This window comes from Winogradskyella eximia, from assembly GCF_003386165.1.
Taxonomy (GTDB): domain Bacteria; phylum Bacteroidota; class Bacteroidia; order Flavobacteriales; family Flavobacteriaceae; genus Winogradskyella; species Winogradskyella eximia.
Genome location: NZ_QRDV01000002.1, coordinates 288,358 through 346,028, shown reverse-complemented (window position 1 = coordinate 346,028; position 57,671 = coordinate 288,358). Strand labels below are relative to the sequence as shown.

Here is a 57,671-nt window from a genome sequence, read left to right as displayed (position 1 = left end):
GTGAAATATAATACAGATGGGTCATCTTCCTTTTTTCCTATTGATATTTCTTATTTAGTGAAACTTTGGGGAAATGAAATGATAGTTGCTCAAAACGGTTTTTTGTAATTAATTCATTTTTGAGCAAACTAAAATAATTTTTTCTTCATTTATATTTATTGTAAAGAATAAATATATGTCTCCGCCATCTTTAATTTTAAGTTTTTTTCTAATTTCACTCACAGACAGCGGAAAATTTCTAGTTGTAACATTAGCCTTGCTTATTTTTTCTTTGGAAAAAGCCTTTTTGTTGTAGGTTAAAACCTTTATAATTTTAAAATGTCTGCCTGGGAAATCTACTATTATTTCAGATGTATATAAGTGAGAATGCTTGTGTAATTTATTAATATTTAAAATATCGCTAATAGAATTAAAACCACCAGATTTTAAAACTGCAGAATTCGGTTCGTACAAATAGGTGAGTGGTTTACTATAATTTGCAATAGCGTTAAATTCTTCATTGAATATAAATTTAAAATGTTGAGCGTTATTCTTTTTTAAATTGATGGATTTTACTTCAACTTTACCTTTATAATCACGCTCTAAAATCCATAGTAATTCCTTTACTTCATTATTAACGGCTACGATATGGATTTGTTTAACATTATTTAAATCAGAAAGTGTTGCTGTTAAATCTAATAAAGGCGACGTTTTAATCATCACATTTTTTGCATGTTTAAGCAATAAATCTTGATGCGTTTTAATATTAGGCTCACAGTCTGCTAATAAAAACACTTTTTGCTTTAAATCATCACGACGTGAAGGATCTATATAAATCCAATCGAAAGATTGGTTTAAACGCTTTAAAACGTCTATTCCATTATCATTTACGTTGTTGATGTTTGAAATTTGTAAAGCTTCAAAATTATGAAGAACTATTTCTGAAAGTTCTGTGTTAATCTCACAGTGAATTACATTTTTTAATTGTTTTGAAAAGTAAAACGTATCAACGCCAAATCCTCCTGTAAGATCAATTATATTATTTCCAGAAACTAAATTAGATTTATATTTTGCAGTAGTTTCAGAAGAAGTTTGTTCTATATTTAACTTATTAGGGAAGTATATGTTTTTTGTATTATACCACGTTGGTAGTTTCTTTTCGCAGCGTTTTTTAGCTTCAATTTGTTCTATTATTAACTTTGAATCAACATGTTTAAAAGGCACTCCTTTTAATAATAATTCTGCAGCATCTGAGCTTAGATTATTATTTATAAATTCTTGTATTTCAGTATGTAGTATATCTTTATTCAAATTAATACTACAGTCCTTTAGTTAATTTTTGAACCATGTTATATTCCGATAAGAATTCTTTCAAAATAACTTTTATGGCTGTATAAGTAGGTATTGCTACAATCATACCCACAACACCAAATAAAATGCCTGAGATGATAATAACTAGAAAAATTTCTAAAGGATGTGATTTTACACTTTTTGAAAATATATAAGGCTGACTAAAGAAATTGTCTACCAATTGCGCAAATATAAAACCAATCATTACATAAGTTGTTTTTGGTAAAATAACCTCGCTAAAACTTTCTCCTAAATTACTAGACATGCTTAATAAGAGTATTAAAAAACCGCTAACTAAAGGCCCAACATAAGGCACTAGATTAAGAAGTGCACATAGGAATGCAATAACAATAGCGTTATCAATGCCAAAAATCAATAATACAATGGTGTAAATTATAAAAAGAATTAAAATTTGAAATATGAGTCCTACAAAATAGCGCGACAATAGATCTTTTATAGTGGTGATTGAGCGTTTAGAGCGTTCTTCTTTACCTTTTGGAATAAATGTCATTAAACCTTCTTCAAATAGTTTACTATCCTTTAAAAAGAAAAAAGAAATGAATAAAACTGAAAATAAACCAACACTAAAGCTACCTAAACCACTTATAAAACTATTAAAAAAGTCAGGTATTATTGCAAAATCTAGTTTTGAAAGTAAATGAGAATCTTCGATTGATTGTTCAATGTCAATGTTGTTGAATTGAAAATAGGTAATGATTTGATCGTAAAGATTTTCAATATTTACTTGTAGTTGATCAATATTTAATAATGCTAAATTTTGACCTTGTTCTATAATTAATGGAATAAAAAGTCCTATAAGTCCAACTAAAAGGCTTAGAAGAATAATCATAGTGGTAACAACGGCCAATGTATTATTAAATTTTAATCGTTTTCTTAAAAACAGTATAATAGGTCTTCCGATTAATGAAATAACTACAGCAATAGCGATATAGATAATTACCGATTGAATTTTAAAAAGAAAAAACAAAACAATCACAACAGCTAGGATAATCCCTAGTGCTCTTAAAATACCGTTGGCAATTGTTTTTGAATTCATGTGATAAATATAGTTAAAGATGTTGAGATAAAATATACAGATTTAATCTGCATTAAGCTGCTTTGTGATTTCGTAAAGCGCAATTCCGGTAGCTTGAACTACATTCATACTACTGTTGTTTCCGTACATATTAATATGAATAATTGCATCAGCTTGATTTAAAATAGTATCCGATATTCCAAAGTTTTCATCTCCTAAGATTAATGCAATTGGTTGATTGGTTTGCAATTTAAATTCAGATAATGATTGGCTTTTTTCTGTGATTTCTAAAGCGATTAAATAAAATCCACTTGCTTTTAAAATTTCTATTCTTGATTCAATATCTTCTTCTACACTGTGATTAACGTACTTTTCTGTAGAGCGCGATGTTTTTGTCATTCGTTTACCTAATGGAATATCTGAACCACAAAATATAAGTTGTTCAATACCAAAGGCATCTGCAATTCTAAACAAACTTCCAATATTTGGCGCATTTGTAACATTATCACAAATTACTGTAATAGAATGTTTTTGTTTCTTAAAACTGGAATTGTAGTGAGTGAGTTGCAATAATAGGTTATTAATGTTAGTGGAACTTATCAGATTTACAGGTTGCAGATAAATGTGTTGGATAACATCCAAAACAACCACATTCGTAATGATAACTATCAACGCCAACTTTATAAGTATGACTGTTTATTGTTTCCATAGATTGAGTTGTAAAAGCCAAGACTAATAATAGAGCGACAATTTTATATTTAAGTGAGAACTTTTTCATGTTGTTTTGGTCTTTAATTTTCAAAAGCATATTTAACAATATTAGCTCCCATTTTAAGTGCTTTTTCTCTAACATCTTCAGGATCGTTATGCACTTCTTGGTCTTCCCAACCATCACCTAAATCACTTTCAAATGTAAAAAGTAATACCAATCTACTTTCATAGAAAATACCAAAAGCTTGAGGTGCTTTACCATCGTGTTCATGGATTTTTGGTAAACCATTAGCGAATTCATAAGCTGAACTGAATATTTTATGATCTTTAGGAATTTCAATCAAATCATTATTAGGAAACACTTTCTTTAACTCTTTAGTAATGTATGGTTCCATTCCGTAATTGTCATCTATATGCAGAAATCCGCCAGAGATAAGATAGTTTCTTAAGTTTTCTGCATCATCATCACTGAAGAATACATTTCCATGACCCGTCATGTGTAAAAAGGGAAACTGAAAAATGTCAGTACTACCAGCTTCAACGGTTTGTATATTTTCGTTAATATTAGTGTCTATATTATCATTACAATATTTTACTAAATTTGGTAAAGCTGTTGGATTACTATACCAATCACCACCACCTTTATATTTTAGAATGGCTACGTCTTGCGAAAACAAGAACAAAGAAAATAAAGAAAAGAAAATAGAGCTATATACTTTCATTAAAGTTCATTTAAAAATGCTACAGAATGGCAAGCTGCAATGGCAGCAGTTTCTGTTCTTAAGCGTGTCTCTCCCAAAGTTACAGGAATAAAGTGACGTTGCAAGGCCATTTCGATTTCTTTAACGCTAAAGTCTCCTTCTGGACCAATTAAAATAGTACAATCGGTTTTTTGTTCTAATTGAGACTTTAAAGATTTTTTATCGGTTTCTTCACAATGCGCAATAAAAGTTTGGTCTGTGAAATCTTGATTTATAAAATCTTTAAAAGCTATTGGTGAATTTAATTTTGGCAAATAACATTGTAACGATTGTTTCATCGCAGATTGGATTATTTTTTCAAAACGCTCAATCTTAACTATTTTTCTTTCGCTATGATCACATATTATTGGCGTAATGGTTTCTATACCAATTTCAGTTGCTTTTTCTAAAAACCACTCGTATCTATCATTCATTTTAGTTGGTGCAACAGCTAAATGTAGATTGTAATTTCTTTTGGTTTGTAAACTTTTAGAGATTATGGAAACTACACAGTTCTTCTGTGCAGCCATTGTAATTTCAGCAGTAAATAACCAGCCCTGTCCATTAGTAATATGTAATATATCTCCAATTGTTTTACGTAAAACTTTAGAAATATGTCTACTTTCATCTTTATCGAAAGTAAAGCTAACATCGTTTTCAGAAATATTTGCGTTGTAGAATAATTGCATTACTCAATGTTTTCAGAAAATTTTAAAACAACAATTTCTTCAATTGGAGTTTTATTTTCTGTTTTTACAGCTAGGTAATATTTTTTATTTTCTATATCGTCAATAGAAAATATATCATCAATAGCATGGTTTTCATTAAAAGCAACTTCATCAAAAGCAGCAGACATTTCACCTGCTTTAATCCAACCTGTATCGCCTCCTTTTTTTGCTGTACGACCAGTTGAATAATGTTTCGCTAAGTCTTTAAATCTGTAGCCTTCTTTGTATTGAGCTAACACTTTGTCGCGTTTTTCAATAGCTTCTTCAACAGTTGTTTTTGAAGCATCAATAACAATAATATTGAATTTTATGTAATCTACTTCAGCTTTATCTATAACTTTATAATAGGTTTTTTTAAAATCGGTTCTAATTACTTTTTTTCCTCCTTTAGACAAATTAAAAAGATCATTAGCCAATCTGGTTTTGTGCTTTTCTTTATTAAATGTAAAAAGTTTGCCTTGTTTTGGTTTATTCTCTTTTAAAAATGAGGTAGCTTCATCAGATGTGGAAATAGAATCTAATTGTTGTTCTAAGGCCATTTGAGAAAAGCCAAATAATGGAATAAAAAGTAGAAGAGTAAATAAATGTTTCATAATTAAATTGGTTTAGATTTTGGGGTTATGCAAAAGAACTAAATTTTAAGACACAATAGAAGTTAAGGGTTAAAAGGATGTTAACAGATGTTTTAACAATTTTGTTTATTGGTGTAATTATGATTTAAAAGTATAGTGATGAGAACTTAATAAATATAATTGAATTGTAGATAGCAATAGAATTTTGTTGGGAGCATCAACAGAGTTATATTTTAGCTCTATATTTTTAATCGTGCAGTGGCCATGACATCAAAATCTGAAAAATCCTTTTCTAAATATTTCAAATAACCAACAATAGCAATCATTGCAGCATTATCTGTGGTGTATTCAAATTTTGGAATATAACTCGTCCAGCCAAATTTGCTTTCAGCATCTTTTAAAGCTTTTCTAATTCCAGAATTAGCAGAAACGCCTCCTCCAATGGCAATATGATTTATGCCTGTTTGCTTAACGGCTAATTTTAATTTCGCCATTAAAATCCCGATTATAGTATATTGAATTGAAGCACAAATATCATTGAGATTTTCTTCTATAAAATTAGGGTTTGCTTTGACTTCGCGCTGTACAAAATAGAGAATATTAGTTTTTAATCCAGAAAAGCTAAAATTCAATCCATCTACTTTTGGTTTAGTAAATTGATAAGCTTTTGGATTTCCAAGTTGTGCTCTTCTATCAATTTCAGGACCAGCAGGATAACCTAAACCTAAAACTTTACCGCTCTTATCATAGGCTTCGCCAACGGCATCATCAATGGTTTCTCCTAAAACTTCCATTTCAAAATAACTTTTCACTTTTACAATCTGAGTATGTCCACCAGAAATGGTCATGGCTAAAAAAGGAAAGGGAGGTTTTTTATGGTCTTTTTCATCAATAAAATGTGCCAAAATATGTGCTTGCATATGGTTAACATCAATCAATGGAATATCTAAACCGTATGCTAAGGATTTTGCAAAAGATGTCCCAACTAATAAAGAACCCATTAATCCTGGTCCTCGTGTAAAAGCAACAGCACTTAATTGTTCTTTTTTAATGCCTGCTTTTTCAATAGCTTGGTGTACAACAGGAACAATGTTTTGTTGGTGTGCTCTCGATGCCAATTCTGGAACAACTCCTCCGTACTCAGAATGAATTTTTTGGTCTGCAACAACATTACTTAAAATACGGTCGTTACAAAGTATAGCAGCAGAAGTGTCATCGCAAGACGACTCAATTCCTAGGATATAAATATTTTCTTTTTCCATAGTCGATATTAGGCACAATAATTGTTAATTTTACCAATTAAAGCAAAACACAATGCTTAACAGCGTATTGTGGGCGCAAAGGTAATAAGAAATCACACATTAAAATCTATAAATTCTATCAAACGGATACTTAAAATATTAGGTAAAATTGTAGCAATTATATTGCTCCTTTTTTTCATTTTGTTTTTAGTACTCTCAATTCCTGCAGTACAAACCAAGTTAGGTAAATATGTTACTGATACTGTTAACAAGGATTTTAAGACAAACATTAATGTTGCTCGAGTAGGTTTACAACTTAATGGTGATGTAGAGTTAAAAGGAATTTTAATTAGAGATTATAAAAAGGATACACTGATTAGTGTAGGAGAATTAAACAGTTCTATCATTAGTTTTAATAATCTTTTAAACAGTAAGTTGAATTTTGGAGACATAGATCTTCAGAATGTGATTTTTAATCATAAAACATATAAAGGAGAGAAAGATTCAAACTTAGATATTTTTGTTGCAAAGTTCGATGATGATAACCCAAGAGTTGGACCAAGTGAATTTTTGTTTTCCTCGAGCGATGTTTCTATTCAAAATGGCATTTTTAGGTTAATTGACGAAAATTTAGAAACACCTAAAATTTTTGAATTTACAGAACTCAATGCAAATACAACCGATTTCTTAATTAATGGTCCTGAGGTTAGATGTAGAATAAATAAATTAGGTTTTAGAGATAGTAGAGGCATTGCTGTTAAAAATTTAATGGCAAATTTTGAGTACACCCTAGACCATATGAATTTTGGTGACTTAAACATTAAAACTGAACTTTCTGAACTTAAAGGAGAACTAAGGTTTAATTACAACCGTGAAGATTTTGCTCATTTTACAGACAAAGTAAATGTTGAAGCAAGCTTTAAGGATTCTGACATCTCTTTAACAGAGTTAAACGTGTTTTTTGATGAATTTGGAACTGACCAACATGCCCAATTAAACGCAGATTTATCTGGTACTTTAAATAATCTAGTAGCTACAAATCTTAATGTTAGTACTACTAGAAACACAAGAATTGTTGGAGATATTACATTCAAAAATTTATTTAGTAGAGCAGACGACAGTTTTGCATTAGAAGGCAAGTTTCAAAATCTAGCTTCAAATTACTATGACTTAACCGCTTTAATGCCAAGATTGTTAGGTAATTCTATACCAAGTGTAATTTCTAAAGTTGGTAATTTTAAAATAAAAGGCACCTCTTATATTACAGCAAAAAAAGTAGAAGCAAAAATTGATATCGATACTGATTTAGGGTTTATTAAATCGGATTTAAAACTTACAAACATTGACAATATAGATAATGCGGATTATGTTGGAAACATTGTTTTAGATGAATTTAATATAGGTGCACTACTTAACGACCCACTAATTAAAAATACATCTTTAAATTTAGATGTAAATGGAAAAGGGTTTACTATAGATAATTTAAGCACAGATGTGAAAGGAGATATTTTTGTTTTAGATTATAACGGTTATACTTACAGAGATATTTCGCTTTCTGGTGATCTTGGAAATAAAATTTTTAATGGTGTTGTAAAAGCTGAAGACCTTAATTTACAACTCGATTTTAATGGTTTAGTAGATTTTTCTGAAGATATAAAAGCATTCGATTTTAAAGCACAAGTAGGCTACGCTAATCTTAATAAATTAAATTTTGTAACAAGAGATAGTATTTCTGAATTTAGAGGCTTGGTAACAATGACGGCTAAAGGATCTACTTTAGATAATGCCACTGGAGATATAAATATCCAAAATACAACTTATAAAAATCAAGATGGTAGTTATAATTTTCAGGATTTTGATATTGTATCTTCTTTTAACGAAAACGAACGTACCATTTCTATAAATTCTCCAGACATTATAGATGGAAAAATTACAGGTCAATTTAAAACTAAAGATATTCTTGGTTTGGTAGAAAACTCTGTTGGTAGTATTTATACCAATTATGTGCCCAATAAAGTTGAAGCAAATCAATATATTAATTTTAGATTCAATATTTATTCTAAAATTGCAGCGGTTTTTTTTAAGGATTTAACCATCGGGAAAAACACCTTTATTGAAGGCCGTATTGAAACTGACGAAAAAGGATTTGAGCTTACATTTAATTCTCCCGAGATTAAATTTCAAGATTATTTTGCCAACAATATTAATGTAACTATTGATAACAGCAATCCTTTATATAATACATATATTGAAATTGATAGTTTAAGTGCTGGTATTTATAATGCTTCACAATTCAGTCTTATTAATGTAACAAAACGCGATACATTATTAATTAAATCGGAATTTAAAGGAGGAACAAATAATATAGATGATTTTAATCTAAATCTTTTTTATACCATCGATGAAACCAATCAATCGGTTGTTGGTTTTAGAAAATCTGATGTAAAGTTTAAAGGTTATGATTGGTTGTTGAATGCTAAAAAAGACACTTTAAATAAAATTAGATTTGATAGAAAATTTAAGAACTTCGATATATTTCCTATAAAAATAACACAAGGAGATGAAGAAATATTGGTTTCTGGTAGCGTAAAAGATTCTATTAATAAAGATTTTAATGTCGATTTTAAAGATGTACAACTCGTTAAAATCACACCGCGTATAGACAGTTTAGCTCTAAAAGGTATTGTAAATGGAAAACTAGATGTGGTGCAAAACAATGGTGTTTACTTACCAAAATCTAATGTAGAAATTAGTGGGCTTTTTGTAAATGATTATGATTTAGGTAATCTTAAGGCTAAGGTTGAAGGCAACAATTCCTTAACCAATTACAATGTAGATGTTACTCTAGTTAATGACAATCTAAAATCTTTAGATGCAAAAGGAACTATTGATGTGGGACAGAATGATCCAAAAATAGATGTAGATGTTGTTTTTGAAGAATTTTTATTAGATCCCTTAAATCCATTGGGCGAAGGTGTTATTAATAATATTAGAGGCCTAGTCTCTGGTTATGCTAATGTCACAGGAAGCTTAAGAAAGCCAGCGATTTATGGAGAGTTATTATTAGATAGAGCAGGTTTAGCTATTCCTTATCTAAATGTCGATTACGGTTTTGATTTTGACTCTAAAGTGTCACTTAGAGGTCAGCAATTTATATTTAATGATGTCTCAATGACAGATTCTAAATACTTCTCTAAAGGTAATCTTAATGGTTTTATTGCTCATGATAATTTTTCGGATTGGAAACTTGGTTTAGTACTAACAACAGACAGACTGTTAGTTTTAAATACGGAAGAATCTGAAGACGAACTCTATTATGGTACAGGATTTATTTCAGGATCGGCTGAAATTAAAGGGCCAACAGATCAATTAGTCATAGAAGTAAATGATGGAAGAACAGAAGCCGGAACCGAGTTTTTTATTCCTTTAAACGATTCTGAAAGTTTTGGTGATAACTCATTTATTCAATTTTTAAGTCCAGAGGAAAAACAAGCGCGAATAAATGGAATAATTACAGAACAAATTGAGGTAAAAGGTTTAGTGTTAGATTTCGATTTAGATGTTAATGAAAATGCTGTTATAGAAATTGTAATAGATAAAGAAGCTGGTAGTACAATTAAAGGTAGAGGTAGAGGTGGTTTAAATTTCTTAATTAACACCAATGGAGCTTTTAATATGTGGGGAGATTTTGTGGTATATGAAGGAACTTACAATTTTAAGTATGAAGGTTTAGTTGAAAAGAAATTTAAAGTAGAACGCGGTGGAAGTATTGTATGGGAAGGTGATCCTTTGAGAGCGGAATTAAATCTAAAAGCGGTATATGAAGGTAGTGCTAACCCTTCCGTTTTATTAGATAATCCTATTAGCCAAAGTATAGATGTAGAAGTAGAAATTCATTTAACAGGTCAATTAGAACAACCAGATCCTCAATTCGATTTTAGGTTTCCTGGAGTTAGTTCTACCGTAAAATCTGAGTTAGATTACAGATTATCTTCAAAAGAAGAACGCGACAATCAGGCGTTAATTTTTTTAGCAACCGGTGGATTTTCAAATGGAGTAAGAGGTGCTAATTTTACGGGTACTATTTCAGAACGACTTACAGGTATTGTGAATAACCTTTTTGGTTCAAGCAACGGTAATCTAGATGTCGGTTTAAATTTTGAATTAGGACAAGACACACCAGAGTTACAAACCAATAATAAAGTAGGTGTTACACTTCAAACTAAAATAAGTGATAAAATCTTAGTTAATGGTAAGGTAGGTGTACCATTTGGTAGTGCAAGTCAAACGGTTATAAGTGGAGACGTACAAATAGATTTATTGCTAAATGAAGATGGTACATTAAGAGCTAAAGTTTTTAATAGAGAAAATAGTATTAGAAATTTTGGTGAAGAAATTGGCTTCACACAAGGTGTCGGTTTATCATATAATGTAGAGTTTGATTCTTTTAAGGAGTTGATTCAAATTATCTTTTCAGGAAAGAATAGAAAAGACAATGAAATTGACAAAACAAAAGAAAAAAAGGACAATAAAGACAATGATTTGATGCCAGATTACATGACTGTGAAAGAAAAAAAGACAAAAACAAGGTCTTAAAATCTTAAATTCTACATATTTATTAAAATACTTATTAACGAAAACGTTTGAATTGATTTATTAGGGATTATTTATGACAATAGTCACTTTTTTGTATGTATTGTTTCTTAATTTTACTGTAAAATAAATAAAAAGAATGCTACATACAATTAAAAAAATAGGTGTTTTAACATCTGGAGGTGATGCTCCAGGAATGAATGCTGCAATAAGATCTGTAGTTAGAACTTGTGCTTTTCATGATATTAAATGCTACGGTATTTATAGAGGTTATGAGGGAATGATTGACGGAGATTTTGTTGAAATGGATGCACGAAGCGTTAAAGGTATCATTAATAAAGGTGGTACGATGTTAAAATCAGCTCGTTCAAAAGACTTTAGAACAAAAGAAGGTAGAGCAAAAGCATATGAACAATTAAGAAAAGCAGGTATTGATGCTTTTGTAGTTATTGGTGGAGACGGTAGTTTTACTGGTGCTATGATTTTTAATAAAGAATACAATTTTCCAGTAATGGGAATTCCTGGTACCATAGATAACGATATTTTTGGTACAACGCATACGCTTGGTTACGATACAGCTTTAAATACAGTTGTAGAAGTAATAGATAAAATTAGAGATACGGCAAGTTCACACAACCGATTATTTTTTATTGAAGTTATGGGACGTGATGTTGGACATATCGCATTAAATGTTGGAATTGGTGCTGGAGCTGAAGAAATATTAATTCCTGAAGAAGATTTAGGTTTAGATCGTTTATTAGAATCTTTAAGACGTAGTAAACAATCTGGTAAATCATCTAGTATAGTTATTGTTGCAGAAGGTGATAAAATAGGTAAAAGTGTCTTTGAACTTAAAGATTATGTTGAAGAGAACATGTCTGAATACGAAGTGCGAGTTTCTGTTTTAGGGCATATGCAACGTGGTGGTGCACCATCTTGTTTCGATCGTGTTTTAGCTAGTAGAATGGGTGTAAAAGCTGTAGAGAGTTTAATTACTGGAAAAAGTAGTTATATGGTTGGAATGAAAAATGATGTTATGGATTTAACACCATTTGACCAAGCAGTAAAAGGTAAATCAAAAATAAACAAGGAACTTTTAAGAGTTTCTGATATCATGTCAATTTAATATATTAAACTAAAATAAAAAGAGAGTAATGGCAAATTTAAAATTAGGAATCAACGGATTCGGTAGAATAGGTAGAATAGTATTTAGAGCAACAGTAAAACGTCATGACGTAGATGTTGTAGCTATCAACGATTTATTAGATGTTGAGCATTTAGCATATTTATTAAAGTATGATTCAGTTCACGGAAGATTTGATGGAACTGTTGAAGTAAAGGATGGTCATTTAGTAGTAGATGGTAAAACAATCCGTGTTACTGCAGAAAGAGATCCAAAAAACTTAAAGTGGGATGAAGCAGGAGCAACTGTTGTTGCAGAATGTACAGGTATTTTTACATCTTTAGAAACGGCTCAATATCATATTGATGGTGGTGCTAAGAAAGTAGTAATTTCTGCACCAAGTAAAGACGCACCAATGTTTGTAATGGGTGTAAATGACAGTAAATTAACTGCTAGTGATACCATTGTATCTAATGCATCTTGTACAACAAACTGTTTAGCACCTATTGCTAAGGTTATAGAAGATAACTTCGGAATTGAAGAAGCGTTAATGACAACAATTCACGCAGCGACTTCTACTCAGTTTACGGTAGATGCACCTTCTCGTAAAAATTACCGTTTAGGTCGTTCTGCTCTTAACAACATTATTCCTTCTTCTACAGGTGCTGCAAAAGCAGTAGGTAAAGTAATTCCTGAATTAGATGGATTATTAACTGGTATGGCGTTTAGAGTACCAACGGTAGATGTTTCTGTGGTAGACTTAACAGTTAAAACTAAAAAAGATACAACCTTAGCAGATATCAAAGCAGCAATGAAAAAAGCTTCTGAAGGATCTATGAAAGGTGTTTTAGGTTATACTGAAGATGCTGTAGTTTCTCAAGATTTTGTTAGTGAAGAGAGAACTAGTGTTTTTGATGCAGACGCTTCAATTGAATTAAATTCAACATTCTTTAAGTTAATCTCTTGGTATGACAATGAATTTGGATACTCAAACAAATTGGTTGATTTAGCTCAAAAGGTAAATAGCTTATAATATAATAGTAATTCTAAAATTCCGTAGGGTTATGAATTGGTCATATCCTACGGAATTTTTAATTTTTAGACATTATGATTTTAATAACAGATGGAGGTTCCACAAAATGCGATTGGATAGCTATTAATTCCGATGGTATTCAAGCTGTGGATAAAATTAGAACTAAAGGTTTAAATCCTGCGATTGTGCCAGAGAAAAAACTGAATAAAATCATTCGTAAGAGCAAAGAATTAATGGAGATTGCAGATCAAGTGACTCATATTCATTTTTACGGAGCTGGCTGTGGTACTGAAAAACCAAGATTACTATTAAAATCAATTTTAGAATATTATTTTAAGAATGCTATTGTTGAAGTTAGAGAAGATACTTATGCTGCAGTTAGAGCATGTATTAATACTAATGATGAAGCAGCTGTAGTTTGTATTCTAGGTACAGGTTCTAACTGTAGTTATTACGATGGTAAAGATTTACACCAACGCGTGTCTAGTCTTGGTTATATTTTAATGGATGATGCCAGTGGAAATTATTTTGGAAAACAATTAATAAGAGATTATTTCTTTAAGAAAATGCCAGATACAATTAGTGTGGCGTTTGCTCATAAGCATAATTTAGATGCGGATTTTATTAAGTACAATTTATATAAACAATCTAATCCTAGTGCCTATTTGGCGGATCATGCAGAGTTTATGTTTATAAATAAAGATTCAGAATATATCAGTAATATTATAACTAAAGGTATTCGTTTGTTTACAGAAAATATGATTCTTCAATATAAAGAAGAGTTAAAAGAAGGAGTGCCTGTTCATTTTGCTGGTTCTATTGCCTATTTTGGTCAAGAAGAAATTAAGCAAGTTGCCAAAGAATATGGCTTTAAAGTCGGTAATTTTGTAAGACGTCCAATAGAAGGTTTAGTAAATTATCACGTTAAAAATCTTTAATATGGAAATAGCTATCATAGCTCACGATGGAAAAAAGGCAGAAATGGTTCAGTTTTTAAATGAGCACAGGGACATTTTACATCATAAAAATATCAATTTAGTTTCTACAGGTACAACAGGAGACAAAGTGTCTAAAGCAGGTTTTAAAGTTAATGCTTTGTTGTCTGGTCCTTTAGGAGGCGATGCTCAAATAGCAGCGCGAGTAGCAGAAGGGCAATGTAATATGGTCTTGTTTTTTAGAGATCCATTAGATCGCCATCCGCATGAGCCAGATATTTTAATGTTAATGCGATTATGTGATGTACACAATGTACCCTTGGCTACAAATCCTGCAACAGCAGATTTATTAATGAAGTCTTTATGAATTTTTTAATAACCTGTTAATAAAACTAGGCAAGGCTGTTGTAAAACTTATATTTTGGTTATATCTTTGTACCAATAAACGTAAATGACACAAGAATTATGTTCGAATTTGATCAATATTTAGGATTTTTAGCATTTTTAACTATATTAACTATAGGCTTTTGGTTAATGATTTTTCTTTTAACCTTTGTGATTCCTTATTGGGTATTTGGTTCAGCATTTGAGCGTTTAAAAGAAATTAAAGAAGAAAAGAAAGCTAAACGTCAAGGTTTAACGCTAGATTAATAATCTATATTATATAAAAAAAAAGAGCGCAATTTGCGCTCTTTTTTTATATGCTAATTTTGTTGAGTTAAAAACACTATTAGGTTTAATTATTGATTATATATATGTCTGTTCTACCATCCTTTAAACTCTTTTTGTGCCTTTTGTGTTGTGCTTCAAAAGATAATTTTGTTGTTCCTTTGCAAATACCGTAGGAGTAATGGTATTGTAGTAATTGTTTATCAAATTCAGACATTTGCTTATTTTCGGAATAGCAATTTGAAAAATAACTATTACATCCCAATTCGTGACTTCTTTTAAACCAGCCTAATGACCCAAAAAACAAGTCTTTTATTTTTTCTTGAGCTAATTTATTTGAAAACATGCGTTTTCTAATAATTCGCATGTAACCTTTATAAATTTGACTTTTTTTATTCCAATAAATACTATAATCCGATTTCCTATATTTTTCTAATTTTTGGCTAAATTGAAAATCGTCATCGTAATAAATAAAATAATTTGCTTCATTTATATTTTTCACTCTAGAGATATTTAATGAATCAACAGCTCCTTCTATCTCTTTGGTAAAAGACATTATATTTTTTATGACTTTTTTATCCATGCCTTCCGAAAAATAAATCTTTATAGGCGTTTTCCAATACTTCATTGTTTTTGTATCAGCTGAATCTTTGTGATACAGCTGAAAAGCAACCTTCTTGTACTCTTCTAAAAATGTAGAGTCTTTATATTCATAACGAACAGGAATGCCTTCTAAGTCTGGGTGGCTTAGGACCTCTATTAAAGTATCCTTTCCAATAATAATGTTACCCAAAGAGTCACTAGCTTCAAATTTTCTTTTAAAATTTTCTTTTGAAACATAAATTTTTTTATTTTTAAATTTAGGATCTTGGGAAAAACCAAAAACGAATAAAAAACTAAATAATAGAAATAAAACTTTAGAGTGCTTATTCATTTTTACAAATTGATTTAGATGTTTGAACGAGTTCATCTATTTTAAATGCAGAAACAAGTTGATCATATATTTTAAAATAATGCATTTTTATTAACTCAAAGTCTTCAATAGATATAGTTTCGCTGTTTATATATTGAGAGCTTACTAAACTTGTTTCTGAGAATGATTTATTGATAATGAATGATCCTAAACTCAAAAAAAATACCTGTTTAAGTTTTGGAAGTAGTAATGATTTATCATCTAGGTTATCTAAATCAATTTGCATAGTACCTGCATAAAATTTTCTTGTTTTATCTGTTAACATAGAATAACTTATTTTACTTAGAGGATGAGTTTCATCGTATTTGTTATCTCTAATCGTTAAATTAGGAATTATTGTATTTGATACTTTAATTACATAGTTTGAGTCTTCTATGTTTTTAACAAAATCTATTTTTAAGTTATTAATAGTATTTAATGGGTTATAAAATTTTATGAACTTCGTTCTCACATTCCTAGGAATAGAAGGGGCAAAATAAACTTTAATATCACTATTCCACTGATTAGATTTTTGAAGCTTGTCATCATTCCATTCATAATAAAACACCGCTTTTTTATATTTTTTTACAAGAGAATCATTAGTATAGCAGCTGCAAAACAATTTTAATTCAGCTTCTGTAAGTTCATTTTTTAGATTTACTAGAGTATCATTATCTGTTATAAAATAGTCTTTAATAATTTCTCTTTCATTTTTATCAAGTTTCTTAATAGATATGAAGTCTTTTTTTTTGTTGAGACCTAAATCTACACCAGTTTGAGCTATAGTATTAATTGTAAAAGATAAAACTATAAGCAAAATCAAAAATTTGAACATAATAAAATTATTAGATTATCTGTTAATTTAAACTTGTAAAACTCCCATATTAAAAGGCTTTTCAATAGGAGCGTGGTTAGCCGCTTCAATTCCCATAGAAATCCAAGTTCTAGTATCTAAAGGATCAATTACGGCATCAGTCCAAATACGAGATGCAGCGTAATAAGGAGATACTTGGTTGTCGTATCTATCTTTTATTTTATTGAATAACTCTTCTTCTTTCTCTTTTGTAATGGTTTCACCTTTCTTTTTAAGCGAAGCCGTTTCAATTTGTGCCAAAACTTTTGCAGCAGAATTCCCACTCATCACAGCAAGTTCTGCACTTGGCCAAGCCGCAATTAATCTTGGGTCATAAGCTTTTCCGCACATGGCATAGTTTCCGGCTCCATAACTATTTCCTAATATGATTGTAAATTTTGGTACTACAGAATTACTAACTGCATTTACCATTTTTGCTCCATCTTTAATAATTCCCGAGTGTTCTGATTTACTACCTACCATAAATCCTGTCACATCTTGAAGAAAAACTAAAGGAATTTTTTTCTGATTACAATTAGCAATAAAACGAGTAGCCTTATCTGCAGAGTCATTATAAATAACACCACCAAATTGCATTTCACCTAGTTTGTTTTTAACTAATTTTCGCTGATTTGCAACAATACCAACTGCCCAACCTTCAATTCTGGCGTAAGCTGTTATGATTGTTTTGCCATAATCTTCTTTATATTCATCAAATTCAGAATTATCAACCAAGCGCTTTATGATTTCTTTCATATCATATTGATCAGCGCGACTTTTTGGAAGAATACCATAGATGTCATCCGGATTCTCTTTAGGTTTTTTAGATTCAGCTCTATTATAACCTGCTTTGTCAAAATCACCGATTTTATCAACGATATTTTTTATTTTATCTAAAGCATCCTTATCGTCTTTTGCTTTGTAATCTGTAACTCCAGAAATTTCACAATGTGTAGTTGCTCCGCCTAAAGTTTCATTATCTATAGTTTCGCCTATAGCAGCTTTTACTAAATAGCTACCTGCTAAGAAAATACTTCCTGTTTTATCAACAATCAGAGCCTCATCACTCATAATAGGTAGATAAGCACCTCCAGCCACACAACTTCCCATAACTGCAGCAATTTGGGTAATACCCATACTACTCATAACTGCGTTATTTCTAAAAATACGACCAAAATGTTCTTTATCTGGGAAAATTTCATCTTGCATTGGTAGAAAAACTCCAGCGCTATCCACCAAGTAAATGATTGGTAAACGGTTTTCTATGGCAATTTCCTGAGCGCGTAAGTTCTTTTTTCCTGTAATAGGAAACCAAGCGCCTGCTTTAACGGTGGCATCATTGGCAACAACAATACATTGTTTTCCTTTTATGTAACCCATTTTTACAACTACACCTCCAGACGGACAGCCTCCATATTGCTCATACATACCTTCACCTGCAAAGGCACCAATTTCAATCGATTTAGCTTTGGGATCTAATAAATAATTGACACGCTCACGTGCAGTCATTTTACCTTTAGCTTTATGTTTCTCAATGCTTTTTTCTCCACCACCGAGTTTAACTTTTACTAAACGTTTTTTAAGATCGGAAAGAAGAAGCTTATTATGGTCTTCGTTTTTGTTGAATTTAATATCCATATGTGTTGCCCAAAATAGTGGGTGTTGTATTTGTTAAAACTTCGTTTTTGTTTTGCACGAATTTACAAAACGAAAAGATGTTTGGAAAGTGAATGGTTTGTAAAATAATATTACATGGAATTATTTTCCTTGGAAACTAATTAATTTTATTGTAGTTTTGTATCACTAAAACAAATAAAATATGAAAACGAATAAAATTATCTATTACGCAGCTACCGGTTTATTAACATTGTTAATGTTATTTTCTGTTAGTATGTACTTTTTTAAACATGATGATATTGTAATTGCATTTACAAATTTTGGATATCCAGCCTATATAATTTATCCGTATGCTATACTAAAATTATTAGGATTGATTGTGCTTTGGGTTCCAGGATTAAAAACGTTAAAAGAATGGGCTTACTCAGGCTTTTTCTTTGCTTTCATTCTGGCCTTTTTTGCACATTATATGATTGGTGATGGTGAACAAATGGCAGCAGTAGTAGCATTTATTTTGCTATTAGTATCTTACACTTTTTATAAAAAAATCAATTAAACCTAAACATTAAAAAAATGAAAAACATCATAGCATTTGCCGGAAGTAATAGCAGTACTTCAATTAATAAGCAGTTAGCCACTTATGCATCTCAGTTAGTAAATAATGTTAGTACAACGGTATTAGATTTAAATGATTTTGAAATGCCAATTTATAGTTCAGATAGAGAGCAAACTCAAGGTTTTCCTGAGCAAGCTGTAGAGTTTGTTAATCATTTAAAGGAAGCAGATGGTTTTATAATCTCTTTAGCGGAACATAACGGAGCGTACACTTCGGCATTTAAAAACATATTTGATTGGGCTTCTAGAGTAGAACAAAAAACATTTTTAAACAAACCATTATTACTTATGGCAACATCTCCAGGAGCTAGAGGTGGAGCATCTGTTTTAGAATTGGCTTCTGATCGTTTTCCTAGACACGATGCCAACATTACAGGGCAATTTTCGTTACCGTCTTTTTACGATAATTTTTCTGAAGGTAAAATTACGAATGACACCTTAAATACCGAATTGTTGAATAAAGTGAAACTTTTTAAAGACAGTTTATAATCATGGAATTAAAACACGAAACATCAAAAAAAAGCACTAGATTTTATTTGCTAGATGACGAAAAAGAAATTGGTGAAATCGCGTATGCACATGTTAATGACGGTCGCATCGATATTCATCATACAGAGATTGATCCTAATTATAGAGGTCAAAATCTTGGTCAGCAATTAATAGATGCAATAGCTGATTACGCAAGGGAAAACAACTTTAAAGCAACAGCAAGTTGTCCTTATGTAGCCAAAGTATTTGGTAAGACAACACAATATGATGACATTAAAGTATAAATAGAATTACTAAGACTATTAACACATGGGAGATTTATCGAAAGATATTAATTCAAAATTCGAAAACTTTAGAGTAAAGGCACTTCTAAATATTATTTATACAGCCAATTGGATAACGAGTAGTCAAAGTGAATCTTTTAAAAACTTTGGAATCTCACAGCAGCAGTACAATATTTTAAGAATTTTAAGAGGTGCTAAAGAACCTTTGAAAGTTCAGACCATTAAGGATAGAATGTTAGAACGTTCACCTAATGCCACACGATTAATGGATAAACTTTGTGCTAAAGATTTAATTAAACGTTTGCCATCAGAATACGATAGGCGTGTGGTTAAAATTGAAATCACACAGCAAGGTTTGGATTTGTTAAACACCATTCCGAATGATATGAATAAAGAATTAATTAAAAACTTAAGTGAAGAGGAAGCGGAGCAATTAAGCAATTTATTGGATAAAATGCGCTAATAGAATTAAATAAAAGGAAATTATCATGAAAAAAGTACTACATAAAGCAGACAGTAGAGGATTTGCCAATCATGGATGGTTACAAGCTAATCACTCCTTTAGTTTTGCAAGTTGGAATAATCCTGAACGCGTACATTTTGGAGCATTAAGGGTTTTAAATGACGATATTATAGCACCAAAAATGGGATTTGGAACACATCCTCATGATAATATGGAGATTATAACCATACCATTAAAAGGTGTTTTAAAGCATCGTGATAATATGAATGATGATTGGCAATCTGTACTTCCAGGCGAAGTACAAGTGATGTCAGCAGGAACAGGCGTTCAACATTCTGAAATTAATGGATCGGTTGATGAGCATTTAAGTTTATTTCAAATTTGGATAATTCCACAAAAACGACATGTAGAGCCTCGTTATGATCAAAAAACATTTAAGCCTGAAGATCGAAAAGGACAGCTTCAAACGTTAGTGACGTCTTTTGAAGATATAGACTCAGAAAGCCTAAAAATTCATCAAGACGCTAAACTTTCTAGAATTGATTTATCAGAAGGTGATACATTTACATATCAACTAAAAGGGAAAAATCATGGTGTTTATATGATGCTGATTTCTGGCAATGCTGAAGTTGAAAGCGATGTTTTAGAAGGTAGAGATGCCATTGGAATTTCAGAAACGGATAGCTTCAATATAACTACTAAAACGGATAGCGAATTATTATTTATAGAAGTTCCTATGATTAATTTTTAGTTTTTGATACAATTTACATCAGAAGCATCACAAATAGTGATGCTTTTTTTATTTAAAATGCGATATTTGTAGTTAACTAACTATAAAACTAAGATTGAATATGGCAATGAATAAAAATACAGTATTAGCTTGGGCTACATGGATTATGGTATTTGTCGGATGTGGATTAATTGCACTTGGCGCATTTAGATATGATGATGTCGCAGGTTGGGGCTTTGCTGCTGTTGGTGGTGGATTTTTCTGTATTGCATGGGTTTTTAATGCATTAAAAGGAAGAGTATAAGTCGGTTATTGGTCTTTAGAATTAGGCTATAACGGATTAAAATTAAAATTGTAAATCAAAAATCGTAAATAATAATGTCTGACGATAAAAAAGTAATTTTCGCAATGTCTGGTCTTACTAAGACCTTTCCTGGAGCAAATACTCCGGTGTTAAAAAATATATATTTAAGTTTCTTTTATGGAGCCAAGATTGGTATTCTTGGACTTAACGGTTCTGGTAAATCTACTTTATTGAAGATTATAGCTGGAGTTGATAAGAATTACCAAGGAGATGTAGTTTTTCAACCTGGTTATACGGTTGGCTACTTAGAGCAAGAACCACAATTAGATGACGATAAAACCGTTATGGAAATTGTAAGAGAAGGTGCTGCTGAAACTGTAGCTATTCTTGATGAATACAACAGTATTAATGATCAGTTTGGTTTAGAAGAGGTGTATAGCAATCCAGATAAAATGGAAAAGCTTATGAACCGCCAAGCAGAATTACAAGATCAAATTGATGCAGCTAATGCTTGGGAATTAGATACCAAGTTAGAAATAGCAATGGATGCGCTAAGAACTCCAGATGGTGATAAGAAAATTGGAGTGCTTTCTGGTGGTGAACGTCGTCGTGTAGCGCTATGTCGTTTGTTATTACAAGAACCTGATGTATTGTTATTAGATGAGCCAACCAACCACTTAGATGCAGAATCTGTACATTGGTTAGAGCATCATTTAGCACAGTATAAAGGGACTGTTATTGCTGTAACGCACGATAGATATTTCTTAGATAATGTAGCAGGTTGGATTTTAGAACTCGATAGAGGTGAAGGGATTCCATGGAAAGGAAATTACTCATCTTGGTTAGATCAGAAATCAAAACGAATGGCTCAAGAAAGTAAAACAGCGTCTAAACGTCAAAAGACTTTAGAACGTGAGCTAGATTGGGTACGTCAAGGAGCTAAAGGTCGTCAAACTAAGCAAAAAGCACGTTTGAAGAACTATGATAAATTAATGAGTCAAGATCAAAAACAACTTGACGAAAAATTAGAAATCTATATTCCTAATGGACCACGTTTAGGAACCAATGTTATTGAAGCTGTTGGTGTTGCTAAGGGTTACGATGATAAATTACTTTATGATAATCTAAATTTCAATTTACCTCAAGCAGGTATAGTTGGTGTTATTGGACCAAATGGTGCAGGTAAAACAACCATTTTTAGAATGATTATGGGTGAGGAAACTCCAGATAAAGGAGAATTCAAAGTTGGTGAAACAGCGAAGATTGCTTACGTCGATCAAAAGCATTCTAATATTGACCCAGAGAAAACGATTTGGCAAAACTTTAGTGATGAGCAAGAGTTGGTAATGATGGGAGGAAAGGAAGTAAATTCTAGAGCCTATTTAAGCCGTTTTAACTTCTCTGGTGGTGAACAAAATAAAAAGGTAAAACTACTTTCTGGTGGTGAACGTAACCGTTTACACTTAGCTATGACGTTAAAAGAAGAAGGTAATGTATTACTTTTAGATGAGCCTACTAATGATTTAGATGTTAATACTTTGCGAGCATTAGAAGAAGGTTTAGAAAACTTTGCAGGTTGTGCAGTAGTTATTAGTCACGATAGATGGTTCTTAGATAGAATATGTACACATATTTTAGCTTTTGAAGGAGATTCTCAAGTCTATTTCTTTGAAGGAGGCTTTAGTGAATACGAAGAAAATAAGAAGAAACGTTTGGGTGGAGATTTAATGCCAAAACGAATTAAGTATAGAAAGTTAGTAAGATAAATTACAGACTATCAAAACAAAAAAAAGCCAGTAATTAGCTGGCTTTTTTTTATTTGTTATTATAAAGATGGTTGTTATTAATAAAATAATTGTTTTCTATTTCTAAGTTTTCGAGTACTTTGAAATTAGCATTAAAATTCTCTATTTCTTTATTGATAGATGCATCATGTTCATGTGCGTATAAATCAGGTTTACTATAAATAATATATATACCAAAAATAATGAAGAAGGGAATTAATAATAAATAGGTCATATAAGCTGATTTAGTTATCTCCATAAAGATGTCCACTTGGAATATCTTCATTAGATTCTTCATAGTCGTTATATGCATTCGTTTGCATTAATTTCTTATTCTCAGCTTTCAATTTATACATCTTTACAATAGCTATTAAGATGAAAACAAGAAATACAGACGCTACAGCGATTAAAATCATTGTGAGTTGTGTCGTCGTCACAATTAAAGCTATGGAAAGCAGGACTTTAAACATAATTAATGGCTTTAGAATTGGGTTCTAGAACGCTAATATAGAAAAAATCTTAATGTTAAATGCTTAATTTTAAAATATTTACAATTTTTAATCAACAATTTCTTCGATTAACAGTTTGTTTAATCGGATGAAGCACAGTGTTTTTAAGGTAAATATGGCTTTTATGAACTTATCAACAATAGATTTATTTTAGATATTTCTATTTATACCATTTTAACGAGACAACTTCAATCTCCTTATCACCTTCATTAACTAATGTTTTAAATTTTTTAATATCACTGAGACCTTCAGTTCCTCTGTAATGGTAAGGGTAAACAGTTTTTGGTTTAAAGTCTAAAACAGCACTGGCAGCACTTTCAACAGGCATAGTATAAGGTAAATTCATACAAACAAATGCTTTATCAATATTTTTAAGGTTTCGCAGTTCTGGAATATCTTCAGTATCACCTGAAATATAAATACGTTCATCATTTATAGTAAGAACATAACCATTACCTCTTCCTTTTGAGTGATACTTTAAAGCGTCTTCTCTTAAATTATACATAGGTATAGCTTCAATAGTTATACCATTATATTCAAAGTTATCATCATTCTTTAAGGTTACAATATTGTGCTGAGTAAGGTTTGCTGGTAATTTTTCTACTACCGCCAATGGAGCAATAAGAGTTGCGTTAGTAAGATCTATAGCTTCTAATGTCTCTAAACTTAAATGATCTCCGTGAATATCAGTTATTAAGATTAAACTTGGCTTTTTTATGTCTTTAAAAGATTCTAAAACACCTGTTGGATCAACATATATAGTTTCGTTTTCTGTTTCTAAAACAAATGTAGCATGAGATATAGGTATAATGTTTAAACACGATTGATTTGGTTCATCAACAGTTTCAGTTTCAAGAACAACGGTATTTTCTTTTTGAGTTTCATTTTTACAACTCAAACTTGTTGTCGTAATTACTAGTAATAAGATGTTTATTAGTGATTTCATATTCTTAATTTTTTTTATAAAAGTATCGATTATGCATTTAATTTTATTAGTGTGTAACATTTTTATAACATTAACTACATATAATTAGCGAGTAAAGTTTTTATAGTCTTAAAAAATTACCGAAATTGTTAACCTTAAACTGTTCAACTTAATAATACGATACAATATGTCTGATGATTTTGATTTATTAGAAACAAATTCCAACGAAAAAACAGCGAAAGTCGATGTGAATTGGGGAAAAGCCATAGACCAAATGAAGTCTAAATTGGCACAGGAAGATGATCCTGAAAGTCGTCAGAAAATATTAAATGCAACATTAGATAATGTTGTTGATATGGCGGAAAAAGATAGAACCACTTTATTAGATGCTATTAAAGACTTAACGGATTACCAAGATGAAGTTGGGATTATGTTCGAAGGTTTTTCAGCCTTAAATGCTTCAGAACAAAAAATCATTGATGATTCAATAAAACGTTTAGAGCGCGCAAAAGTTGAGTTAGAAGATGCAAATGCAAAGCCAGATACATTTTGGAACAATCTTTTCGGTAGAAAAGGAAAAATAAAAACCGCAGAACAAGAGCTTAAAGAAGCTCAAAAAGTGCGTGATGCTGCAGATAATAAAGCAAAAGCGATGTTTCAGCAACGTATTGAAACTGCAGATGTACAAACCTTATTAAATGAATTGTCATTTAAGAGTCAAGCAGCAGTAAAACGTTTAAAAGACAGAGAGATTGAAATTAAAGAAGTAGAAGAAAGTCTTAAAACAGCTATTGTAGAAGCATCTAACAATCATACAAAAGCACTTCAGAAGAAAAAAGAAGTAGAGGATAAGCTCGAAACTGAATATGCTTTATTAAAACAAGCACGTCAAGCTTTAGAAGAAGTTGCCGATAAACAATCAGAAGAATACTCTAAGGCTCTAGGTGCTGTAACAACATTAGAGCAAAAAGTAGAAGAATTAGAAGGACTTAAAAATGCGTATACTACACTAGCCGCTTCAAAAGATAGTTTTGTTCACAAACATAATCTTACTATTAAAGTTTTAACGTCGTTACGTAGCAACTTACAAACGCATCGTGCAAAATTAAAGTCAGATACAGACGAGCGTCTTAAATATTACGATGGTTACGTTGTGGCTTTAAAAGCACGTACAGATCAAGAGTTTGCAGCCATTTTAGAACATTTAGGAGTTAAAACAGATGAGCATATTGGTGAAACTTTAGCATCAATGCATACAGCAAGTGCTAAAGCACGTCAAGAAATGATGGACAACATTCCTGTTCACGAAAAAGTAATGCAAGGTGTTTACGGAAGTTATGCTGAAGCTTTACAAGAAATTAGAGAAAAGGATAAGTCTATTCAAAAGAATTTCGCAGATCGTTACGGAATTGATATGAAAGAAATTTTTGAAGATTATTACGCAGCAGATGCAAATGCAACATCTGGTGATGGAGGAGGAGAGCCAGCAGGCGAACCAAAGCCAGAAGCTGGTGATGATGACCTTTTAGGATAATTTAATGATGGCGTTACCTACTTTTGTTTTAAGGACAAAAGTAGGTCAGGCTTTCCACTATATCTTTTTTTAGAAAAAGAAAAAAGGATGCCGTTTCAATCCTTAACGTAAAAAAAAACAATTTTTACTTATTTTCATTTAGTTATAGCTAAGTGTTTCAATGGAAGACTTTTTAAGAACAATAAAATTAATTGATACTTTCTCTACTACTTTGAATGTGTCTAGGTCCAAGTTTACTTCAGCTTTGCGTAATAATGTTGATGAAGCAGATATTGATGGATTGCTTTCCGGTGCATTTGAAGCATTTTCCTCAAGCGATAATATATTTACAGGTTCTGTTAATCAGAATGGCTTTAAGATAAGAAAAAGAAAACGTGCTTTTGAAAGTACTTTTATAAAAGCAACGGCAGAAGGTAAGCTTATTGAAAAAGGAGGTGCATTGGAAATTGATGTCCAAATTAATACTTCTAATAACCATATGATTTTGTTTTTTGGAGTTTTGACGATATTCTTTTTTATGGCTTTTAGTTTGTTAATAATTCGAGCTTTTTTTTTAGATAATGAATTTTCAACAATAATAAAAATAGTCCCAATTGTAGGTATTTTTATTCTCGCCCTATTTATGTTTGGAATTCCGTATTTAATTATGAAAAATGGCGTACAACATATAAAACAAGATTTAGAAAGAGAATTTCATTTTATCATAAGTAAATCTAATACTCTAAAATGATAGTTACACCATTAGATTCCGCAATATTAGATTCCAAAGAACAATATGTGTTTTATCACAAAATGATAGATTTCACATTAAAGGAACTTATATATGCTGTTCAAGAAAAACAAATTTTAAACCAACAAGAAGTCTTGCTGTTTAAGCAATACAGTGATTTGCTATTATATTCAATCGAGGCAATGCGTGTAAAATACATGTATGACGACGAGGAAAATATGAAAGTTGATTTAACCGATTCTGGTTTTCCAAACTATTTAGAATTTAGATATTTATTTAACGATTTAGAATTACGTGAAGAATACCTAGGAAAACTTACCAATACAGATGTCCTAAAAGAAGAATTTTTAGACACATTAATGCGAAAAAAAGAGCCTATCCCTAAACGTAAACTCTTTCAAGCAGCTTCAATTGTTTATTATACATCAGCTAAAAAAGAATATATTTTCAATCGTTTTGTACAAGGTAAAATATTACCAGCACCAGAAGGCTCTGAAGAAGAATACTTAGTTAGTTGGAGTTTCTATGATGTGTCTCATAACAGACCATACATTTGTTACATGTATTTTGATTATGATGGTAAAAATGTAGAAGATTATAAAGATGAAATTTATTCTATCCTTAAAAATGCAGCTGATCGCGATATGAATTTAGATACCATGGCTTACGCTATAGATAAACGATTACCAAAAGTATTTCCAAAACGTATAAGACGAGTAGACTTAGGACCTTTACATAATGTTTTTGCAAAGGACGAGAATAAAGTAACACATACCATATTACAAAGTATCGCAAACAAAGAGATTCCTTTAGAGTCTTATGCAATTTCTTTTAAAATAGATGAATTGAAATCTGGTAGTGAATTTAAAGAAGGTAGCTTTTTTAGTAAACAAACGTTTCAACGTTGGGATGCTATTTTTAGACAACGTTACGTTTTTGCACCACATAGAATTATTCAATTACTATATAATAAAACACCAGAGATTATGAATAAATTGGCTTTGGCGCCAATTCAAATCTCTGAATTAAAAATGGATAAATAATGGTTTAGTAGACTGTATACTAAAGACTAAATTAACGCAACAATAAGTCCGATAGCGTAAAAACTGAAGACTGCATACTGAAGACAAAAAATAAATGGAACACAACTCAACTTTCCCTATAAAACAAAATGAACTAGATATGCTTCGAGATGAAGCAACTACATATTTAAAATCTATTCAATGGGAGCAAAGTCAACGCGCAAAAAACAAAGATAACGACGCAAAAGATGAATCTATCTTATTGTATTTATCTCGAGCAAATAACGGAAGCAACGTTAATGTAACTTCAGTTTCAAAAACTATTTTGGCTTTAAAGAAACGTTTGTTGCCAGAATCTGTAGCACTTCCTATTTATTTAAATCAGACGTTGTTTGCTGTTCAAGAAGGATTAACACTTGGTATTTGGATTAAAGATAGCTTTTACGATGCGTCAGGTTTGTCTACGTTAAGCGAAAATAAATCGGCATTAGATAGTTCTGGTAGGCGTGAGTACGAAAGTAAAATGCACACATCAACGGCATTTATGTTGTTTTCTGCAGCTTATAAAATTCTTCATGATTTAAAACCACATGCTTCTGATGATTTATCTGTGATGAAGCAGAAGTTTGCAGGTATTCCGGAAGTGTCTTTACTGACACCTTTAAAGGGAATTTCTTGTCAATTATTTTATTATGATAAGTATTTAGGTCATCCTGATATTATAAAATCCGATAAAGATGTTATCGATTTTACGGTAGTTTATTTTGAAGCTTTAATAGATGAAATTCAACTTAGAAAAAGTAGTTTAGAATACACAGAAACTATTGTTGATAGAACTTACAAACTCGAAAATTCAGAGTTTGCCATTTCTGGTTGGGATAATGCTTTCTCTGGTACAGCAAAAAGTATTGAATTTAACAAAATTCAGTTTGAACAAATTGTAGGAAACAGAGATGCCAAGCATTTTGCACGTCGTTTAACGGAACGTTTACTAAGTTATGATATAGAAGCTAAGAAAAACCCATTCCAAGAACTAGGAGGATTTATGCCTGTTTTTATGGGGTACGGAATTCCTGGTACAGGAAAAAGTATGTTGATTGCAGCTATTGCAACACGGTTAAAAGAACATTCAGATAATTTAGATATTCCGTTTTTATTCCACCCAATGCCAGATACGTTGATTAGTACATTTCAAGGTGGTTCTGCAGAAAAAATGGTAGAGTGGATGAAGCCTTTGCAAGATCCAACAAAATTAATTTTTGCACCAATTGATGATGCAGAAAATAATTTACAAGAACGATCAGCTCAAGGTGTTTCTGCAGGTGTAAAAGAAGTGATTGGTGTATTTTTAAGATATACAGAAGGTGCTTATGCTGTAAATTACGGTAACAGTTCTATTGGCTTATTTACCAATTTACCAGAAATGTTGGATAAGGCTGTAATTTCTAGAGTACAAGGAAGATTTAAAATTGATGGAGCACGTACTGAGCACGATTTTGTTGATCAAGATTACATTTGGTGGAAGAAGTTACAAGACACAATGCCTGATTTTGTGAACATGAATGATCCTGAGGTATATAAATATTTATCGGATCAAGGATTGGCCAACAGTATGGGAGAAATTCTTAATGCTATAGAAAAACCTTCTGAAGCAAGAGTTCATGATACGTTTGATAAAGTTGAAAAACTGCATCAGAATACTGACCACATGTTTTATGCAGCTTTATATAAAGAGATTCAGAAAATATTTCCGTTTTTCTCTTCAAGAGATGTTAGAAACATTCAATCTGCAATTTCATTACGACTTACGGATTTTGATTTAGAACAAGACTGGTTTGAAAACCCTGAAACCTATTTTAAAAAGGATTACGAAACTAAATTCAACATGCTTCAAGAATTAATGAAGTCTAATATGAAAGGTTTAAACTTTTCAGATATTAGAAGACAAGAAGTAATTAGATATTTAGATAACGTAGCAACCATTGCAGATACAGATTTTAAACGTAAAGTAGATGCTAGAGTAAATCAAATGAATATTGATACTAAGGCTCGCGAGCAGTTTGGGAATAAAAATTAATAATGGAAGACGACGTAAATAATGAAGTAAAGTTAGATAATTCGTCTAACAAACCTGTTAATAGTTGGTTACAGAGACTAAAGGATGAAAGCTGGGAAGCTGAGTTATTGGTGTCTGCAATAGCTATTTTTGGTACATTTCAATTATTTGATGTTGTAGAATGGGCAACAAATAAGTTTATTAATGTATTAAACCCTAGTCAATATTTAGTGGGTTATGCAATTGTTTTTCTTGGGCTATTTGCCATTAGCATTTTGGCATCCATGTTTGTAATTCATTTTATTCTTCGTGCGTATTGGATTGGGTTGGTGGGTTTAAATTCTGTTTTTCCAGATTATAGTATAGAAGACAGTGCTTATTCAAAAATATATACTGAGAAAATTCTGTCTATTCTTCCAAAATTAGAAGATTCCATAAAAAAGGTAGATGCATTATGTAGTGTTATTTTTTCTGCAGCATTTACGTTTTTATCAATGTATTTATATATGGCACTTTTTGCTTATGTGTATTTAATGATTTTTAATTTGTTGTCTAGTTATGTACCAACTTTAATTCTTTTAATTCCATTAGGTTTATTTATCGTAGCGATGTTATCTCAAATGGTAATTGGTATAGTTGCTAATTTGAAAAAAAATAAGGAAAAAGAAAACCTTCAGCTTTTATATTTCAAAGCTGTTAAATATGGTTCACTTATAATGATAGGACCTTTGTATAGGTCTATTCTTCAGATTACAATGATATTTGGTTCAAATTTTAAAAAGAATAAATCTCTAGCTTTTTTAATGATGTCTTTTTTAATTGTTGGGATGCCTTTGGCTGTTATTCAAATGAATAAAACTAACATTCCTTACTTAATTAAAAACGGACTTTCTGTTGAGTCAGATGCATTAAAAGTTAATCCTAATTATTACCAGTCTGAAAATTCTAATAGCACGTTTCTCTTAGCACCACAAATAGAATCAGATATAATAAAGTCTGAAGTAGTTAAAATATTTATACCCATTTTTGATAATGAAAAGAAAATGAGTGAGGAAACGTGTGATGCTTATATAGAAGATACCAACAAATCTAGGGTTGAACAGCGAAAGGAGCGTAGGTTGAATGCTCTAAACTGTTATCAGAAATACAATACGGTTTATTTAGATGATGGAAAAAAAGAGATTGACTTTTTAAAATATACGCACCCAATAACTAAACAATTTGGTATTATTGGCTATATGCCATTAAGCAATCAAAAGTTAGGAATGCATACTATAACTGTTAAGAAAGAATTTAGCCAAGATAATATAAGCACTTGGTCAATTCCATTTTATTATACACAAAACAATTAGATCTATCTAAAGGATAAATCATTATGAATAGTAATCTAAAAAGCATAAAAAAAACGACCCTCTCAAAAGAATGGGCAACATTAGATAGAATTGATTATGAATATCAATTTAAGAATGGTGATTGGAAATCTGTCTCTAGAGAATGTTATAATAGAGGTAATGGTGCAGCAATATTGTTGTACAATGCAAAAAAAGGCACTGTAATATTAACAAAACAATTCAGAATGCCAATTTATGAGAATACTAAAAGTGAAGCAATGTCCATTGAGGCTTGTGCTGGTGCTATTGATAATAATGATAACCCTTTAGAAACTATTATAAGAGAAACAGAAGAAGAAGTTGGTTACAAAATAAGTAATGCCAAACAAGTACTTACAGCATACACATCACCAGGAGCTTTAACTGAAAAAATGTATTTATTTGTTGCGGAATATAGTGATGCAATGCAAGTTAATGATGGAGGAGGATTAGAAAGTGAAAATGAAGAAATTGAAGTTTTAGAGCTTACGTTTTCTAAAGCTATAGAAATGATAAAAACAGAAGAGATTATTGATGCTAAAACGATTATGTTGTTGCAATATGCTCAAATCAATAATTTGATTGAATTATAATGAATAAACTAAAACAAGCCAACTTATACAGAAGCGAACTTATTTCTATCAGTGGAAAACTAGTTGAGCGTTACAACAAATGCTTAAAAACGCTTGGTTTTACAGAAACAAAACTAACATCATTTTATATTGATGGCATTGGTTGGAGCCCTGAGGTTGCGGAAGAAATGGAAAATATGCATTACCTAAATCATGGTGATGCTAATCCAAATGGTATAATCATATCACCTTTACAAAAGGGAAAACCTGTGTATTTGCCTTTTCATTCTTTTGATAAAGAAATGATGCAACATGTCTTTAGAACGCATGGTCAAAAAATTAATGATATCACAAGAGATTCTGCCATTTGCATAGATTTTGACCAGAATATTGATGTGTTTTATGAGCCATTAGACGTTTTAAAATATGATAGTATCAATATTAAATTCAGGCTTATTGATAATCTAGAACAGGTTCAGAAAGATCAATTAAAATTAGTTGATAAGTTTAAAACTGATAATAACTTTATAGACGAAGCAATACATCAGCAATTACTAGATTCGGCTAAAACTTATGGCGACTTACGAGAAAGAGATTTAAGCTTACATCCTTTACATTTTTCAACAGACTCGTTTTACACTAGGGCTTTTGGTGGTGTTTACTTGCTAAGAGATTTTATAAAACTTATTATTGTTTTTGAAGATTTGGAAGCTTATAAAGAAGCGATTAAAGATACCATACACGATGTTTTAATTTACCACATCGCACAACCAGAGCTAGTTGAGAAACTAAAGGATCACATTATTATTGAGTGCGATTTAGAATATATTGTAAAAACACCAAATTACGAACGTATTAAGAAATATGTACTTGCTCAATTTTTAAAAGATACAGCGCATCCTATTAAAGACATATTAAATGATAGTGTGTTGTTTAAAAGTTATTTGAATAAAATTGATATCAAGGAAAGAAAGCAAGTAATGAGTGTTGAGTTATATCTCGAAAAACTTGAGCGTAGCAATGCATATAAGATTGAAGATATAGTTGATCAATCGTTCTATTTTGCTTTGCATCAGCCACATTCGTCTTTGTCTTCAAATCATCGTGATTTAATTCATAAATTACTTATTAATATTGCACCAAAGGATGTTTTATTCCTGTATTGGTACGATAAAGAGCAGTTTTATAAGAATTATGAAACTTGGGATGATTCATTTAAAGATTGGGTAATTGAAAGAATCCGTAACAATATTTAATATAATTAGACTAATTTTATAAGAAACCAAAACATAGATTATGATGTCACTCGAAATAATAGTTTTTATTGCTTCAATACTTTTTGGAATTGTATTGTATTGGCGTGAATCTAAAAGCAACAAAGTATATCGTTTTTTCAATAAGATATTTTATTCTAAAGAGTTACAGATGTCTGATAGCAGCGCTAAAGGGTTTCTATATCAACAATCTTTTTTGATGCGTTTGGTATATATTGGAGTGCTTTTTTTAGTCGGAATTGTTGTTGTTAGATTTATAATTCCTATTGATTTGGCTACCTTATCATTATTCGCTTCAAGTATTTTCGGAACTTTATTAGGAACGTATTTGGCTAATTTTGTGTTTAAATCATCAGAAGTTATTGACGAAAAAAGCGATTCACTTTTAGATGCTGTTAAAGATACCGTGGAAAAAGGAAAGGATTTTATTCAAGATTTAGAATCAAAAGATGCTAAGGTTGAAACGGAAGTGAAACAAGAAATGAATTCTAAGCCTGAAGCTGAAAAACAAAGTGCACGTGACCGATTGAAAGATAAGGGTCTAATGTAGATGTAATGCGTTATGAAGTTAAAGTGCTTCATAACACCTAATCTAATTAATTATAAAACAACAGATTGCTAGAGTTGAAACAAATAGTCAGCTTCGCAATGACAAATTGATATCATGATAAAATCATACTGGAATAAAGGAGGAAAGCAAAAAGGAATCACAATTTTTGTGATATTGCTGTTATTAGTGTTATTGTTCTTTTTTAGAGACGATTATCAACCTGTTTTATTATTTATACGTAAGTATATATTCGTCATTTTAGTCAGTGCACTCATTTTGTTTTTTGGACTAAGAAAATTCAGAAAATCAGCAAATGTAGGTAGTCGCTTAGGAATTTTAGCCTTGCTCATTATCTTTTTTGGATTGTTATATGTTGTAGGATGGCATTATAAAATGTATGATTATATGAAAACGTATAATGTTTTCAATAGTTTAAATAAAGTTGAAATTAATGAACTACCATTAACCCGTAACGAACGTATTCAGCCTTTGCGTAACGTCTTTTCAATGGCAAACGAAAGTGTTGGTGAAACCAAAGATGTATCCTTACCACATTTAGTAAGAGTTGATGGTCAGAATAAATGGACCATGGCCATTCAGCCAAGTGAGAAGTATGTGATGCAACAGATAAACGATAATACAGAAGAAGTATTCGCGGTAAGTAGTACAACACCTTTTCCAAGATTTTCTAATGAAAACCGTATTCCTGTTACATTTTCAATAGGTGAATCTTTAAAATTTAGTAGAAACACATACAATGCTGTTGTGCAACGTTTTAATCCTTGGATGCTTTTTAATTACGAGCCAAGTGATACGTTTTACATGAAAAATGATGACGATAAATGGGTAGAAGTAGTGAGTTTAATTAAGTGGAAAGGCTTCTTTTTTCCTTACCCATCTTTTGGAGGTGTAATGATTATTGATAGTGGAGAACACGATATGAATGATTATTTAGAACGTATTACCATTGGTAAAGGCACTTTTGTGAGTCCAGATGAGATTAAAAATCATCCATTCTTAATGAAGCAAAATACCTTATCTGAAAAAGTTTCACAGCTTGAAGCTGAATCTCTAAAATTTTTAGGTGGATTTAGTGATCCATTACCTTGGAACATGGAAACAGCTGTTAAAATTCCGATGATGCCCAAAGACCAAAACCAACAACCTTATGTTACCGATTTTGATTTTTCAGGTTCAAATTCTAATGCTTATAGTGGTTTGTACCATTGGTTTGGTTTAGAGCCAGTAGGTAATGAGCGTACAAGTTTAAGTTATAGTGTTTTTGTACCAGCTGATGGGACGGATAAATTGTATTACTACGATCATGCTACAAAAAAGCAAGGTTATGCAGGTGTTTCCGCTATGCCTTTAAAAGTAAAAGAATCTCGTAAAGAATACGATTGGAATGCGAGTACACCTGTTGAATTTAGACCTTATATAAAAAATATAGCTGGTAGAAAACGTATGTTTTTCTTGGGCACAATATCATCTATTAGTTCTACGGATGCACAACAGTTTGATGGCTCAGCAACACCAGATTTAGTGTTAATTGATAGCGAGTATAGAGATGTGATTTGGATAGATGTAAAACATCCAAGTACTTGGGATGAAGAAGTGTATAATCAATTAAACGAAGCCTGGAGAGCAAGTGAAGGTATTGGTTATTATTTCAAAGAGCAACCAAAAGACGAAGACATTTTAGAACGTGAAATGGATTCTTTAATGACGATTCCAAAGGTTGAAGATAATACAACAGAGGTAATTGATAAATTACAACGTCAGATTGATTCTTTGAAGGCTGTTAATGGTCTTTAATTCTTTGACTATTTTATAATTTTTTATGACCTGTTAGTTTTTATAGCCTAACAGGTTTTTGTTATTATTATAATCTGAATATTTATAAATCTAATTGAAACAAAAAATAAAACATAATAAATTTAGTTTCTACGAAAAACAACGCTTAACAGAAGAAAAGTTAGAGTTTGATTTTGAATCTGTTCATTGTGAAGACATAGGATTATATATTATTGGTAAATACCCAAGATTACAGTTTGGTAATTTTAATTTTTCTGAAGGCTTAGATTGGAGAAATAATGCTGAAGCGACTATAAGATTAACTATTCTAAATTTAATTAATAATGGTGTTATTGAAGTGGTTAAGGTTTTAGATTCTAAGACATATTTTTTTAAATTATTTAAAAGTTATCATCCAAACTATTACTTCAAAATTATTGATTTACAAGTTGATAAGGATTGGTTTTCTGTTATGGTTTATAAAACTATAAATGAAGTAAATCGAACTGATTATCCTGATTTGTATGATTATATTGATAAAATAATCGGAAAAATAATAAATAATCAAGCCAACTATAATAATCCTTCTAAAGCATTTCTGATTCAAATTTTAAGGATTTACACTAAGAAATTTAAATGGATTGAATTAATTAAAACTAAAAAGTTACTGGGATTAATTGATGATTTTAATCTAAAAGTTGAAGACATTTATATTCCGCGAATAAGCATGCAACATAAATCTCTTACAGATATTGAGAATAATTTGTTACGCCAAAACAAGGATTACAAAGTTTTTTATAAAGCATTAAATACTAAAATTTCTTATTGTTTTAGTAAAAGAAATAATGATAATTAATTAAAGTTCTAACAACATCTTTATATCAGAACGTAAATAAGGAGAATCTTTTTCTAGTTCTAATTCTACAAATCCATATTTACGATATAAGTAAATGGCATTTTCTAATTTTCTGCTTGAGTAGAGTAGTAGTCCATCTAGTTTTTTAGATTTACCAAAATCAATACAATGATGTAATAATTGTTGTCCAATTTTTTGACCGCGTTCTTCAGGTAAAACGGCCATTTTAGTTAATTCTAAAATTCCAGATTTCTCAGTAGGCATTAATGCAGCAGTACCAATGACTTTATTATTTTTTAATACAAAGAAAATAAATCCACCTTTATTAATAATGTATTTATCTGGTTGGCTTAAAACCTCTTCATCATAATCCTCAACATAAAAAAAGGTCTTTAACCATTCAATATTGAGCTTGTAGAAGTCTTGTGCGTATTGTTTGTTAAAATCAATAATCTCAATTTCCATTTGCTCTAATAAAATCAGTAATCAAATACGTAATTAATTTTCCAACTTTAGTTTCTGTCTTTTTAGTAGGTGCAGCTTCGCAAATATGTAAATAAGTGGCATTTTCATGAGACCCGAAGAAATTAACAAATTGTCGAGCTTTTTTTACGCTAAATCCGCTAGGAGTCATTGCACTACTTGGTATATTTTTAATAGCATCACAGTCTATTTCTATTCCAAATTTTTTGTTGGCAACATGATCTAATGCTATTTTTATTTCAGATTTAAAATCGAGTTCATTTCTAACTTCAATACCTTCGTATGTATTGTATTTGAGATTTTTAATCTTTTTAAGAGTATTGAATAATTTATTGGAAGTATAATTTTCGTGTAATCCAAAAATGAAATAATTTTTCAGAAAACCTTCTGCAAAAGCATAACTGAATCCGTTGCCACTATGTCTGCCTTCTTCAGATCTAAAATCTGAATGTGCATCAAAATTGACCACATTTATTCTTTCGTTAGTCGCTAAAGCGCAACCTTTAATATTTCCGTAAGCATTATTATGTCCTCCACCAATTACAATAGGTATTTTACCTGCTTTTACAATTGAGGTAACTATATTGGTGACATCTTTATCTATGATCTCTACAAATTTTCTAACTTTATTAAGTTCCTTTTTCTTGGATGTATCTAACGCTAATAATATTTCACGTTGTTCAGCATACTCTAAATGGCCTAGTATTAAAACGCGTTTGGCCTTAGTAAAACTATTACTTTGTATATTTAATAAAACTTTTAAGGTGGCTTTCCAAGCTTTATAAGTGCCTGTTTGTCCGAGATTTGCGTAAACGCCTATATCTTCTTTTATACCAAAAATAACATAGTCAACATCTAAATTAACAATATCATCGTATATGTTAGTGAGGTTAGGTATTAACTGAATATGTTCTCCAAATTTTGTTTCACCTTTGCGTTTCTTTAAAAGATGTTGTTTGTCTTTTTCTGTAAATAAAATAAGATGTTGCATATGGAAAAAAAATAATTATAATAATTAGAATAAAAGTACAGTTTTATTTAATTACTTTGATCTCAAATTAACAATTAAAAAACAACAATTAAACAATTCTTAAAACCAAATAATTTATGGAAGGTTCACAAAAATCAAATACAGGATTTAAAGTTGGCTTAGTTATACTAGCCGTTTTATTTTTAGGTACAGCATTTTACACATCTAAACTTTATAGTGAAAAGCAAGAGAATGAAAAATTATTAGTGAATGAGAAGCAACAAGTAATGAATGATCTAAGCAATATGGCGAAAGATTATGACGAAGCTATTGCGGAAAGTGAAGTAAAAAATCTTGAAATAATTGCAGCAAGAGAACGTATTCAAGGCTTAATGGATTCTTTAAAAGTATCTCAAAACAGTGTAAGTAGCTTATGGAGATACAAAAAGAAGTATTTAGCTTTACAAGAGGAAATGGATGTTTTATTAACTGAAAATGATCGTTTAAAAGTTGAAAATCAATATTTAGCAACGTCTTTAGATAGTACAAACGTACAATTGGCAGAGCGTACAATGTTTACAGATTCTCTTTTAGTACAAAACTCAGAATTAGCAGGTGTTGTAAGAGATGCAGCAGCATTACAAACCGTAGGTTTAGTAGGAATGGGTGTTATTGAAAGAAGAAGTGGAAAACAAATTCCAACCGAACGTGCAACTAGAAGCGATAAACTTAAAATTTGTTTTACGGTAGCTAAAAATACACTTACTGAAGCTGGTGATAAAGAATTATATGTACAAGTAATTGATCCTAAAAACAATGTACTAGGTTCTAACGACCAAGTAGAATTTGAAGGTGAAGTTTTAAACTACAGCTTAATAAGTCGTTTTAACTACGAAAACAGAAACTTAAATATTTGCGAATACATCAATGAATTGGAAGATTCTAAGTTCGAAAAAGGACGTTATAAAGTCAATGTATTTAATGACAAATCATTGATTTCTTCTTCAGAATTTACAATGAAATAGTATTTACTGAAATCATTAATAAAAAAAATCCAGAAGTTAGCTTCTGGATTTTTTTATGGTATAAATTTAGATGACTTGTAATTTTGTTATTAACTGTTAGTCTAAAATTTGACCATTAATGATAACTTGTTCTACCGGATTGTGAGCAAAAGCATATGGTATTTCACTATAATGATTCATTGGTTTTGTAATAATGAGATTCGCTTTTTTTCCTCGTGTTATACTTCCGTACATATTACTTATTCCCATGGCATATGCACCATTAACAGTGGCTGCATTTATAGCTTCCTCTGGAGTCATTTTTAGTTTTACGCAAGCAGCACTTACTACAAAATTCATATTTCCACTAGGTGAGGAGCCAGGATTATAATCTGTAGCTATAGCTAACGGTAAGCCAGCATCAATAAGTTTTCTGGCTGGTGTATAAGGAATGCTTAAAAAATAAGAGCAACCAGGTAGTGCAACAGGTATAGTATCTGTACCTTTTAATGCTTCTACATCTGCATCATTTAATTCTTCTATATGATCTACAGATAGTGCATTATATTTTACGCCAAGGGCTATGCCACCTAAAATATTAAATTGATTAACATGAATTTTTGGTCGTAAATTGTATGCTTCTCCAGCTTTTAAAATGGCTTCTGTATCTTTAATATCAAAGTAGCCCTTCTCACAAAAAACATCAACGTAATTTGTGATATTTAATTCAGCTGCTTTAGGAATTAATTCTTCTGTGATATATTTTATATAATCTTGTTTTTTAGATTTGAATTCTGAAGGAATAGCATGAGCAGCTAATAATGTCGGAATTATTTTTGCTAAGCTTTCTTGTTTCATGCGTTTAATAACCCGAAGCATTTTTAATTCGGCTTCAACTGTTAAACCATAGCCTGTTTTTATTTCTACAGCTCCAGTGCCCATTTTAATAAGTTCGTTTAATCGCTTTATAGATTGCTCATATAACTCATCTTCGGAAGTCTCCTGAAGTTTTTTGGCAGAATTTAAAATACCACCACCTTTATTCGCTATGTCTTCATAAGATAAGCCATTAATTCTATCTACAAATTCAGACGTTCTATTACCTGCATAAACCACATGTGTATGAGAATCGCACCACGAAGGCAGTACAATTTTACCTTTGGCATTAATTGTTGTTTCAGGATTAAATCCTTCACAATCTTTCATCTCTCCATATTCTATTATGGTATCATTTTCTATATATAAATATGCGTTTTCAATTATAGGCAGTTTTTTCATGTCACTACCTTTTAAAATCGTAGTGTTAGTGTCATGTACTTGAAGAAGTTGTTTAATATTTATGATTAGTGTAGACATAATTGTTGCTGTTTTTGTAAAGATTGCTATTTTTTTGAACAAAAAAAAACGCTAGTAGAAGTTTTACTAGCGTTTTAAAAAATTTAATCCTCAATCTATTCTTTTACAAATTTTGAAGAGGTGTTATTATTAATCTTAATGGTGTAAATTCCATTACTTAATTGTGAAACGTTTAGTGTTTCACCTACATTAATTGTTTGTTCTAAGACTTGCTTCCCTAAAACATCAAATACTGATACATCTATATTTTCATTGATATTTTCAAAGTTTAAAACATCTTTTGTTGGGTTTGGGTAAATTGTAACAGTTGGCAGGTCAGAATTATTAATACCTAATGCGTTTAGTCTGTTTTCAATCCAATCTACAGTATCTGATTGGTTACCAACAACAGCAATATCGATATCGGAATCACCATCAAAATCTGCTACAGCGACATCTAACATTTGATTGCCATTATCGATTATTAATTGATTTGTTGTGCTTGGTGAGGCATTCGCTGCCCCTTTAAACCATATAATAGCATCATCAGCATTGCCATAATCTGTTACTATAACATCATTTAATCCGTCTTCGTCCATATCGGCTATAATCATAGCAGAAGGATTCGATATGATAGTTGAGTTAGAGATAATTGTTCCTGTAGATGTTCCATTTACGGCTTTATTAAACCATTCAACATCACCATAATAATCCAACTTAACTGCGTCCATATTTCCATCGTTATTAACATCAGCAAATGCTACGGCAAATAAATAAGCGTTGCCAGTATCAACGGATTCTGTGTCTTTAATCCAAGAAACCGTAGAACTAGGGTCAGGATCTGTTCCGTCATATTGATTATAATAAATTTCTATATTACCGGCAAAAAAACCGACTAATACATCTAAATCACCATCAGCATCAAAATCAGCAATGTCTACGTAGTAAGGATAATTTGTAGTACCATTTTCTACATCAGATTCTGCTGTAAAATTACCAGAACCATCACCAGAATACCATTGTGTTCTATTGTTATTATAGGAAGGAGCAACCAAGTCAATATGTCCATCATTATTGATATCGCCAGCAACTACTTGTCCTGGACCACCAATGGCACTATCAACAGCAACTTCAGTATAGCTATAGGAGCCGTCCATAGTGGTGGCACTGAGATAATAAACTAATTTATTCTGGTTAACAGACGTTGCTATGATATCCATCGCACCATCTTCATTAACGTCAGCTAAAGTTAATCCATCTACCCATTGTATGGTTGATGAAACAGTGATTTCAGTTGAAAAATTGCCGTTCCCATCATTCAAATAGCATTTAATATAATCTTGGATAGGAGTACCGCTATTGTAATTATAGGTCGCCATTACAATATCCATATATCCATCACCATTAATATCGCCTGTTTCAATTTCGTATGGTTCATCTCCAGTGTCAGGATCAACATTACTTAAAACCCAGTCTTGAGCGTAATTTAGATTGCAGCTTACTGCAAAAATTAAAAATACTAGTAGTTTTTGTTTCATAATCGTTATAGTTTAGTGGTGCTAATATACTAAAAAATCGACGAAACATGTATTTCGTCGATTTTTTTAATCGTTTTGACGTTATTTTAAGGTGCCTACCATGTTTTCTGGTTTTACCCATTCATCATAATCTTCAGCAGATACATAACCAAGATTTACAGCTTCTTCTTTTAAAGTTGTACCATTTTTGTGTGCAGTGTTTGCAATTTCAGCTGCTTTGTAATAGCCAATTTTAGTATTTAAAGCAGTTACTAACATTAATGAGTTGTTTAGTAATTGCTTAATCACTTGGTGGTTTGGTTCAATACCTCTTACACAATGTTCTTCAAAGCTTACGCAAGCATCACCAATTAATTGAGCCGACTGTAAAATGTTAGACGCCATCATTGGTTTAAAAACGTTAAGCTCATAGTGTCCTTGTGTGCCACCAACAGAAATAGCAACATCGTTACCCATCACTTGTGCACAAACCATAGTTAAAGCTTCACATTGAGTTGGATTTACTTTTCCTGGCATAATTGAACTTCCTGGTTCATTTGCTGGTATGATAATTTCTCCAATACCAGAACGAGGACCAGATGCCATCATTCTAATATCATTTGCAATTTTATTTAAAGAAACAGCTAATTGTTTTAATGCACCATGTGTTTCTACAATAGCATCATGTGCTGCCAAAGCTTCAAATTTGTTTTCAGCAGTTATAAAAGGTAAATCTGTGAATTCTGCAATGTACTTAGCAACTAAAACATCATAGCCTTCTGGTGTGTTCATTCCTGTACCAACAGCTGTTCCGCCTAAAGCCAATTCACTTAAATGATGAAGTGTATGTTGTAAAGCTTTTAATCCGTGATCTAATTGAGAAACATATCCAGAAAATTCTTGACCTAATGTTAAAGGTGTGGCATCCATTAAATGCGTTCTACCTATTTTAACAACCGTTTTAAATTCTATTGATTTTTTGTGTAATGTGTTACGCAGTTGAATAATTCCAGGTATAGTAGTCTCAGCCACCTTTTTGTAAGCGGCAATATGCATACCAGTTGGAAACGTATCGTTAGATGATTGCGATTTGTTAACATCATCATTTGGTTGAATGGTTTTTTCACCTTCTCCAATTACTTTACCAACAATTTGGTGTGCTCTATTAGCAACAACTTCATTAACATTCATGTTACTTTGCGTGCCAGAACCTGTTTGCCAAATCACTAACGGAAATTGATCGTCATGCTTACCTTCTAAAATTTCGTCACAAACTTTAGCTATTAAATCTCGTTTTTCTTTAGATAATACCTCTAATTCACAATTGGCATAAGCAGCCGCTTTCTTTAAATATGCAAAACCATATACAATTTCTAATGGCATGGATGCAGAAGGTCCAATTTTAAAGTTATTACGAGAGCGTTCTGTTTGAGCTCCCCAAAGTTTGTCGGCAGGTACTTTAACCTCACCCATTGTATCTTTTTCTATTCTGTAATTCATGAGTACTGTATTTAATGTTATACAAATTTAACGGTTTTGTAAGGTTTTATGGATATTATATATGGTTTTATTTGAACAGGTATTGGTTAAAATAGTTGATAAGTTTTTAGTGATTATTTTCAAAATTATTTTAAAAATAATGTTTTATGGATTTAGCAATTTTTAACTGTGTTTTATGACTTATTAATAAAAAAGTATAAAAACAATTATGGCAGGTGAATTATATTCATTTTAAATTACGATATTTAAAAAGTACTTATGTTGTATTTTGATTAACTATTTAGTTCTCAACCACTATGCAATAAATTATTAGTACAAATAGTGTATTTTTGCCGACTTAAATATTTGAATTAACTAACTATAAATTAAACCATTGAAATAACTAGTCTAGTAATTAAATAATTATTAATGCTGTTTCATTGACCTTTAAAAATAAGATACAAAACACATGAAAGAAGAACACTTTAAATGGTATTCACCAACTTTAAGTAAAGATATTGAAATGCTTGTCTTTGGGCATACTGGTTATCCTGTAATTCTATTTCCTACAACCATGGGAAAACATAATGAATGTAGAGATATGAAACTTGTTGAATCTGTAAGATGGTTTGTAGAGCAAGGTTTAGTTCAAATATATTGTCCAGATAGTATTAATGAATTAAGCTGGTACAACAAGAATATCCATCCTGCAGATCGTGCTAAAAATCATGTGTGGTACGATGAATTTATTATGAACGAAATCGTAAATAAAGTTTGTAGTGAAAAAGGCACTAATAAAGTCGCAGTTGCAGGCCCGAGTTTTGGTGGTTACCAAGCCGCTAATTTTGCATTTAGACATCCAGAACGTGTAAGCCATATGTTTAGTATGAGTGGATCGTTTGACATTAAATCTTTTGTGGATGGTCATTACGATGACAATGTGTTTTTTAATAATCCTGTAGATTTTTTACCAGGAGCTAATCATCCAGAATTGTGGAATATGAAAATAATTCTCGGAGTAGGTGAGTGGGATATTTGTTTAGATGCCAACAAAAAATTAGCTGGTATATTAACAGAAAAAAACATACCTTTCTGGTACGATGAACATAAATGGGCTAAGCATGATTGGCCTTTATGGAATAAAATGTTTCCACATTATTTATCAAAGCTATAAACTAACTATACTAATTAATCCATTTTAAACATGAGAAAAATAGGCATTTTATTCGGTCAAGAAAATACGTTCCCTTGGGCATTTATTGATAGAGTTAACGAAAAAATAAAAGAGCAAGGTATTAAAGATATGGTTGCAGAAGCAGTATCAATAGATACAGTAGAGCAAGCAAAATCTGATGAGTATGCTGTAATTATAGACAGAATATCTCAAGACGTTCCGTTTTATAGAGCATATTTAAAAAATGCAGCTATTACAGGAACAGCAGTAATAAACAATCCATTTTGGTGGAGTGCAGACGAAAAGTTTTTTAATAATGCCTTAGCCGAATCTATTGGTGTACCAGTGCCTAAAACCTTTATTTTACCATCTTCTCATCGTCCTGCAGATACAGACGAAAACTCATTTAGAAACATGAAATTCCCTTTTGATTGGGAAAAAATGTTTAATACTATTGGTTTTCCTGCATATATGAAACCTCATGATGGTGGAGGTTGGAAAAGTGTTTATCGTGTAGAAAGTCCAGAAGATTTATGGGCAAAACATGGTGAGACTGAGAATTTAGTGATGATGTTACAGGAAGAGATTAACTTTACTGAATATTTTAGATGTTATGCTTTAGGAACTGATCAGATTCATATTATGCAATATGAACCTAGAAATCCTCACCATTTGCGTTATGTTATTGATGGACCTCCAGTTGATAAGAAATTATTAGATTTAGTTGAAGAATACTGTATTAAATTAAACAGAGCTTTAGGTTACGATTTTAATACGGTTGAATTTGCAGTGAGAGACGGTATCCCTTATGCTATTGATTTTTGTAATCCTGCTCCAGATGCAGATATTAATTCTGTAGGACAAGAAAACTTTGATTGGATTGTTGAGAATGCTGCTGATATGGCGATTGCAAAAGCAAAAAAATACAAAAAAGGACAAATGAACCTTACTTGGGGAAGTTTTGTGAAAGATCAGATTGAAACTCCTAAAGCACCTAAGAAGACAGCTCCCGTAAAAAAGGCTGTTAAAAAAGCACCAGTTAAAAAAACTGCAGCTAAAAAGGCTACAAAAACAAATACTAAAGCTAAAAAAGCATCACCAAAAGCTGTAGTGAGTGAGACTGCAACTGCGCCTAAGCCGGTAGTTAAAAAAGTTGCACCAAAGAAAAAAACAGCAACTAAAGTAGCTAAAAAGAAAGCACCAGCTAAAAAAGCGGCAACTAAGACTAAAACTGCCAAAAAATAGAATTTCACATAAACCTGATTATTTTTAATAGTCAGGTTTAATTTAACCCTCATATTATATGAAGTTCACATTAGGTATTGAAGAAGAGTATCAAATTATTGATCCTGTTACTCGCGAATTAATTTCTCACGATCAGCAAATTGTTTCTGAAGCAGCTAAAATTTTAAACGACCAAGTTAAAGCAGAAATGCATCAAGCTGTGGTAGAAGTTGGTACTAATATTTGTCAAGATGTTACGGATGCAAGGGAACAAATTTCACATTTACGAAAATCAATATCTGATATTTCTAATGATCTAGGGTTTAAAATTGGTGCTGCTGGTACGCATCCATTTTCAAAATGGGAACATCAGCTCATTACACCAAACCCACGTTACGATGAGATTATAACTGAGCTGCAAGATACAGCACGTTCTAATTTAATTTTTGGGTTGCACGTACATGTTGGTATGGAAGATAAAGAAATGGCAATTCATTTGGTAAATGCTATGCGTTATTTTTTGCCACATTTATATGCCTTATCTACTAACTCCCCGTTTTGGGAAGGGAGAAACACAGGCTTTAAATCGTTTAGATCTAAGGTGTTTGATAAATTCCCTAGAACAGGCATACCAGGTATTTTTGAGAACTATGCGCATTACGAACATTACGTTAAGCTTTTAGTAAAAACCAATTGTATCGACAATCCTAAGAAAATTTGGTGGGATATTAGAGTGCATCCATTTTTTCCAACTTTAGAAGTTAGAATTTGTGACGTACCGTTAACAGTTAATGAAACTATTTGTATTACAGCAATTATTCAAGCATTAGTAGCTAAATTATATGATTTAAGAACGCATAATCTTAATTTTATGAATTATCATCGTGCTTTAATAAATGAAAATAAGTGGAGAGCAAGTCGTTATGGTTTAGAAGGAAAAATGATTGATTTTGGTAAAGAGGCTGAAGTTGATACTAAACTATTAATGTTAGAACTTTTAGATTTTATTGATGATGTTGTGGATGATTTAGGATCGAGAAAAGAAATCGAATACATCCATGAGATGATTAAGAATGGGACAGGAGCAGATAGACAATTAGCAATATTTAAAGAAACAAATGACCTTACTAAGGTTGTAGATTATATAACAGAACAAACTATTTTAGGATTATAAATAGACCTACTTATTACAATGAAAACTAATAAATTAAAGTTAGCAATTTTAGATATGAATAATGACGAACCCAACCAAGGGTTACGTTGTATTAAAGAAATTGTTAGTACGTTTAATGATGATATTGATTTCCAAATCTTCAATGTTAGAGCTAAACTAGAAATTCCAGATACATCCTTTGATATTTATATTTCAAGTGGAGGACCAGGAAGTCCATTAGATGATGGAGAATGGAGAGCACCTTATTTAAAATTAATGCAATCGCTTTGGGATTTTAATAAAACATCTCAATATCCTAAGAAATCGGTATTCTTTATTTGTTATTCTTTTCAGGTGATTTGCGATTATTTTCAACTAGGAGAATTAAAACCAAGACGTAGCACATCTTTTGGAATTTTAAGAGTTCACAAAACAAAGAAAGGACATAATGATCTTATTTTTGAAGGTTTAAATGATCCATTTTATGCAGTAGATTCAAGAGATTGGCAACTTATTCAACCTAAATTAACCGTGTTTAAAAAGCAAGGAGCTTCAATTTTAAGTTTAGAAAAAATTAGAACTCATGTGGAATTAGAACGTGCTATAATGGCGGTTCGTTTCTCTGATGAGTTTGTAGGAACACAATTTCATCCTGAAGCAGAGCCCGTAAGTATGGAAGCTTATTTTGGTTTAGAAGAAAATAAAAAGAAAGTTGTTGATAGTTTTGGAATAGAAAAATACAATCAAATGATGGATCGTATTGATGATCCAGAAAAGATAGAGCTTACTTACAATACTATTTTACCTAAGTTTATAAAGAATGCTATTGTTCAAATTAAAGAACCTTTAATGTCATAAATTACAATGATAAAGACTATAAGAGACGCCTATAACACCAATTTTTCAGAAGATAAATATAATGTCTTTTTGAAAGATATTGATTCGTCTTTTAATTATAAGGTGAAATTTAAAATTGCTGAAACACCTGTGTTTTTGCCTAAAGCTTTAAAAGAGAAACTGATTGAAGCTTGCAACGATATTATGCTTGTTATTAATAAGCCTAATTTTAAGCAATTAACTGATGGCGCTTTTTTTGACGCTAATACTATTGTACCTAATGAAGATGAACACTCAAAGTTTATTCAATTAGATTTTGGTATTTGCAAAGAAGAAGATGGTAATTTAACACCAAAGTTAATTGAACTTCAGGGTTTTCCATCTTTATATTATTTTCAGGAATTGTTAGGACGAAAATATCGTGAGCATTTTGGAAATGTTATTCCAAACGGTTTTTCTCAGCATTTAAATGGCATGACGTCTAATGATTATTTAGCTGCATTGCAACAAGAAATTGTTGGAGGTACCAATCCTAAAAACGTCATTTTATTAGAAATTGAACCAGAACAACAGGCAACAGCTATAGATTTTTATGCTACAGCAGCCAAATTAGGTATAAAAGTACTTTGTATTACCGATTTAAAGAAAAGAGGTAAAACACTATTTTATTTAGATGAAAACCAAAATGAAGTTAACGTTTTAAAAATTTACAATCGTATTATTTTTGACGAATTACATCAACGTACAGATCTTAAAACAGAATTTAGCTTTCAAGATGAAGTAGATGTAGAGTGGATTGGTCATCCTAATTGGTTTTATAGAATTAGTAAATACACCATGCCGTTATTAAAAGGAGACTATGTACCAAAATCATACTACTTAGATAAGTTAGAACGTATTCCTGAAGATTTAGAGAACTACGTTTTAAAACCGTTGTATTCGTTTGCAGGAGCAGGAGTTCAGATTCATGTAACACAAGAAATGATAGAGAATATCACCAATAAATCTAATTATCTTTTACAAGAAAAAGTAGACTATGCTCCGGTTATAGAAACGATGGATGTGCCAGCAAAATGCGAAATTAGAATGATGATGCTTCATAATTCTAAAACCAACAAAACCGAAATTGTTAGTAATCTTATGCGCTTGAGTAAAGGTGAAATGGTTGGTGTTAAATACAACAAGGATAAAACTTGGGTAGGAGGTAGCACTGGTTTTTTTGAAGAATAAGATTTTATAGTTTAAGTAATTTTCTTTTTAATTATAGCTCTTCCCACCAATTTGTGTAAGCGTTAATAGCGTCTTTTACCATTATTTCTTCACCAATTCTAGGTGTTATAACTTCAAGATTTAACTCTTCTGCTTTTTTGGTAACACGTTTAATTGGATCTGTCCATTCGTGCAACGCTAATTTAAATCCTGCCCAATGAATTGGCATTATCTTTTTTGCTTGTACATCAATACCTGCTTGTGCTGTTTCTTCTGGCATCATGTGAATGTCCGACCACATGTCGTTGTATTGTCCGCATTCCATAAGTGCTAAATCAAAAGGACCATATTTCTCACCTATTTCCTTAAAATGTGTGGCATAACCACTATCACCACTAAAATAAATGTTTTCGGTTTTAGATTGAATAACCCAAGAACTCCACAAGGTACTTTGACTATTGTTTAATTTTCTACCCGAAAAATGTTGCGCTGGTGTACAAACTAGTTTTAAACCCTCTAACTGTGTGCCTTGCCACCAATCCAATTCCGTAATTTTATTTGCAGGAATATCCCAAGCCTTTAAGTGCGTACTAATACCTAATGGTACATAAAAATGATTTGTTTTGTCTTTAATCTTTAAAACAGATTCATAATCTAAATGATCATAATGGTCATGTGAAAAAATCACGGCATCTATGTTTGGTAATTTTTCAATTTCTAAAGGAAACTCTTCATTAAAACGGTTACCACCAAGAAGTGGAAGTGGAGCTGCTACTTTACCAAACATTGGATCAATTAAAATAGTTTTACCATCAATTTGTAATAAAAAAGAAGAATGACCAAACCATATCATTCTAGCATCTCCTTGGTAATCTGCTATGTTAGTTGAATCAATTTTATTGGCTTTTAAATCTGCTTTAGGTCTTCCGTTAGGTACTGTTGTGGTAAAAAAAGTATAAGCTAGTTGAGCTGTTTCTGAAAAGCTTAAATCTTTAGGAACAGGATTTGTGTTGTTAAACTTTCCGTTTTTAAATTGTTCAGATTTTTGATAAATTAATTTTTGTTGTTTTGAAACATCTCCTCCAAAACTTGGATAGAAATTTGTGAATGCAAAGAATGTAACAATTAAAAAAGCAATTATTATAAGTGCAATAATCATTATTCGTTTTAATATTTTTTTTATCATTCTTATTACCCGAAATAAGTTGTTACTCCGACTTATCAGGTGCAGGTAAACTAGCATGAAACTCTTTACCAATACGTTCTGTATAATGATCTAATAATTCTAAAACACGTTCACTAGAATCAGAAACTACAATTAAACCAATATGCCAAGCTTTATGCATTTTCCAAACGATTTCTTCATCAGTAAAGCTAGATGTGTCAGGATGTTCAAAGCGGCTTAAAGACACCACAATACCTGCATATTTATTATTAATTTTTGGCAGTTTATATTTTTCTTTTCTAAGATTTGAAGCTTCAATTCTTGCCCATTCTCCCCAAAGATTAACACCAGATGCAGCTTCTACCATTTCGGCTAAATTAGCTCCACCAACTCGAGAAGAGGTTTCTAAAAAGAATAATTCTCCAGTAGCTTTAGATTGAATAAATTCTGTATGAGACGCACCAAATTGCATTCCGAAGGCTTTCATTACTGAAGCATTCATTTTTTGTAAGCCTTTTTCAACTTTAGAACCTATTTTAGAACTGGCAGATCTAAATATGCCTCCTCCGTGAGCCACTTCAAAAGGTGTGTCCAAATATTTACTTACTCTAGCAAAAACGACCTTTCCATCAACATTTAAACCATCTACATGATAAACATCTCCAGGAGCAAATTTCTCAACCAAATAATTATCGCGTTCATCACCAAGTTCGTTAACAACGTGCCATAATTCGTCTTTACTATGTATTTTTTTTATTCCTGTCGCTGAAGCTTCCATTCTAGGTTTAATTAACCATGGTGGACTTACACGATCAGCATACGCGTTAATTGTATCGTTATTAAATAAATCGGTGAATTCTGGGACGTTAACACCTTCTTCTAGAGCTTTCATTCGCATAGCGAGTTTATCTCTAAAATAATGTGCTGTAGTTCTTCCCATGCCAGGCATTCTAAAATGCTCTCGGAGTAGTGCTACTTTTTCAACATCAAAATCATCTAAGGCTACAAAACGATCAAATTTTATAGTTCTAAACTTGTAGGCAATGCCTTTAGCAACATCGTTTTGGTTCCATTCTTCAATATAAAATGTATCATCTATTGATTCCCATGGCCAAGGTTCTTTATCTAATTTCTTTTTAGTTAATAAATAGATATTATGTCCTTCAGCTTTTACACTTTTTAGAAAATCTTCACCTTTAAAATAGGTAGATACACAAAGGAAATTTAACGGTTGTTTGGACATATTTTTTGAGTTAGAATCAAGATCGCTTAGCTTATTATAGCAGAACTACAATTTGATTGGTTTATAAATTAAAACGAACAAACAATTTACAAAACTGAGAATTATTTCGAAGCTTTTTTCTTAATAAATTCTGTAATTAATTGAATCCCATAACCCGAAGCACTTTTCATCTTTGCATATGGGGAAGCTCCAAAAGAGACTCCAGCAATATCTAAATGCATCCAGTTTTTATGATCTTCAGTAAAAAACTCTAAAAATTGAGCTGCATTGGAAGCACCAGTTAAAGGTGTGCCACTAAAATTTCTTATATCTGCAATATCGCTATGTAAAACACTTTTGTACTCTTCGAACATAGGTAATTGCCAAACGCGTTCATGCACCTTATAACCAATATCAGACATAGTGCTTGCCATTTCTGTGTTGTGTGTAAACATTCCGGCAGCTTCATAGCCTAGAGTTCTTACAACACTTCCTGTTAAAGTGGCTAAATCAATAAGGTATTCTGGTTTTATGTTTTTAACGGCATAACTTAAGCCGTCTGCCAAAACTAAACGACCTTCTGCATCGGTATCAATAATTTCAATGGTTTTACCAGAGTAGGAGTTAATAACATCTCCTGGTCTGTAACTTTCAGCATCAACTGCATTTTCTGCAGAACATACAATACCAACAATATTAATGTTAAGTTTTAACTTAGAGACTAATTCTACGACACCTAAAACTACAGCAGCTCCTCCCATATCACTTTTCATGTAGTGCAGATTGGTTGAAGGCTTAATAGATAATCCACCAGAATCGAAGGTAATCCCTTTACCTACAAGAGCAATATCTACTTTTTTGTTGGTTTTTGGTGTGTATTCTGTGATGATAACAACAGGTTTATTTACGCTACCTTTTCCAACGGAAAGCACAGCATCAAAACCTTGTTTTTTTAATTCTTTATGTTTTAAAACGGTACATTTATAATCCGATTTTTTTGCTGATTGCTCTGCCCAATCTCCTAAAAATTCTGGAGTTTTAATATTTGGTGGAGCATCAACTAATGCTTTTATTTTATTAATGGTTTCACCAGTATAGTGTCCTTCTTCTAAAACTTTTTTAAGAGGTTCAGTTGATATAAATGCGACAGAAGTCTTGTTAGTTTTTTCCTTTTCTGATTTAAATTCTCCTATAGCATATTGTGCCATTTCTAAGCCAATAACGGCTTTTTTTATCTCATTTTCATTTAAATCTTCAGCAAAAACCTGAATAGATTTATCCCAATATTTTTGAGTTTCAAAGGCTAATTTTTGAAATGTATTTTCTAGTTGAGCACTGTTTTTTTCTTCTCCTAAACCAATGAGGTATATTCTGTTACCTCCCTTACCATAAAGTAATTGATAAGTAGAAAAGCTGCCGTCAAAATCTGGGTTTTTAATAGGTAGTAATTGCTGTATAGCATCAAGATTATCTTTTCTACATGGTAGAATAAAATCTTTTGAAGTGTCTAATGTTTTTACGTGTTTGTAAGTCATAACTATGAATTAAAATAGAGCCATTTTACGGCTTTTGGAAATTCTTCGCGCCAATGTGCTTCTGAATGATTTCCGTGTTCATTAATAGAAAAATTGAAATCAATATTATAACCTTTGATCATTTTTTCTTGAATAATGTTTCCTAATCTATGTGCGTTTGGCAAATGCTCTGCACTTTCTTGTCCACCAGAATATAAATAGATTTTTGATTTTTCTAATGGTTGAAATGTTTTGGTGCTTTTAAAAATCTTGTTTGAAATCCATAGGCTTGGTGAAAAAATCATCATTTTTCCAAATACACCAGGATTTTTTAAACCAGCATGAAGACTAATTAATCCTCCCATTGAACTACCACCAATACCTGTGTTTTCAAAATCAGTCAATGTTCTGTAATGACTATTGATATAAGGAATCAATTTTTCAATCATAAACTGAATGTAAAAATTACCTTTTCCTTCTCCAAATCTTGGATGAAAATAGGGTAGATATTCATTGATGCGCTCTTCGTTTCCGTGATCTACAGCAATAATTATAACGTCTCCAAAACCTTCTTGTTTTAGTTGCGCCATTGATTTATCAATAGCCCAATCTCCAAAAGGAGCAGCAGGATTAAATAAATTCTGACCATCTTGTAAATATAGTACAGGATAGCGTTTATCGGTTACATAATAATCGTTTGGTAATAACGCAGAGATTTTACGCGTGGCATTAAGATGTGGTATTTCGTAGGCTTCTTCTAGAACTTCTATAATAGGTTCGAACTCCGTCACTGTCATAAATTTTAAATTAGGTAATGAACTTAACTTAATATATTTTATCTCTTTTTGGGTTAAAATCAAAAACTCAAGAAAAGTTCAAAAGCGAATGTACTATTTTATGCTATTATTTAACCTAAAAATTGAAACAGATGTTCACAATGTTTTAAGTATAGGTTAAATTTTGAGATTAATTTCAAATACTTCTAAGAGCGATATTGCGGTAATGCATAGTTGTTTTTAGCAATACCAAATTATATTTATCTATATTATTATAGAGTAAAATGGTTATTGTCCCACAATTTTACCATCTACCATAGTTAGTTTTCTATCCGCCATATTGGCTAATTCTTGGTTGTGAGTTACAAGAACAAATGTTTGATTAAACTCGTCTCTTAATTTAAAAAACAAGTTATGTAATTGGTCTGCAGATTCACTATCTAAATTTCCAGAGGGTTCATCTGCAAAAATAATATTCGGATTGTTTATTAAAGCTCTAGCGACAGCAACACGTTGTTGCTCTCCACCAGACATACTATTGGGTTTATGATGAATGCGATCTTTTAAACCTAAATAATCTAATAATTCAATAGCTCGCTTTTCTGCATCGGCTTTTGGTGTGTTATTTATAAATGCAGGAATGCACACATTTTCTAATGCTGTAAACTCAGGCAACAACTGATGAAATTGAAAAATAAAACCAATATTTTTATTTCTGAATTTAGCTAAAGCTTTATCATTTAAAGATTTTATGGATTGATCGTTTATAATTAATTCTGTATCTGAATTATAATCGGGTTTATCCAAAGTGCCAAGTATTTGAAGCAATGTGGTTTTACCAGCACCAGAAGCACCAACAATTGAAATCACTTCACCTTCTAAAATGGTTAAATCAACACCTTTTAAGACTTCAAGATCTTTATAGGCTTTCTTAATTTGCTTAGCGGAAATAACAGTTTTATTCATACAATGTGAAAGTAATACTTAATCCCTAATTCTACAAAACTAAGATTCAGATTTATTAGGGTTGAAAACAGATTTAATGCCATTAAAGTCAATAAAATATTGAAGTCTCACTGAGAAACTGTGCTGCATGGGTTGATCAAATAAACTATCAACACTTTGCGAATAATTATATTCAGCAAAACTGTCTAAATTAAACAATTGATTTCTGTATAAAGCCGTTAAAAAACTTCCTGGAGCAAATTGCCAAGAGTAGCTTAAATCTATATTCCAAGTACTAAAATTAATATCCGGATCGTTGTCAATAGTCTCTAAGGTATAACCAGAATCTGTAGTTAATCTCCCTGAATCTAATAAGGTAAATAATTCATTATCGTATTTTACAGTGTCCCAATAATGTCTAAAACTTAGTGCTAAAGAGTTGTATGGATTAAAAGCGTAATTAGCAGAAATACTATTAGTTACAATCTGTCTGTTGCGTTCTCCAAAAATGGATTGATCATCTGCTTTTGTTGAAAAACCACGTCCGCCATTAGTGAAATCATAATAGAATTGGTATATCAGCAATAATTTATCATTAAGTCTTACACGCGGTTCAACTTCAATATCATAATTAAATAAATCTCTGCCTTTTTCGAATAATGCTCCAATATTGGCTCTTAAATCTAAAGCAAATTTTCTATTATAATTCGATGAAATCCAACCTCCTGTGCTTACATAATTTTCATAAATAAATGGTCGGCCATCACGAGATTCAAAGTAGTCGTTTTGCTCGCCTGGTTCTATATTCAATCTAAAACCAAAACCATCTAATTTTTTAGTAGTAGCTTGGTATGTAGCTCCAAAATTAGATTGAGAATAAACATTAGGTTTTACTAATCTGTTATAATTAAAAAAGGCATTTATACGATAGTTATTTAAATTTCCACTTGGTTCAAAGGTTTGGTACGAAATATCAGAACTAAAAGCGTTGTAATTATTTCTCAGTAATAATCCTAAATCATTGATGTTAAATTTAGTATCAGCAAAACTATGTTCTAAACTATAGCGTAAATTACCATGAATCTTAGCAAGTTTCAAATAACTACTAAAACCAGTTTCACTATTTGTGTTCTGGTAATTTACATTACTCATTCTTAGATCTGTTGCAACATTATAGGTGTTACGTTTATTAATGATATTTGCTACTACTGCTGTAGCATTAGCATCTCTAAAATTACCTTCTCTAAGCACATTAGTATTAATTAAACTTACTGAAGAATTGCCATTAAATTGTTGGTCTACCACTAAGATATTGTAATTAGCAAATGGTTCTACTGTAGTTTTACGTTTTTCGTTAGTTAGTGTGTTTTTTATTGTCGCTGTTGTCTTTTCTGTAATGGCATTAAAAAAGCCTATACCTAAGCCGTTTTTTGTTCTACCAGAAACTTTTACAGCATTTAAGACTTTAACTTCGTTAGGTATGTTTGCTTCTTCATTGTCGTTAAGACTATGTCTTCCGCTTGGTTTGTTTCCGATACGTCTAGAGAAGAACAAATCTCCTTTAGAAAACAAATCGACTCCTTCTGTAAAAAATTGGCGTTGTTCTGAGAAGGTTTGTTCAAAAGGACCAAGGTTTAAAACGACATTATCAAATCCTGCTTGACTAAAATCAGGAACTAGAGTAGCATCCAAAGTAAAATTATCTGTAAGTCCGTATTTAACATCCATTCCAAATCTTAAATCGGTATCTGTATCTCCTTCAAAATTGTTGACTATCCCTGTTGTAAAAGGGTAGAGGTTTAATCTGTTAGGTGGTTTAATATCTTTAAGGCCTTTAATTTCTGCATGATATAATCCAGAATAACCTTGAGTTGGGTCAATTGGGTTCCAAGTGTATCGCGATCTAGATCGTCTAAATTCTCTATGAAACTGAGCTCCCCAAGTTGGCTCCTCTTGGTCTGCGAAACGTAAGGTACGATATGGAATCTTCATTTCTACAATCCAACCATCGTCCATAATTTTTACAGCACTGTCCCAAACGGCATTCCAACCAAAATCCTCTCCAATAGTTGGGTTTTCAATGGCATCAGCTTGCTGACCAGAACTAAAAACATAAAAAGAGGTGTCGTTTTGGGCGTCGTTATTTGGGTTTAATACTAAAATGAAATAATCTGTCTGACCAAAGTTATCTCTATTGGTCAATTGTTTCATTATTTTAGAAGGATCGTCATACAGATAAGCAGCAACATAAATAGCCTTATCATCGTAGGTCATTTTTACTTCTGTACGTTCTTCACTCAATGCTGATTTACCAATTTCAGGTCTATTAGAAACGAAGCCAGTGGCAATTTCAGAATTCTGCCAAATAGCATCATCTAAAATGCCATCTATTTTAGGCGCCTGTTCTGTACGTTGAATATTTAATGATTTTTTATTTTGAGCAATACTGGTCACAGCAAAGCATAACATGGCAAGCAAAAGAATTAAAGAACGAGCGTTCATAATTGGTTTGGGTCGTTTAAAATAGGGTGTAGATGTAGTTATTTAGCGGTGGCTACATCTGATTTTGTACAAAATTAAGTTGTCATGTCAGGCAAAACTCTTAATTAAACGTTAAAAAATAATGTATCGTTTGCTATTATTAAGTTGAATATGAGCATGAGAGTACCATTTTATTTGGAATAATTATTGCTCTATATAAATTAGTAATTAATACACTATATGAATAAATACAAAAAATTAGGAATTGGTATTCTTTTTGACGCCCTAGGTTTAGTCTCATTTATAATTCCCGGAATCGGTGAATTTTCAGATATTGTTTGGGCACCAGTTTCAGCTTGGCTAATGACCAAGTTATATACAGGAAAGGCAGGTAAAGTAGCTGGAGTAATCACTTTAGTTGAAGAAGCTTTACCAGGTTTTGATGTGATACCAACATTTACCTTAATGTGGCTTTACACTTATGTTTTTAGCTCTAAAACAGAAATTAAAGAGGCATAGGTATATATAAATAAATGTCGCATTGAGCGCATTCGAAATTGTGCGTTTTAGGCTTTCTACTGCGCTCAAATAGACATTTTTAGTTATTAATAAATAGTGTTACAATGTATAAGTAACACCAATATTTACGTTACGTCCCATATTGAAAATTCCATCGGATTTTAAACGCGATAAATGATGTACATATTCTGTATCTAATAAATTAGTTGCAGAAAGTGATACATTCATATCGTTATTAAACATTTTGAAAGTGCCGCCAACACCGAGACTTAATAAATTATAAGCATCTGAAGTGGTTTCAAACGTATTCACATTATTTTGTGCAAATGTTGAACGTAATTTTACAAAAGCATTAATGTTCTTAATCGTTTCAGAATTAAACTCCACACGTAATGTATTGGTTAAAGAATTTGCAGGAATCATAGGTAAATAATCATCATTATCTAATTGGCCTGTTACAGTCTCAAAGCTACTTTCTAAATGCAGCCAGTGAATAGGATGTGGGTGAAAGTGTAACCCAAATTCACCTCCATATAAAAACGCATTTTCTTGTTCATATAAAAAGACAGGGTCGCCATTAATGAGTTCTCCATTTGGATTTAAGAAAATATAATTATTCACTTTATTATAAAACGCATTGGCGAACAATTCAATATGCTCATTTTTATATT

56 protein-coding genes and 1 pseudogene (2 of these 57 only partly in view) are annotated in these 57,671 nt (G+C 31.3%); 31 read left to right on the top strand and 26 right to left on the bottom strand.

Features of this window, described 5'->3' with window-relative positions; all coding sequences use genetic code 11:
- A protein-coding gene (locus DFQ10_RS07250) for a hypothetical protein (RefSeq protein WP_115816739.1) crosses the window boundary here: on the top strand, positions 1-108 show its 3' portion. 486 nt of this gene lie to the left of the window's left edge; the window shows 108 of its 594 coding nt (coding positions 487-594); the start codon falls outside the window, past its left edge; its stop codon occupies positions 106-108.
- Here the strand turns inward: DFQ10_RS07250 and DFQ10_RS07245 are convergent, their stop codons facing one another.
- From DFQ10_RS07245 to tsaD, 8 genes are all read right to left on the bottom strand, one after another.
- Positions 109-1,290, bottom strand: a complete 1,182-nt coding sequence (locus DFQ10_RS07245) for a THUMP-like domain-containing protein (RefSeq protein ID WP_115816738.1) — start codon at positions 1,288-1,290, stop codon at positions 109-111.
- 7 nt (positions 1,291-1,297) lie between these two features.
- Entirely contained in the window at positions 1,298-2,386 is a 1,089-nt protein-coding gene (locus DFQ10_RS07240; protein ID WP_115816737.1) for an AI-2E family transporter, read from the bottom strand.
- A 42-nt stretch (positions 2,387-2,428) separates the two neighbouring features.
- Positions 2,429-2,935 carry a TrmH family RNA methyltransferase gene (locus DFQ10_RS07235; RefSeq protein ID WP_115816736.1) on the bottom strand — a complete coding sequence of 169 codons (507 nt, stop codon included), beginning with the start codon at positions 2,933-2,935 and terminating at the stop codon, positions 2,429-2,431.
- Between the two features lie 16 nt (positions 2,936-2,951).
- Positions 2,952-3,143, bottom strand: a complete 192-nt coding sequence (locus DFQ10_RS07230; RefSeq protein ID WP_147299189.1) for a hypothetical protein — start codon at positions 3,141-3,143, stop codon at positions 2,952-2,954.
- Between the two features lie 13 nt (positions 3,144-3,156).
- Entirely contained in the window at positions 3,157-3,798 is a 642-nt protein-coding gene (locus DFQ10_RS07225; protein WP_115816734.1) for a DUF4159 domain-containing protein, read from the bottom strand.
- Positions 3,798-4,505: a 16S rRNA (uracil(1498)-N(3))-methyltransferase gene (locus DFQ10_RS07220; protein ID WP_115816733.1), complete on the bottom strand. Its 708-nt coding sequence runs from the start codon at positions 4,503-4,505 to the stop codon at positions 3,798-3,800. Before DFQ10_RS07220 ends, DFQ10_RS07225 begins: the two co-directional genes overlap by 1 nt.
- Positions 4,505-5,137: a peptidylprolyl isomerase gene (locus DFQ10_RS07215; RefSeq protein WP_115816732.1), complete on the bottom strand. Its 633-nt coding sequence runs from the start codon at positions 5,135-5,137 to the stop codon at positions 4,505-4,507. The genes DFQ10_RS07220 and DFQ10_RS07215 overlap by 1 nt, the downstream gene beginning before the upstream one ends.
- A gap of 218 nt (positions 5,138-5,355) precedes the next feature.
- Complete coding sequence (gene tsaD, locus DFQ10_RS07210; RefSeq protein ID WP_115816731.1) at positions 5,356-6,378, bottom strand: tRNA (adenosine(37)-N6)-threonylcarbamoyltransferase complex transferase subunit TsaD; 1,023 nt, start codon at positions 6,376-6,378, stop codon at positions 5,356-5,358.
- A 180-nt stretch (positions 6,379-6,558) separates the two neighbouring features.
- Here tsaD and DFQ10_RS07205 point away from each other — a divergent pair, with 180 nt between their 5' ends.
- The 6 genes from DFQ10_RS07205 (at position 6,559) to DFQ10_RS07180 (ending at position 14,692) form a co-directional block, all read left to right on the top strand.
- The gene (locus DFQ10_RS07205) at positions 6,559-10,953 is read left to right on the top strand and encodes a translocation/assembly module TamB domain-containing protein (RefSeq protein ID WP_245940643.1); all 4,395 of its coding nucleotides are present in this window, start codon (positions 6,559-6,561) and stop codon (positions 10,951-10,953) included.
- A 136-nt stretch (positions 10,954-11,089) separates the two neighbouring features.
- A complete protein-coding gene (pfkA, locus tag DFQ10_RS07200; RefSeq protein WP_115816730.1) occupies positions 11,090-12,076 on the top strand; it encodes a 6-phosphofructokinase in 987 nt (328 codons plus the stop codon).
- Between the two features lie 28 nt (positions 12,077-12,104).
- Positions 12,105-13,106: a type I glyceraldehyde-3-phosphate dehydrogenase gene (gene gap, locus DFQ10_RS07195; protein WP_115816729.1), complete on the top strand. Its 1,002-nt coding sequence runs from the start codon at positions 12,105-12,107 to the stop codon at positions 13,104-13,106.
- A 74-nt stretch (positions 13,107-13,180) separates the two neighbouring features.
- Positions 13,181-14,044, top strand: coding sequence for an N-acetylglucosamine kinase (locus tag DFQ10_RS07190; protein ID WP_115816728.1), 864 nt, complete (start codon positions 13,181-13,183; stop codon positions 14,042-14,044).
- Position 14,045: 1 nt separating this feature from the next.
- Positions 14,046-14,408 (top strand): methylglyoxal synthase, encoded by a 363-nt coding sequence (locus DFQ10_RS07185; protein ID WP_115816727.1) that lies wholly within the window; start codon positions 14,046-14,048, stop codon positions 14,406-14,408.
- 98 nt (positions 14,409-14,506) lie between these two features.
- Positions 14,507-14,692 (top strand): hypothetical protein, encoded by a 186-nt coding sequence (locus DFQ10_RS07180; RefSeq protein ID WP_115816726.1) that lies wholly within the window; start codon positions 14,507-14,509, stop codon positions 14,690-14,692.
- Positions 14,693-14,777: 85 nt separating this feature from the next.
- On the opposite strand, the gene DFQ10_RS07175 is transcribed toward DFQ10_RS07180, so the two are convergent.
- Genes DFQ10_RS07175 through DFQ10_RS07165 form a run of 3 tightly spaced genes read right to left on the bottom strand, consistent with a single transcriptional unit; the run spans position 14,778 to position 18,153 of the window.
- Positions 14,778-15,644, bottom strand: a complete 867-nt coding sequence (locus DFQ10_RS07175) for a hypothetical protein (RefSeq protein WP_115816725.1) — start codon at positions 15,642-15,644, stop codon at positions 14,778-14,780.
- Positions 15,637-16,479 (bottom strand): hypothetical protein, encoded by an 843-nt coding sequence (locus DFQ10_RS07170; RefSeq protein ID WP_147299188.1) that lies wholly within the window; start codon positions 16,477-16,479, stop codon positions 15,637-15,639. Before DFQ10_RS07170 ends, DFQ10_RS07175 begins: the two co-directional genes overlap by 8 nt.
- 45 nt (positions 16,480-16,524) lie before the next feature.
- The gene (locus DFQ10_RS07165) at positions 16,525-18,153 is read right to left on the bottom strand and encodes an acyl-CoA carboxylase subunit beta (RefSeq protein ID WP_115816723.1); all 1,629 of its coding nucleotides are present in this window, start codon (positions 18,151-18,153) and stop codon (positions 16,525-16,527) included.
- Positions 18,154-18,334: 181 nt separating this feature from the next.
- On the opposite strand from DFQ10_RS07165, the gene DFQ10_RS07160 reads away from it, so the two are divergent.
- The 7 genes from DFQ10_RS07160 to ettA all read left to right on the top strand — a co-directional run bounded on the left by DFQ10_RS07160 (position 18,335) and on the right by ettA (position 22,783).
- Complete coding sequence (locus DFQ10_RS07160; protein WP_115816722.1) at positions 18,335-18,688, top strand: DoxX family protein; 354 nt, start codon at positions 18,335-18,337, stop codon at positions 18,686-18,688.
- Between the two features lie 17 nt (positions 18,689-18,705).
- On the top strand, positions 18,706-19,236 hold the full coding sequence (locus DFQ10_RS07155; RefSeq protein ID WP_115816721.1) for an NADPH-dependent FMN reductase: 531 nt from the start codon (positions 18,706-18,708) through the stop codon (positions 19,234-19,236).
- A 2-nt stretch (positions 19,237-19,238) separates the two neighbouring features.
- The gene (locus tag DFQ10_RS07150; protein WP_115816720.1) at positions 19,239-19,520 is read left to right on the top strand and encodes a GNAT family N-acetyltransferase; all 282 of its coding nucleotides are present in this window, start codon (positions 19,239-19,241) and stop codon (positions 19,518-19,520) included.
- A 25-nt stretch (positions 19,521-19,545) separates the two neighbouring features.
- Complete coding sequence (locus tag DFQ10_RS07145) at positions 19,546-19,983, top strand: MarR family winged helix-turn-helix transcriptional regulator (protein ID WP_115816719.1); 438 nt, start codon at positions 19,546-19,548, stop codon at positions 19,981-19,983.
- Positions 19,984-20,008: 25 nt separating this feature from the next.
- Positions 20,009-20,734: a pirin family protein gene (locus tag DFQ10_RS07140; protein ID WP_115816718.1), complete on the top strand. Its 726-nt coding sequence runs from the start codon at positions 20,009-20,011 to the stop codon at positions 20,732-20,734.
- A 100-nt stretch (positions 20,735-20,834) separates the two neighbouring features.
- Entirely contained in the window at positions 20,835-21,017 is a 183-nt protein-coding gene (locus tag DFQ10_RS07135; protein WP_115816717.1) for a CAL67264 family membrane protein, read from the top strand.
- A 74-nt stretch (positions 21,018-21,091) separates the two neighbouring features.
- Positions 21,092-22,783 carry an energy-dependent translational throttle protein EttA gene (ettA, locus tag DFQ10_RS07130; protein WP_115816716.1) on the top strand — a complete coding sequence of 564 codons (1,692 nt, stop codon included), beginning with the start codon at positions 21,092-21,094 and terminating at the stop codon, positions 22,781-22,783.
- 49 nt (positions 22,784-22,832) lie between these two features.
- On the opposite strand, the gene DFQ10_RS07125 is transcribed toward ettA, so the two are convergent.
- The 3 genes from DFQ10_RS07125 to DFQ10_RS07115 form a co-directional block, all read right to left on the bottom strand.
- Positions 22,833-23,036, bottom strand: a complete 204-nt coding sequence (locus DFQ10_RS07125; RefSeq protein ID WP_115816715.1) for a hypothetical protein — start codon at positions 23,034-23,036, stop codon at positions 22,833-22,835.
- A 10-nt stretch (positions 23,037-23,046) separates the two neighbouring features.
- A complete protein-coding gene (locus tag DFQ10_RS07120; protein WP_115816714.1) occupies positions 23,047-23,271 on the bottom strand; it encodes a hypothetical protein in 225 nt (74 codons plus the stop codon).
- A gap of 199 nt (positions 23,272-23,470) precedes the next feature.
- Entirely contained in the window at positions 23,471-24,256 is a 786-nt protein-coding gene (locus DFQ10_RS07115; protein ID WP_115816928.1) for an MBL fold metallo-hydrolase, read from the bottom strand.
- Positions 24,257-24,422: 166 nt separating this feature from the next.
- On the opposite strand from DFQ10_RS07115, the gene DFQ10_RS07110 reads away from it, so the two are divergent.
- The 10 genes from DFQ10_RS07110 to DFQ10_RS07065 all read left to right on the top strand — a co-directional run bounded on the left by DFQ10_RS07110 (position 24,423) and on the right by DFQ10_RS07065 (position 35,993).
- Positions 24,423-25,769 carry a coiled-coil domain-containing protein gene (locus tag DFQ10_RS07110; RefSeq protein ID WP_115816713.1) on the top strand — a complete coding sequence of 449 codons (1,347 nt, stop codon included), beginning with the start codon at positions 24,423-24,425 and terminating at the stop codon, positions 25,767-25,769.
- 160 nt (positions 25,770-25,929) lie between these two features.
- Positions 25,930-26,499: a hypothetical protein gene (locus tag DFQ10_RS07105; RefSeq protein WP_115816712.1), complete on the top strand. Its 570-nt coding sequence runs from the start codon at positions 25,930-25,932 to the stop codon at positions 26,497-26,499.
- The gene (locus tag DFQ10_RS07100; RefSeq protein ID WP_115816711.1) at positions 26,496-27,542 is read left to right on the top strand and encodes a hypothetical protein; all 1,047 of its coding nucleotides are present in this window, start codon (positions 26,496-26,498) and stop codon (positions 27,540-27,542) included. The genes DFQ10_RS07105 and DFQ10_RS07100 overlap by 4 nt, the downstream gene beginning before the upstream one ends.
- Before the next feature lie 94 nt (positions 27,543-27,636).
- Complete coding sequence (locus DFQ10_RS07095) at positions 27,637-29,598, top strand: AAA family ATPase (RefSeq protein ID WP_115816710.1); 1,962 nt, start codon at positions 27,637-27,639, stop codon at positions 29,596-29,598.
- Positions 29,599-29,600: 2 nt separating this feature from the next.
- A complete protein-coding gene (locus tag DFQ10_RS07090) occupies positions 29,601-30,929 on the top strand; it encodes a hypothetical protein (RefSeq protein ID WP_115816709.1) in 1,329 nt (442 codons plus the stop codon).
- 23 nt (positions 30,930-30,952) lie between these two features.
- Positions 30,953-31,540, top strand: a complete 588-nt coding sequence (locus tag DFQ10_RS07085; protein ID WP_115816708.1) for an NUDIX domain-containing protein — start codon at positions 30,953-30,955, stop codon at positions 31,538-31,540.
- Positions 31,540-32,775, top strand: a complete 1,236-nt coding sequence (locus DFQ10_RS07080) for a DUF6638 family protein (RefSeq protein WP_115816707.1) — start codon at positions 31,540-31,542, stop codon at positions 32,773-32,775. The genes DFQ10_RS07085 and DFQ10_RS07080 overlap by 1 nt, the downstream gene beginning before the upstream one ends.
- A 40-nt stretch (positions 32,776-32,815) precedes the next feature.
- Positions 32,816-33,343, top strand: a complete 528-nt coding sequence (locus tag DFQ10_RS07075; RefSeq protein WP_245940642.1) for a hypothetical protein — start codon at positions 32,816-32,818, stop codon at positions 33,341-33,343.
- Positions 33,344-33,457: 114 nt separating this feature from the next.
- Positions 33,458-35,158, top strand: a complete 1,701-nt coding sequence (locus tag DFQ10_RS07070) for a hypothetical protein (RefSeq protein WP_115816705.1) — start codon at positions 33,458-33,460, stop codon at positions 35,156-35,158.
- Between the two features lie 94 nt (positions 35,159-35,252).
- On the top strand, positions 35,253-35,993 hold the full coding sequence (locus DFQ10_RS07065; protein ID WP_115816704.1) for a hypothetical protein: 741 nt from the start codon (positions 35,253-35,255) through the stop codon (positions 35,991-35,993).
- On the opposite strand, the gene DFQ10_RS07060 is transcribed toward DFQ10_RS07065, so the two are convergent.
- Positions 35,994-36,458 (bottom strand): GNAT family N-acetyltransferase, encoded by a 465-nt coding sequence (locus DFQ10_RS07060; protein ID WP_115816703.1) that lies wholly within the window; start codon positions 36,456-36,458, stop codon positions 35,994-35,996.
- Positions 36,448-37,467, bottom strand: a complete 1,020-nt coding sequence (locus tag DFQ10_RS07055) for a formimidoylglutamase (RefSeq protein WP_115816702.1) — start codon at positions 37,465-37,467, stop codon at positions 36,448-36,450. The genes DFQ10_RS07060 and DFQ10_RS07055 overlap by 11 nt, the downstream gene beginning before the upstream one ends.
- Before the next feature lie 116 nt (positions 37,468-37,583).
- Here DFQ10_RS07055 and DFQ10_RS07050 point away from each other — a divergent pair, with 116 nt between their 5' ends.
- A complete protein-coding gene (locus DFQ10_RS07050; protein ID WP_115816701.1) occupies positions 37,584-38,471 on the top strand; it encodes a chromosome partitioning protein ParA in 888 nt (295 codons plus the stop codon).
- 96 nt (positions 38,472-38,567) lie between these two features.
- Here the strand turns inward: DFQ10_RS07050 and hutI are convergent, their stop codons facing one another.
- From hutI to fumC, 3 genes are all read right to left on the bottom strand, one after another.
- Positions 38,568-39,806 carry an imidazolonepropionase gene (hutI, locus tag DFQ10_RS07045; RefSeq protein ID WP_115816700.1) on the bottom strand — a complete coding sequence of 413 codons (1,239 nt, stop codon included), beginning with the start codon at positions 39,804-39,806 and terminating at the stop codon, positions 38,568-38,570.
- Positions 39,807-39,901: 95 nt separating this feature from the next.
- On the bottom strand, positions 39,902-41,323 hold the full coding sequence (locus DFQ10_RS07040; protein ID WP_115816699.1) for a T9SS type A sorting domain-containing protein: 1,422 nt from the start codon (positions 41,321-41,323) through the stop codon (positions 39,902-39,904).
- A gap of 81 nt (positions 41,324-41,404) precedes the next feature.
- Positions 41,405-42,802, bottom strand: a complete 1,398-nt coding sequence (gene fumC / locus DFQ10_RS07035) for a class II fumarate hydratase (protein WP_115816698.1) — start codon at positions 42,800-42,802, stop codon at positions 41,405-41,407.
- Between the two features lie 448 nt (positions 42,803-43,250).
- On the opposite strand from fumC, the gene DFQ10_RS07030 reads away from it, so the two are divergent.
- The 5 genes and pseudogenes from DFQ10_RS07030 (at position 43,251) to DFQ10_RS07010 (ending at position 48,399) form a co-directional block, all read left to right on the top strand.
- On the top strand, positions 43,251-43,955 hold the full coding sequence (locus DFQ10_RS07030) for an alpha/beta fold hydrolase (RefSeq protein WP_115816697.1): 705 nt from the start codon (positions 43,251-43,253) through the stop codon (positions 43,953-43,955).
- 30 nt (positions 43,956-43,985) lie between these two features.
- Positions 43,986-44,936 (top strand): annotated as a pseudogene (locus DFQ10_RS07025) (ATP-grasp domain-containing protein); the annotation flags it as partial.
- 322 nt (positions 44,937-45,258) lie between these two features.
- Positions 45,259-46,353 carry a carboxylate-amine ligase gene (locus DFQ10_RS07020; protein WP_115816695.1) on the top strand — a complete coding sequence of 365 codons (1,095 nt, stop codon included), beginning with the start codon at positions 45,259-45,261 and terminating at the stop codon, positions 46,351-46,353.
- 18 nt (positions 46,354-46,371) lie between these two features.
- Positions 46,372-47,190 (top strand): type 1 glutamine amidotransferase, encoded by an 819-nt coding sequence (locus DFQ10_RS07015; RefSeq protein ID WP_115816694.1) that lies wholly within the window; start codon positions 46,372-46,374, stop codon positions 47,188-47,190.
- Between the two features lie 6 nt (positions 47,191-47,196).
- The gene (locus DFQ10_RS07010; protein WP_115816693.1) at positions 47,197-48,399 is read left to right on the top strand and encodes a hypothetical protein; all 1,203 of its coding nucleotides are present in this window, start codon (positions 47,197-47,199) and stop codon (positions 48,397-48,399) included.
- 31 nt (positions 48,400-48,430) lie between these two features.
- Here DFQ10_RS07010 and DFQ10_RS07005 read toward each other — a convergent pair whose 3' ends face one another.
- From DFQ10_RS07005 to DFQ10_RS06980, 6 genes are all read right to left on the bottom strand, one after another.
- Entirely contained in the window at positions 48,431-49,564 is a 1,134-nt protein-coding gene (locus DFQ10_RS07005) for an MBL fold metallo-hydrolase (protein WP_245940641.1), read from the bottom strand.
- A 22-nt stretch (positions 49,565-49,586) separates the two neighbouring features.
- Positions 49,587-50,786 (bottom strand): ATP-grasp domain-containing protein, encoded by a 1,200-nt coding sequence (locus DFQ10_RS07000; RefSeq protein WP_115816692.1) that lies wholly within the window; start codon positions 50,784-50,786, stop codon positions 49,587-49,589.
- 101 nt (positions 50,787-50,887) lie between these two features.
- Positions 50,888-52,300: a leucyl aminopeptidase family protein gene (locus DFQ10_RS06995; protein WP_115816691.1), complete on the bottom strand. Its 1,413-nt coding sequence runs from the start codon at positions 52,298-52,300 to the stop codon at positions 50,888-50,890.
- Positions 52,301-52,302: 2 nt separating this feature from the next.
- On the bottom strand, positions 52,303-53,076 hold the full coding sequence (locus DFQ10_RS06990; RefSeq protein ID WP_147299186.1) for an alpha/beta hydrolase: 774 nt from the start codon (positions 53,074-53,076) through the stop codon (positions 52,303-52,305).
- A 267-nt stretch (positions 53,077-53,343) separates the two neighbouring features.
- Positions 53,344-54,021, bottom strand: a complete 678-nt coding sequence (locus DFQ10_RS06985; protein WP_115816689.1) for an ABC transporter ATP-binding protein — start codon at positions 54,019-54,021, stop codon at positions 53,344-53,346.
- A 39-nt stretch (positions 54,022-54,060) separates the two neighbouring features.
- On the bottom strand, positions 54,061-56,502 hold the full coding sequence (locus DFQ10_RS06980) for a DUF5916 domain-containing protein (RefSeq protein ID WP_115816688.1): 2,442 nt from the start codon (positions 56,500-56,502) through the stop codon (positions 54,061-54,063).
- A 219-nt stretch (positions 56,503-56,721) separates the two neighbouring features.
- On the opposite strand from DFQ10_RS06980, the gene DFQ10_RS06975 reads away from it, so the two are divergent.
- Positions 56,722-57,000 (top strand): hypothetical protein, encoded by a 279-nt coding sequence (locus DFQ10_RS06975; protein WP_115816687.1) that lies wholly within the window; start codon positions 56,722-56,724, stop codon positions 56,998-57,000.
- A gap of 99 nt (positions 57,001-57,099) precedes the next feature.
- Here DFQ10_RS06975 and DFQ10_RS06970 read toward each other — a convergent pair whose 3' ends face one another.
- A protein-coding gene (locus tag DFQ10_RS06970; RefSeq protein ID WP_115816686.1) for a TonB-dependent receptor crosses the window boundary here: on the bottom strand, positions 57,100-57,671 show its 3' portion. It continues 1,651 nt past the right edge of the window; the window shows 572 of its 2,223 coding nt (coding positions 1,652-2,223); its start codon lies beyond the right edge, outside the window; the stop codon is at positions 57,100-57,102.

Bases quoted from the DNA above. Each gene is read 5' to 3' on its own strand.
- DFQ10_RS07095 (WP_115816710.1), top strand. From the start codon at position 27,637: ATGGAACACAACTCAACTTTCCCTATAAAACAAAATGAACTAGATATG.
- DFQ10_RS07080 (WP_115816707.1), top strand. From the start codon at position 31,540: ATGAATAAACTAAAACAAGCCAACTTATACAGAAGCGAACTTATTTCT.
- tsaD (WP_115816731.1), bottom strand. From the start codon at position 6,378: ATGGAAAAAGAAAATATTTATATCCTAGGAATTGAGTCGTCTTGCGAT.
- DFQ10_RS07240 (WP_115816737.1), bottom strand. From the start codon at position 2,386: ATGAATTCAAAAACAATTGCCAACGGTATTTTAAGAGCACTAGGGATT.
- DFQ10_RS07125 (WP_115816715.1), bottom strand. From the start codon at position 23,036: ATGACCTATTTATTATTAATTCCCTTCTTCATTATTTTTGGTATATAT.
- hutI (WP_115816700.1), bottom strand. From the start codon at position 39,806: ATGTCTACACTAATCATAAATATTAAACAACTTCTTCAAGTACATGAC.
- DFQ10_RS07020 (WP_115816695.1), top strand. From the start codon at position 45,259: ATGAAGTTCACATTAGGTATTGAAGAAGAGTATCAAATTATTGATCCT.
- DFQ10_RS07040 (WP_115816699.1), bottom strand. From the start codon at position 41,323: ATGAAACAAAAACTACTAGTATTTTTAATTTTTGCAGTAAGCTGCAAT.
- DFQ10_RS07015 (WP_115816694.1), top strand. From the start codon at position 46,372: ATGAAAACTAATAAATTAAAGTTAGCAATTTTAGATATGAATAATGAC.
- DFQ10_RS07220 (WP_115816733.1), bottom strand. From the start codon at position 4,505: ATGCAATTATTCTACAACGCAAATATTTCTGAAAACGATGTTAGCTTT.
- DFQ10_RS07165 (WP_115816723.1), bottom strand. From the start codon at position 18,153: ATGGATATTAAATTCAACAAAAACGAAGACCATAATAAGCTTCTTCTT.
- DFQ10_RS07060 (WP_115816703.1), bottom strand. From the start codon at position 36,458: ATGGAAATTGAGATTATTGATTTTAACAAACAATACGCACAAGACTTC.
- DFQ10_RS07185 (WP_115816727.1), top strand. From the start codon at position 14,046: ATGGAAATAGCTATCATAGCTCACGATGGAAAAAAGGCAGAAATGGTT.
- DFQ10_RS06995 (WP_115816691.1), bottom strand. From the start codon at position 52,300: ATGACTTACAAACACGTAAAAACATTAGACACTTCAAAAGATTTTATT.
- DFQ10_RS07105 (WP_115816712.1), top strand. From the start codon at position 25,930: ATGGAAGACTTTTTAAGAACAATAAAATTAATTGATACTTTCTCTACT.
- DFQ10_RS07100 (WP_115816711.1), top strand. From the start codon at position 26,496: ATGATAGTTACACCATTAGATTCCGCAATATTAGATTCCAAAGAACAA.
- DFQ10_RS07090 (WP_115816709.1), top strand. From the start codon at position 29,601: ATGGAAGACGACGTAAATAATGAAGTAAAGTTAGATAATTCGTCTAAC.
- DFQ10_RS07140 (WP_115816718.1), top strand. From the start codon at position 20,009: ATGAAAAAAGTACTACATAAAGCAGACAGTAGAGGATTTGCCAATCAT.
- DFQ10_RS07225 (WP_115816734.1), bottom strand. From the start codon at position 3,798: ATGAAAGTATATAGCTCTATTTTCTTTTCTTTATTTTCTTTGTTCTTG.
- DFQ10_RS07075 (WP_245940642.1), top strand. From the start codon at position 32,816: ATGATGTCACTCGAAATAATAGTTTTTATTGCTTCAATACTTTTTGGA.
- DFQ10_RS06975 (WP_115816687.1), top strand. From the start codon at position 56,722: ATGAATAAATACAAAAAATTAGGAATTGGTATTCTTTTTGACGCCCTA.
- DFQ10_RS07180 (WP_115816726.1), top strand. From the start codon at position 14,507: ATGTTCGAATTTGATCAATATTTAGGATTTTTAGCATTTTTAACTATA.
- DFQ10_RS06990 (WP_147299186.1), bottom strand. From the start codon at position 53,076: ATGACAGTGACGGAGTTCGAACCTATTATAGAAGTTCTAGAAGAAGCC.
- DFQ10_RS07145 (WP_115816719.1), top strand. From the start codon at position 19,546: ATGGGAGATTTATCGAAAGATATTAATTCAAAATTCGAAAACTTTAGA.
- fumC (WP_115816698.1), bottom strand. From the start codon at position 42,802: ATGAATTACAGAATAGAAAAAGATACAATGGGTGAGGTTAAAGTACCT.
- DFQ10_RS07110 (WP_115816713.1), top strand. From the start codon at position 24,423: ATGTCTGATGATTTTGATTTATTAGAAACAAATTCCAACGAAAAAACA.
- DFQ10_RS07150 (WP_115816720.1), top strand. From the start codon at position 19,239: ATGGAATTAAAACACGAAACATCAAAAAAAAGCACTAGATTTTATTTG.
- DFQ10_RS07055 (WP_115816702.1), bottom strand. From the start codon at position 37,467: ATGCAACATCTTATTTTATTTACAGAAAAAGACAAACAACATCTTTTA.
- DFQ10_RS07175 (WP_115816725.1), bottom strand. From the start codon at position 15,644: ATGAATAAGCACTCTAAAGTTTTATTTCTATTATTTAGTTTTTTATTC.
- DFQ10_RS07160 (WP_115816722.1), top strand. From the start codon at position 18,335: ATGAAAACGAATAAAATTATCTATTACGCAGCTACCGGTTTATTAACA.
- gap (WP_115816729.1), top strand. From the start codon at position 12,105: ATGGCAAATTTAAAATTAGGAATCAACGGATTCGGTAGAATAGGTAGA.
- DFQ10_RS06980 (WP_115816688.1), bottom strand. From the start codon at position 56,502: ATGAACGCTCGTTCTTTAATTCTTTTGCTTGCCATGTTATGCTTTGCT.
- DFQ10_RS07050 (WP_115816701.1), top strand. From the start codon at position 37,584: ATGGAAGGTTCACAAAAATCAAATACAGGATTTAAAGTTGGCTTAGTT.
- DFQ10_RS07190 (WP_115816728.1), top strand. From the start codon at position 13,181: ATGATTTTAATAACAGATGGAGGTTCCACAAAATGCGATTGGATAGCT.
- DFQ10_RS06985 (WP_115816689.1), bottom strand. From the start codon at position 54,021: ATGAATAAAACTGTTATTTCCGCTAAGCAAATTAAGAAAGCCTATAAA.
- DFQ10_RS07115 (WP_115816928.1), bottom strand. From the start codon at position 24,256: ATGAAATCACTAATAAACATCTTATTACTAGTAATTACGACAACAAGT.
- ettA (WP_115816716.1), top strand. From the start codon at position 21,092: ATGTCTGACGATAAAAAAGTAATTTTCGCAATGTCTGGTCTTACTAAG.
- DFQ10_RS07155 (WP_115816721.1), top strand. From the start codon at position 18,706: ATGAAAAACATCATAGCATTTGCCGGAAGTAATAGCAGTACTTCAATT.
- DFQ10_RS07070 (WP_115816705.1), top strand. From the start codon at position 33,458: ATGATAAAATCATACTGGAATAAAGGAGGAAAGCAAAAAGGAATCACA.
- DFQ10_RS07085 (WP_115816708.1), top strand. From the start codon at position 30,953: ATGAATAGTAATCTAAAAAGCATAAAAAAAACGACCCTCTCAAAAGAA.
- DFQ10_RS07230 (WP_147299189.1), bottom strand. From the start codon at position 3,143: ATGAAAAAGTTCTCACTTAAATATAAAATTGTCGCTCTATTATTAGTC.
- DFQ10_RS07120 (WP_115816714.1), bottom strand. From the start codon at position 23,271: ATGTTTAAAGTCCTGCTTTCCATAGCTTTAATTGTGACGACGACACAA.
- DFQ10_RS07000 (WP_115816692.1), bottom strand. From the start codon at position 50,786: ATGTCCAAACAACCGTTAAATTTCCTTTGTGTATCTACCTATTTTAAA.
- DFQ10_RS07030 (WP_115816697.1), top strand. From the start codon at position 43,251: ATGAAAGAAGAACACTTTAAATGGTATTCACCAACTTTAAGTAAAGAT.
- DFQ10_RS07005 (WP_245940641.1), bottom strand. From the start codon at position 49,564: ATGATAAAAAAAATATTAAAACGAATAATGATTATTGCACTTATAATA.
- DFQ10_RS07135 (WP_115816717.1), top strand. From the start codon at position 20,835: ATGGCAATGAATAAAAATACAGTATTAGCTTGGGCTACATGGATTATG.
- DFQ10_RS07215 (WP_115816732.1), bottom strand. From the start codon at position 5,137: ATGAAACATTTATTTACTCTTCTACTTTTTATTCCATTATTTGGCTTT.
- DFQ10_RS07010 (WP_115816693.1), top strand. From the start codon at position 47,197: ATGATAAAGACTATAAGAGACGCCTATAACACCAATTTTTCAGAAGAT.
- pfkA (WP_115816730.1), top strand. From the start codon at position 11,090: ATGCTACATACAATTAAAAAAATAGGTGTTTTAACATCTGGAGGTGAT.